Genomic DNA, 57,671 nt, shown 5'->3' with positions numbered 1-57,671 from the left:
ATGATGGGTATGCCAACTATAGCATCAGAATCATTGAATAGCAGTAAAATGGGAAAGTTAAATGCCACCCAAAGTAACAAACTCAAAATTACAAATTTTTGTAGATGCCTTTTTTTCATTGATTAATTTATGTACAAACTCTGCTCTTGAAATTCAAAAGCAGAGCATGTGATGAAACCTTTATAATATTCTAATGGTCAACCGCTTCACCGGCTCCGGATGGAATGCGGATGTTTTCCACAATTTCTTGTACATCATGCGGCGGTTCTGGTGTAAATTTGTTTACAACCAAAGCTACAATAAAATTCACGATCATGGCCACTGTTCCGAAACCTTCCGGTGAAATGCCAAACCACCAATCCGGTTTTAAAGCATCTACCATTTCTTTTCCTCCATCGAAGATACCGAATTTAAATTTCAGCATATAAAAAATCATCAATGCCATTCCAACAACCATCCCGCTGATGGCACCTTCTTTATTCATTTTTTTGTAAAAAATTCCCAAAATAATCGCCGGAAAAAAGGAGGCTGCAGCTAAACCAAATGCAAGAGCCACAACGGCTGCAACAAATCCCGGAGGATTGATTCCGAAATATCCGGCAATACAAACGGCTACAGCAGCAGAACCACGTGCCGCCCACAATTCACTTTTTTCTGAAATGTTTGGGTTAATCATTTTCTTAATCAAATCATGTGAAACAGAAGAAGAAATAACTAATAACAATCCGGCAGCTGTTGATAAGGCAGCAGCTAATGCTCCGGCTGCTACTAAGGCAATTACCCAATTAGGCAAATCAGCAATCTCAGGATTGGCCAAAACCATAATATCGTTATCAATTTTTAATTCATTCGCTTCTTTGTCGGCAACATATTGAATTTTTCCATCGGCATTTTTGTCATCGAACGTTAACAATCCGGTCTTTTCCCAATTCACAAACCATTGAGGCATAGAACTATACTCTTTATCACTAACGGTTTGAATTAAATTGGTTTTAGCAAAAACCGCCACAGCTGGTGCTGTTGTATAAAGAATCGCTATTAGTAACAAGGCCCACCCGGCTGATTTACGTGCGTCACGTACTTTTTTAACCGTGAAGAAACGAACAATAACGTGTGGCAGTCCGGCAGTTCCCACCATTAAAGCTAAGGTAATAGCAAAGACATCAATCATTGATTTCGAGCCACTGGTATATTCATCAAAACCTAATTCTGTTTGCAATCCGTTTAATTTATCTAATAGATACGCTCCTGAACCATCTGCAACGGTTCCTCCCATTCCTAATTGCGGAATTGGGTTGCCTGTCATTTGTATAGAGATAAAAATGGCCGGAACCATAAAAGCAAAAATCAAGACACAATATTGGGCCACTTGTGTATAGGTGATTCCTTTCATTCCTCCTAATACGGCATAGAACAAAACGATTACCATCCCAATAATTACCCCGGTATTGATATCCACTTCCAAAAACCTGGAGAATACTACGCCTACTCCACGCATTTGTCCGGCAACATAGGTAAACGAAACGATTAACGCACAAAACACTGCCACTGAACGAGCTGTTTTAGAGTAATAACGGTCACCAATAAAATCCGGCACAGTAAATTTACCGAATTTTCTGAGGTAAGGAGCTAATAATAACGCTAATAAAACATAACCGCCGGTCCACCCCATCAAGTAAACCGCCCCGTCATATCCGGCAAAGGAAATAATACCTGCCATTGAGATAAAAGAAGCCGCCGACATCCAATCGGCTGCTGTGGCCATACCGTTCGCCAAAGGTGAAACACCACCACCGGCAACATAAAATTCTTTTGTTGAACCGGCTCTAGACCAGATTGCAATTCCAATATAGAGAGCAAAGGTGACTCCCACTATGATATATGTCCAAATTTGTACATCCATTTTGTTTATTTTTTTAGAGTTGCTGAGTAACTAAGTAACTGAGCAGCTGAGTTATTTGAATTTATTATTTTTTGGTTGCTTTATTACTAACAACCGATAACTGATAACCGACAACAGAAGACTACTCCTCGTCGTATCCGTATTTTTTATCGAGTTTATTCATTAATCGAACGTACACAAAAATTAAAATTACAAACACGTAAATTGATCCTTGTTGTGCAAACCAAAATCCGAGAGGAAAACCTCCGATTTTAATATTGTTCAAGGCGTCTTTGAAAAGAATTCCTGCTCCATAAGAAACGAAGAACCAAATAGCCAAAAGAATGAGAAGGTAACGTAAATTCTCTTTCCAATAAGCAGTTGCATTGTTTTGATTACTCATAATTAAATTTGTTTTTAAAGGTTAGATTATAAATAAACCATGGCTTGAAGCGTAATTGTACCCGTTTTACTTTCGCCAAATTTTTCATTTTTATATTCCAAGGTAAGTTTAGAATTGTGTCCGTTTAAATATACATTAGTTCCCAATCCAAAAACATTTCGACTGTCATCTACAGCGTCATAACTATTGGATGCGAAAGATAAATAAGGTTGTATTTTCGTCAACTTTTCTGAATGAAACATATAGCCGGCATGACCATAAACAAAACTTCCTGTTCCGTAGGCATTAAACAAATAGTTTTTACCATAATTATTATTTTGATAGGTGGCATACGCAGTAATTGCCCCCTTTTTATCCCCGATTGGTGCGTCATAAAAAGCATCAACAGCAAAAATAGATACATCTTCCCCAATGTTGGAAGTACCATCATTATAAACACTTCCTTTTGGATGAAGAAAAAAACCGGCCCCTATATTAAAAACTTTTTTAGTTCCTAAATACGAACCCACTCTATATGGCAGAAAATTACTTTCAGCATCAAAAAATCCATATTCAAAATAACCGGCATAATTCATTCCTGATTCTTTTGAACCTAAAACTTTTCTTCCGGCATAAATGGTTGTGTTTACATTATCAGCAAGCACACGACTATCTAAACTATTTGTCATTGATTCGTTTATAGAAACTCGGTATTGAAATTTACCAAAACTACCTTTAACATAAACTCCTTGATGTCTGGCAAATTGATCGGATAAACCTAAAGTTGACCAAGATTGACGATTATTGTCTAACGTCATTAAATTTAATGTACCTTGACTGTTTAAACGAGAAATTCCATTCCAGTAATGCAATCCGGAACCTATGGCATGATTTTTACCTAAACTGTACTGCACCCAAAAATCATGAAAAAACAGTTGCGAACTTTCCCCCTTTCCAGTTGGAGACATGTTGTCAGCATTTAATGAATTTAATCCAAAATGTGTTAACACCAAGAATTTGGGTGTAATTTGAGCATACGTTAAAATCCGTGCTCTTCGGGTTGAAAACTCAATTGCTTTTTTATCTTCAGGTAAATTGTCGTTGTATTGACCCCACATTTGACCCCAAGCAATAACTCGCATGTATTTTGAACCTTCTTCATTAAGGTTAAATTTCATTCCTCCCCCGTAATCAGGTGAACCTTGCGAAAAAGCGTCAAAAAAACAAAAGATTGACATAATTAATAATACTACTTTTTTCATAAATAATAAATTTCTTTTTTGGTTAGAATAATTTGTTTTCGGAGTACCAAATTGAAATTTTATAAGTAAGAAAAAAATTCAGTTATATATTTTTGTAAACTACTATAGTTAATCTTTGAAACGCTCCCATTTTATTAGCATAAATTTATCACCTAATTCAGTAATAATCATCCCGGCACCTTTGAGTTGGTCTTTGTTTTTTAAGAATTCAACTAATTCTAAATGATTATAAATCTTGTAAGTGGGATGATAATCGGTATGAGCCGGTTTTTTGATTTTAAATTCTTTTACCCAATTACTCACTGTTACATGTGAAACCCCGATGATACGTTCAATTTCACGGTAACTCAATCCTTCTAAATACAACTGAAGTGCTTTTGTAACGTAATAATTATCTATCTTTTTGCCTAATTTATTGACCGTGAAATAATAATTGCATTTTTTACACAAATACCGCTGTCTATCTTTGATGATGCCGCTTTTAACGATTTGATTATTTTGACATTTCGGACACGCTAAAATCTCCATATATAAAAATTTTGCATAAATATATTAATTTAGCAACAAAATAAAAGTATATTTTGTAATTTATTTTAGAAAAAATTATGAAGTACTTAATTTTATTAGATAAAAATTACATTCTTTTTAATTTAATTAAAAATACAATAAAACAACAAATTATAGCATTTTCCATACGATTCATTAAAATGGGTTGAATTTTTAGTCCATTTTATGTTCGAATATTCATGTGATTTTCTTTAATTTGTAGAAACAACACGAAATATATGAAATTCAAAACGGATGAAACGGATCCTTCTGTTTTATACAAATTATTAACCGGAACAATCATCCCAAGACCAATTGGCTGGATTTCAACCATTGATAATAGCGGAATTAACAACCTTGCTCCTTTTTCTTATTTTAACATGGTTTCAAGTGACCCTCCTTGTGTGATGTTTTCTACCCGAAGAGATAATAATCAATACAAAGACACCTTGAATAATGTATTGCAAAATGGTCAATTTGTCGTGAATTTGGTCACCATGGATGTCGTGGAACAAATGAATGCTACTTCAGCTGCAGTTCCTTCGGAGGTAGATGAATTTGAGTTAACCAACCTCACGCCTATCGACTCTGTTTTCATTCAGCCCAAACGCGTCAAAGAAAGTCCGATTCATTTGGAGTGCGAAATGATTCATCATTATTTTATGGATAATAATGACGGTGGTGGTGCTTGTATAGTGATTGGTAAAATAAAAATAATACATATTGACGATTCCATTTTAATGGAAAACAACCGCATTAATTTGGATGTATATAAACCCGTAGCTCGTTTAGCAGGTTCGAATTATAGTACATTGGGTGAACTTTTTTCGATTAAAAGAGCTTAAAATCTTAATAACACAGATTTAAAAAAATTGGAGAAAATTCACATTTACAAATAAAATTTTCGCTTTATGGCTAGTATTTTAGGAATGAAAAAAAACATCTTATATGGTATTCTAATTGTTTTAGGAGTTTTTTTACTCATACAAATTATTCCTATTGGTGATTACTGTGGTGGTTTAATGAATTTCCTTATTTCAATTGTGATTCTTGTTCTAATAATGCTTATCGTATTAATCACATCTATTAATGAAATTTATAGATATATTAAAAATAAGACAAAATTTGACTTTATTCCAATAATTATTTCATTTTCAATATTGATTATTTTTTATTTAATAATGGAAACCGAATCTGATAAATTTTGGACATCTGAAAAACTAAATGGAATTACAATTTCTACAGCAGCAAAAAGTGGAACTTTAAAATTGTATAATAACGGTAGTTTTGCTGCAAAATATAATCAAGCAGACTTTAGTTGTACTTATCAAGGAGATTATAGAATTAGCAATGATACATTATATTTAGATAGAAATGAATTAGAATCTTTAACTGAAAATATTTTCACAACTAAATATTCAATTAATAAGAAAGATAGTTTGCTTCAACCTATAAAAAAAGGATTTGAAGTAATTAATATTTATAAATTAAACTAGTAATTAAGAATTAACGTTGCGTCTTTGCGACTTTACAAAAAATGAAAAAAATTACAGTCATTGGTGGCGGTCCGGGCGGACTCTACTTTTCCATATTAACCAAAAAAGCAATGCCGCATTGCCAAATCGATGTGTACGAACGTAACAAACCCGATGATAGTTTTGGTTTTGGTGTAGTCTTTTCTGATGAAACTTTAAGTGAATTTTTAATGCGGGATATTCAATCGTATGAGCTCATTCGCAGTGAATTTGCCTATTGGGATGATATTATCATAGCTCGTGATGGTCAAACTGTAAACATTTCCGGAAACGGTTTTTGCGGCTGTTCGCGTAAAACGTTATTGAAATTATTGCACCAACGTTGTCGCGAAGAAGGCGTTAATCTTCACTTTGAACAAAATGTGGATGATTTAAGTCAGTTTGCCGATTCAGATATTATTGTGGCTTGTGACGGAATTGGAAGTGCTATTCGAACGCAATTTACCTCTGAGTTCGGAACCAAAATTGAACTTAAAAAGAATCGTTTTGTTTGGATGGGTTCCACTAAACCGTTGGATGCTTTTACTTATTTCTTTAGAACAACTCCTTTCGGAACCATCGTGGCTCACACCTATCAATACGAACAAGGCATGAGTACTTGGATTTTTGAATGTAGCGATGAAACGTGGCGAAAATTTGGTTTCGAAGTAACCAACGAAGAAGATACCATTCAAAAAATGGCTGAAATTTTCAAAGAAGAGTTGGACGGACATCCGCTCATTTCCAATAAATCGCATTGGCGACAATTTCCGCATGTAACCAATGAAAAATGGTTTCACAACAACATCGTTATGTTAGGCGATGCGAAAGCTACTGCCCACTACTCCATTGGTTCAGGAACAAAATTGGCGATGGATTCTGCCATTGGTTTATCTGATGCTGTGATTGCGAATCCTAACGATGTTCAGACTGCTTTTACTCAGTATGATAAAACCCGCAGAAATACAGTAGAAATGATTCAATACGCCGCATTAGTTTCGTTGGATTGGTTTGAAAATATGGATCGACACATGCAACATCAATTTTATCAATTTGCGTTTGGCTGCATGACACGCTCCAAAAAAGTAACGTTTGAAAATCTTCAAATTCGAGATAAATCATTTACGGATAAGGTTTTAAAAGAGTTCAATGACAATAACAATGTCAATGACAAAAATCAATCGGCTGCATTTTCTACTTTTAAATTAAGAGATTTAGAACTTTCCAACCGAATTGTCATGGCTCCAATGGGACAATATTCCGCCGAAAACGGTTTGGTCAACGACTGGCATTTGGTACATTACGGAAGTCGAGCAACAGGCGGAGTGGGACTGGTTTTAACTGAAATGACAGCGGTTTCACCAACCGGACGCATCACTTTAGGTTGTGCTGGTATTTATAATGAAAATCAAATAGTTGAGTGGAAAAAAATAACTGATTTTATTCATCAATATACACAAACAAAAATTGGTATTCAACTCGGACATTCCGGTCGAAAAGGAGCTATCATAAAACCGTGGGAAGGACAAAATGAACCGATTGAAAAGGCTTGGGAATTACTTTCCGCCTCTCCTATTCCTTTCCATACCAACATGGCAACGCCGAAGGAAATGACGATGAATGACATGAATCAAATTACGGTTGAATTTGTTCAAGCTACTAAAAATGCTGAACAAACCGGTTTTGATTTAATTGAATTACAAGCCCATCACGGGTTTTTATTGGCTTCATTTTTATCACCGTTGACAAATACAAGAACTGATGAATTTGGCGGAAGTATTGAAAATCGAATCAAATTTCCTTTACGCGTATTTACTGAAATGCGAAAAGTATTTCCGCAACACAAACCTATGTCCGTTCGAATTTCTGCTTCTGATTGGGCTGAAAATGGTATATCTGAAAAAGATGTAATCTATATTGCACATGCTTTCAAATCCGCAGGAGCTGACATCATCAACGTTTCCACAGGAAATACGTTAGTTCCTCAACAACCACAAATGGGCAGAATGTGGCAAACACCTTTTTCGGATTTGGTTCGGAATACGGTACATATTCCAACTATTACCACCGGATATATCCAAGACATTGATCAAGTCAACACCATCATTTTAAACGGAAGAGCTGATTTAGTGGCGTTAGGCCGACCATTATTGGCGGATGCTAACTTTGTTAGAACTGCACAAGCGTATGAAAATGTGCAAACGAATGACATTCCGGTTCAATATAAAATGGGAAGTTCGCATTTGTATCCGTTGAAAGCTTCAGAACGAAAACAAATGGAAGGAATGAAGAAAGCGTTGAAACCGAAGAGTAATAAGTAAGATTAATTTAAAATCTCAGCAACTCAGTTTCTCAGCAACTTAGCAACTCACAAAAATGAAACACTACACCGACAACTTCGCCCATAATTCCCTACCAAGCATTGACTTGCAACCGAACTATTTACAAGGAAAGTATGAAACCGAAATGCTCAATTGTGTCGAACGTCTTTTAGATCAACACATTCAAAATGGACATGGTAACGCACCTTGCCTTCGAACTTTTGAAGAAACGTGGACGTATCAAGACTTATATGAAAAAGCGAATCAAATTGCACATGTTTTAATAGACGATTTAGGACTACAATCAGGAAATCGAGTTTTGTTGCGTTCGGCCAATAATCCCATGATGGTAGCTTGCTGGTTTGCAGTCTTAAAAGCAGGTGGAATTGTAGTAGCGACCATGCCCCTACTTCGCTCAAAAGAATTGACCACTATTATCGATTGTGCTGAAATTTCCATTGCCTTGTGTGATAAAGAATTAGAAGAAGAAATGCATTTGGTAAAATCATCTTTTTTGCAAAAAACGTGCTTCTACGGCAATGCTCAATTAGAGCAATTGATGGCTTCTAAACCGAAAACCTTTGACAATTTTCACTCCAAAACAGATAGTGTGGCATTAATCGGTTTTACATCAGGAACGACAGGTTTACCTAAAATGACGGCTCATTACCACAAAGATATTTTAAATATCTGCGAGGCTTTTCCGGCTTATTCGCTACAACCTACTGCAAATGATATTTTTACCGGAAGTCCGCCGATAGGCTTTACTTTTGGTTTGGGTGGATTGGTTTTGTTTCCGTTGTATTTTGGTGCATCCACCTTTTTAATTGAAAAACCAACACCGGATGTTTTATTGCAAGCCATACAAGACCATAACATCACGATTTGTTTCACCGCTCCAACGGCTTGGCGAATCATTACAACCAAAGTCAAGGATTATGATATTTCCAGCTTACGCAAATGTGTCTCTGCAGGAGAAACCTTGCCCTTAAAAATATGGGAGGATTGGTACAACGCCACCGGTTTAAAAATTATTGACGGCATTGGGGCGACTGAAATGTTACATATTTTCATTTCCTCCAATGAAAACAACATGAAACCCGGGTCCACCGGAGTAGCCATTACGGGTTATGAAGCAAAAATAATTGATAACAATGGAAATGAAGTTCCAAAAAACGAACCAGGCAGACTAGCCGTTCGTGGAATCACCGGTTGTAAATATTTGAATCGGACTGAAAAACAACAAGAATATGTTCAAAACGGTTGGAATATAACCGGAGATATTTTTAAACAAGACGAAGACGGTTATTTCTGGTTTGTGGCACGTGGCGATGATATGATTATTTCTTCCGGTTATAATATTGCAGCAATTGAAGTAGAATCCGTACTTTTAACCCACGAAGATATTTTAGAATGTGCCGTAGTGGGTTTGCCTGATTCTGAACGTGGAATGTTGGTTTGTGCTCATATTGTGTTGAAAGATTCAGCTAAAGCAACAGAGAACATGAAAAATCATATTCAACACTGGTTCAAAGAAGTAGCGGCTCCATATAAATATCCAAGAGTGATTTATTTTACAGAGGCTTTACCTAAGACGGAAACGGGGAAAATACAGCGGTTTAAGTTGAAATAGGAAGTATTGAGTATTAAGATGGAAGTATTAAGTATCAAGACATGGATTTTGTTAAAAAAGATATGTTGTTTATCAACAATTTTCTTTCTTTTTATTGTAATGAATTCTTGTAATTTTCATGGAAAAAGTGAAATTGACTTGATTTTTGAGCAAACAAAAAAGATAGAGATTTTAGCTTATTTGGATAGAAATCAATGGGAAGTTGAAGATAATCCTGATTATTTTGATTTGAAATATATTGAAAATAATAATATTAAAATTAAAGAAAAATATTTAAAAAATCGAATTATTTTAAATTCATTACAAATTGATAATTTGAAAAAAGGGTTATATGAAAATTGCAAAAGTTTTTCAATTTTTGAAATTGCTAAATGCTATAATCCAAGACATTCGATAATATTTTATAATGAAAAGAATGAGATTTTTGGCTATATTGAGATTTGCTTTGAATGTAATAGAACTAAATCATCTACAAATTTAAATTTTATTTCAGAATGTGCTTTAAGTCAAGAAGAACTTTTTAAAAAATTTGGAATAACTTATTTTAATGAATAAAAAATGAACACTAATTTCACCAAACAAGAAAAAATAAAATTCAAACACATTGACTATGCTGGAATTGTGTTTTACCCAAGATTTTTAGAAATGCTCAATGATTTAGTGGAAGATTGGTTTGAAGAAGCACTTGACCGGCCTTTTTCCAAAATGCACGAAACGAATGGTATTCCAACCGTAGATTTGAAAATACAATTCAAAAACCCGGCTCGGTTGGGAGAAGTGTTAACCAAAAAATTGTGGGTTAAAGACATTGGTTTTGCATCAGTTTTGTGCGGATTTCAATTCGTAAATGAAAAAGAAGTAACCGTTTTAGAAGGTGAAGTGACTCTTGTCAACGTAAAAATCACCGAAGACCGAGAGAAAATTAAAGCCGAAGGTTTTTCGGAGGAAATGAAGGAGAAAATTTCAAAATTCAAAATATAAAATGGGAACACAGATTTGAAAAATTAGAGAAATCAGAAAAATACAATTATTCAAATTATTAAAATTTCTTAAATCTGTGTTCAAAAAAATATTAATTATGATTCAATTCCACAAATTCAAAGCCGCCGCAGTCCAAACCTCCCCCGTTTTTTTAAACGTGGATAAGACCATTGTAAAAGCCATTTCCTTCATCAAAGAAGCAAGAGATAACGGTGCTCAATTAATTGCGTTCCCGGAAGTATTTGTGGCCGGATATCCGTATTGGAACTGGATCATGACACCTGTTCAAGGCAGCAAATGGTATGAACAATTATATAAAAATTCAGTGGCCGTTACCGATGAATCTATGAAACCCATATTCCAAGCGGCGAAAGATTTCAACATGCATATTGTTATCGGAATCAATGAACGTGGGGATAGTTATGGCGAAATTTACAACACCAATTTAATTATTGACAACACAGGTACTCTAATCGGAAAACACCGAAAGTTAGTTCCCACTTGGGCTGAAAAACTCACTTGGACAAGCGGTGATGGTTCCTCTTTAAAAGTGTATAAAACCGAAATTGGTCCTATTGGAACTTTAGCCTGTGGCGAAAACACGAATACGTTAGCTCGATTTACACTTTTATCACAAGGCGAATTGATTCATATTGCCAACTATATTTCACTTCCCGTTGCTCCTCCCGATTACAACATGGCGGAAGCGATTAAAATCCGTGCCGCTGCTCATTCATTTGAAGGGAAATTGTTTACCATTGTTTCGTGTTCTACTATTTCCAAAGAAATTATGGAGGTATTAAAACCGGATGTTCCCAATATCGAAGAATTACTAACCCGTAAAAGTTCCGCTTTCTCAGGAATTATTGAGCCAAATGGAGCGGTTGTGGGCGAACCGTTGATTGATGAGGAAGGAATTGTGTATGCCGACATCGATTTGGAAAAATGCATCCAACCGAAACAAATGCACGATATTTTGGGACATTATAACCGATTTGATATTTTCGATTTACGAGTGAACACCGCTCCTACCCGAAAAATTACTTTTATAGATAATCACGAAGATTTTAACAAAAGTTAAAAAAAAGTAGTATTTTTACATTCCTCTCTCATCTACCATTTAGAATTTTAAGATTATTATTGAAGGTTTTTCATTTATAAATTATTTTCTTAATGGAAAAAATTAAAATTCTTATTGTAGAAGACGAGATGATTATTGGAGCTAATATTGCACTTCAATTAACTAATCTTGGCTATGATGTATTGGGAGTTATTCCTCGTGCTGAAGAAGTTTTACCTAAAATTCATCAGACTTTACCGGATATTTTACTGCTCGATATTTATTTAAAAGGTGATTTAGACGGTATCGAATTGGCTCATATCATCCAAAAAGAATTCAATATCCCGATTATCTATCTCACAGCAAACGCAGACGAAGCTCATTTCAATCGAGCAAAAACAACCAATCCTTACGCTTTTATCTCTAAACCTTTTAAAAAACTAGACCTACAACACGCTATTGAATTGACAATTCTACGCATTCAAGAAGAAAAAAAATCAGAAATCAATGAACTGGAAACTTTTGTCATGAGCGATTCTATTTTTATCAGAAGTCACGATAAAATGATTAAAGTTAATATCAACGATATCCTATATATCGAAGCCGAACGCAATTATTGTAAAATCCATTGTAAAGACAAAGAACACCTAATAGTCAGCACATTAAAAGATTTGGAAGAAAAATTAAACGTCAAAAACCTCATGCGAATTCATCGCTCGTTCATCATCAACATGCATCACATTGACGAAATCGCCACCAGTCATTTGGTCATTGCCAAAAAAGCCATTCCGGTGAGTTCAGAATTAAAAAAACAATTGTTACTTCACATACAAAAGGTATAATTTTAACTGTTGACTATGAAATTAAAACTACTTATTATTCTCTTCTTTCCTCTCATAATTTATAGTCAACAAGCCACTCTAGCTGAATTGGAATTGAAACTCAATTCAGAAAAAAACCAAACCAAAAAATTAGAAATTATTTCCGAAATGGTCAATACTGTTTTTGGTAATGATATGAAACAAGCCTTGATATTAGCCAAGAAAGGAGTCCAACTCGCCGATCAACTAAACGATAAAAACTGGCAACCTCAATTTTATGAAATGGAAGGCAGAATGCACGCAAATTTATTGCAATTAGACTCTGCCAATTTGTTTTTTAATAAGGCCATGAAAGGTTACAAAGCCATTGATAATAAACGTGGGCAAGCTTCAACGGCATTCAAAATGGCTTGGGTTTTAAAAAAGTATGGTGAATATGAAAAAGCGATGCAAAAAGATATTTATGCTCTCAAACTCATGGAAAGCATTGATGACAAAGCAGGAATTTGCGATGCGTTGACGCGAATTTCAAATGATTTAACCAATCAAAACAGATTAGAGGAAGCCTTGGTGTATGCAAAGAAAGCAATTGACATGGCTGAAAAAAACAACTTAACTTCTGAGTTTTATTTTGTTTACAATAACGCCGGCGACGTTGCCATTGCTATGAATGAATATCTTTTGTCATTAGATTACTTTACTAAAGCAGCTGCTATTGCCGAAGAACAGAATTTTGGTCAGATATATATGGCAGATATAGCAAACAGTCAGGGGAACGCTCTCAAACGATTAGGTAGATACGAAGAAGCAATTAAGTATTATTCTTCTTGTTTAGCAATAGCTAAAAAAGCAAACTACCCAAATGCAATGAATACCGTAACCGCAAATTTAGGTGAGGTAAACTTGCTTTTAGGAAATTATAAAGAAGCTCTTAAATACCAATTAGAAACAATTCAATTGCAAGAGGCAAATAATGATTACAGTAATTTAATTGAGAATTATCACCATACAAGTACAATTTATTCGAAACTCAATGATTTTGAATCGGCTTTAGCCTATAAACAAAAAGCGTATGATTTGAGAGACAGTATAGGTTCCATTGAAAGCGATGCTAAAATGTCAGAATTACTGACCAAATATGAAACCGAGAAAAAAGAGGAAACCATAGCGTTTCAAGAAGCCAAAATAGACCAACAAAAGGTAGTACAATATTTGGGAATTATCGTTGTTGGATTGCTTGTAGGATTATTGATTTTTGCTTTCATCAGTTATCGAAACCGTAGCAAAAGCAACCGTTTATTAGCTCAAAAAAATGCAGAAAACGAATTGCTGATGAAAGAAATCCACCATCGAGTGAAAAATAATTTGGAAATTGTTTCCAGTTTACTTGCTTTGCAATCGGCACAAATTGATGATCCAAACACCAAAGAAGCGATGACAGAAGGACAAAATAGGGTAAATTCCATAAGCATCGTTCACCAAAAACTATATCAAGGAACAAATTTAGGTTCCATTGAAATGAAAGATTACTTTTTAAATCTTACAGAAAATATACTTGATAGTTTTGGGGCTGAAAATAAAGTGACCTTGAATTTAGCCATGGAAAAACTTGATTTAGACATTGATACAGCCGTTCCCTTAGGTTTAATTATCAATGAATTGCTGACCAACACGATTAAATATGCATTTCCGGCGGATAACAAAGGAACCATTACCATCAAATTAGAAAAGCAAAATGACCAATACCTTCATTTAGTTGTTACTGATAATGGTATTGGAAAATCCGGTATGACCCATGGTACCGGTTTCGGAACACAATTGGTTTCCCTTCTTACACAACAATTAAACGGCACGATGAAAGAAGAATCAGAAAACGGAACAACCCATATTTTTGATTTCAAACTAAGAAAAGCCGCCTAATCTTCCAATTGATTCATTGCCACAATAACCAATTGACGTATTCCGATAAACAAAACACCACCTTCGGACATTATTCTGCCCTTTTCGTCCTAAAATCATTTCATAATCAATTAATTAGAATTTACTTAGTCTTGAATTTATACTAATTTAAATCTAATTAATCATGAAAAAATTATTCTTTTTAGTTCTGCTAGTACCATTTTTAGCAGTAGCACAGGTTACAGAAAGTCAAATTTTAACAATGTCTGAATTAACGATCAAACAAGGTCATAATGAACAATTCAAGGCAGGTGTAAAAATGTATAAAGAATGTTATGAAAAAAACAATGGAACAGATTCTTGGAATCTTTGGTCAAGATTGCAAGGAGAAGGAACTGTTTATGTTTTAACAGGAATGGTTAAAAACTGGACAGAGTTTGACAAAGATGATGAAGCCGGCAAAGCGTGTAGAGACATTGTTATCAATATGATTATGCCGCACATCGAAAAAAATGTGTATCATTTGGCCTCTACTATGCCGGAAATGAGCACTAAAAAAGTAACTCCGGATCGCACTGTAGTTTGGGTAACCTACTTTAGAGTAAAAAATTCTACTCTTTTCAATGCTACCGTTAAAGATGTTCATAACACACTAAAAGCTGTAGAAGGAGATATTAGAGGTTCATGGTATTCGTTTATGGGTGGTGCCGAAGACGCACCTGATTATATGGTGTCAACTTCATATAAAAATTTAGCAGAACTGGATATTGAAAAGGAGGGTGTTTGGAAAGTGATGGAAAATAAACTTGGTGTGAAAAAAGCGGAGCAAATGCGTAATGATTTTAGAAATTCATTAGATGCTTCATGGGGTTATACTTATATACTTAACAAAGAAATGAGCAAATAACAATTTAATTTAACACGCTTCATATAAACATTGTAAACATTTTCCATTTCGAAATTGAATTGAAAACAAGTTATTGAGTGTGTAACAAAATAATTCATCTTAAAATAATATAATTATGAAAAAAATAGTATTAGTCGTTATAGGATTAGTTGTTTTGGCATCCTGTCAAGAAAAACAACGGTATACCCAACAATCACCTGAAATTGATACGTATAAAAAATCAATTGAGGTTTACAAAAATCAAGATTGGGAAAATTTTGCAGCCCCTTATGCCGATACAGCAAAAATTTGCAACAATGTAACTAAAGAAAAAGCAATAACCGTAGCACAGGCTTTAGAAAAAAATAAAGAGGATGCGGCCATGTTTTCTTATGTAGTTGAAAAAGAAGAATATGAAATGGTTGTCACTGATAAAGGAGAAACGTGGGTGAATTTTTGGGGATTATGGAAAGGAACCATAAAAACGACCAATAAAGTATATGAAATTCCTTTTCACAACACCGCACGTTTTGTGGATGGAAAAATTGTGGAAGAATATGGTTATTGGAATAATTCTGAAATTGTAACCGATATGCTTAAACAAGCAGAAAAGCCTGAACCAGAAATGGAGCAAGCAACAGAATAATTATTAATTCAGAAACCTGCAACGAACTCAAAAGCTTTGCAGGTTTTTTTAAACTATAAAAAAATGAAAAAAGTGGGCATTATCGGTGGTTCAGGTTTCATAGGTAGCTATATCACCAAACAATTTTTAGACAATGGATTTGAAGTCAAAGTTTCTACAACCGATATTTCAAAAGAAGAAAAATACCGGCATTTGATGAATTTGAATAACACCGATCATTTATACATCGAAGAACTTAATGTAGAAAACAAAGCTCAATTAAAAGAGTTTGTTAGCGAATGTGATATTGTGATACACAGTGGAACTCCCTTTCAACTGACAATTACTGATCCTGAAAAGGAACTCTTCACGCCCACTATCAAAGGGACAGAAAACTTTTTGGAAGTCATCAAACAAACCCCAAGTGTAAAAAAAGTAGTTCTAATTGCATCTGTTGCAGCTTGGAATACTAATTTTCCTTTACCGGCAGACGGAAAAAGTTTTACGGATACCTATGACGAAACTAGTCAAAAGTTTACAAGCGAATCAAGTCATCCTTATGCTCAAGCCAAGTTTATTGCTAATCAGGTAGTGGAACAATTTATAGATAACAATCCAACTCTCTCCTTCGAAATCAGTTCTGTTTCCCCTGTCATGGTGATGGGAAAATCAATGTCGGACCGATTGGATTCCACGTCAACAGGATTACAATTTCTAATTAAAAACAAAATTGCACCTGATGAATTTATCCAGACATTGTATGATCATGATGTGCCATTTTCAATTGTAGATGTAAATGATGTCGCTCAAGCTACCTTCAAACTGGCAACAACCTACCACCTGCATGGTAAAAATTATCTTTTATCGAGCGAAACCTATAAAGTTTCTGATGTTCACGAAATGTTGAACGATCGTAAACCTAAATCTTCCCCGGAAATAATTTATAAAAACGATTTAGCTTTAAAAGATTTAAATGTGTCTTTCAGACCGGTTTTGGAAACCTTAGCAAAATAAATCTAAGATTAATTGCTTCATTTGAAAACTGAATTTAAAAATAATACTTCAAACAAATAAATTGTCTATATTTATAGTAATCAATCAATTAATTTTACAAAAATGGAAATTACAAAATACCTCCTACTCTTCACTGCCGTATTACTTTTAGGCTGTAATCAAAAACAAAACTTATCAGAAGAGTCAACTTCAAAATCAAGTTATTTTGATTACTCTTCGAGTGACGATCAATTTACAGGTGGCATCAAAATGATTCCGATTTCCACTCCAAAAGGAACATTCAATGTTTGGACAAAACGTATGGGAAATAATCCAAAAATGAAAGTTTTATTACTCCATGGAGGACCGGGTGGAACACACGAATTCTTCGAATGTTTTGATGGTTTCTTCCCCAATGAAGAAATCGAATACATTTATTATGACCAATTGGATTCGTATTATAGTGACAAACCAAATGATTCAACCCTTTGGACAACCGAACATTTTGTGGAAGAAGTTGAACAAGTTAGAAAAGCATTGAATTTAAACAAAGACAATTTCTATCTACTTGGACAATCTTGGGGTGGAATGTTAGCCATGGAATATGCTTTAAAATACCAAGATAATTTAAAAGGTCTGATTATTTCAAACATGGTAGCTAGTGCACCAGAATATGAAAAATATGCCAAAGAAGTTTTAGCTCCTCAAATGAATCCTGAAGTTTTGAAAGAAATCATGGATTTAGAAGCCAAAGAAGATTTCACTAATCCTCGTTATGCAGAATTGGTCATGAACAATTATTACACCGAACATGTTTTAAGAATGCCACTAAACGAATGGCCAGAATCGATTAATCGTGCTTTCAAACATTTGAACCCAAACATTTATATCTACATGCAAGGATACAGTGAATTTGGCATGACCAAAAATGCCACTTTGAAAGATTGGGATGTTTCGCAACGCTTAAAAGAAATCAAAACGCCAACTCTGATGATAGGAGCCAAATACGATACGATGGATCCTAAATACATGGAATGGATGAGTACTGAAGTCCAAAACGGTCATTTTTTATTAACCAATGGAAGTCATTGTTCACAATATGATGATCAAAAAACATATTTCAATGGTTTAATCAAGTTTATCAAAGATGTGAACGACGGAAGTTTTAAATAAAACTAAAGTCAACTTTTGAAAATTAGCTAAACCAAATTCAACTTTTAATGATAACAACCCAACCAACTCAAAATAGTGAAAGGGAAACCTTCATGGATGCTCTTCGTGGCTTTGCCATACTTGGAATTTTTATTGCCAATTTGGCTCATCTTAGTTTTTATAATGAGAGTGCTAAAGTTATTAGCCCATGGATAATGGAAAGTTGGGATGGTACCGTTCGGTTTCTTCAGTATTTATTTATAGAAGGAAAGTTCTATTCTATTTTTAGTCTGCTTTTTGGTTGGGGAATTGCTTTTCAATTAAAAAGAGGCATTGAAAAAGGAACAGATACTATTCCTTTAATAAAAAGACGATTATTTTTCATGCTTTTGTTAGGTGGAATACATTTATTAATCTGGTCTGGTGATATCGTTTTTTTCTATGCATTGTTGGGTTTCATTATATTACCCTTATTGAAGTTTACAAATAAAACGCTTCTTATTATCGGCTCAACATTACTCCTTTCTCCTATTCTTTTGTATGCCGTAAAAATGTATTTTCCAATACTTAATTTTCCTGCCATATTTCTTTTTGATATGGGTGATCAAGTAACACACTTTTTCTTTGGAGAAATGTCCAACGAAAAATACAGAGCCCTCATGCATGAAGGTTCTTGGTTAGATCAGCTGAAGTCAAATATAGCCGGAGTTTTCTACAGATATGGCTATTTGATTTACGTGAGCCGAATCTCAAAAGTAATCGGAATGTTTCTAATTGGCTACGTAATTGGTCGTTCTGATTTTTATAAAAAGTTAAAACAGCATAGGAAAACAGTTATTACAATAATCATTCTTGGGATTCTAATTGGTATTCCATTCAATTATTTATTAGCATCTTATATGTCTTCTTCTGTAAGAGGCGAATATTACAATTTGCAACCAAGTGGTTTAAAATTAACGATTTATTATGCTTTAGGTGTAGTTCCATTGGCTTTGACTTACGTTGGTTTGCTAATGTTTGGCTTTCAAACAAAATTAGGTCACAAAATTCTTCAAATTGTTTCTCCGGTTGGTAGAATGGCATTTACTAATTATATCTCACATTCACTCATTGGTAATTTTGTTTTTCTTGGAGCTGGATTAGAAATGATGGGAAAAGTGGGACCGCTTTATTTAACACTTTTTGGAATTATGGTATTTATTATTCAGATTATTTTCAGCACAATCTGGTTGCGTTATTTTCAGTATGGTCCCGCCGAATGGGTTTGGCGTTCATTAACTTATAGAAAAATACAGCCAATGCGTTTGACTCAGATAGCATTTAAATAATACCTAACTAAAACTTATAAAATATGAATCTTAAAAAGAGTTTGCTAATCACAATCATCTTAAGTTTCTTGGCAATAGTTGCTTGGGAACTTTACTGGCGTTCTAAAGGCTATTTTCCAGATTTGGACGACGACAAATATCTTTGGGCAAAAAACCGTACAAAAGTAGAAAATGCTACTTCCAACGAAGTTGTTCTTGTGGGTTCCTCACGCGTTTTGTTTGACATTCAATTAGATCAATGGGAAAAACAAACCGGTATTAAACCAATTCAATTGGCCAATGCTGGAGCTTCACCACTACCTGTTTTTCATGACATTGTAGAAAATTCAGATTTTAACGGAACTGTTGTAGTTGGAGTTACACCCGGATTATTTTTTTCAACCACTTTTCCCGAAGCATCTCCATGGAAGAGAGCGGCATCACGATCTAAATTTTATAAAGAGCGGACTTACGCTCAACAGTTAAATTATAGTTTATCAGTTCCATTGCAAAAAACGTTTGCCTTTATTTCTAACGATGATGAGGAATGGTATGATGATATAAATTTAAAAGCGTTACTAAGAACTATTAAATTCTCTGGAAGAACAAAATACTCTGACTTCCCTCCTTTCAGACGTTTCCAAGACATCGACATCAACAGAAATGTTCGTATGAAAGATCAAATGGTGACCGATACCGCCTTTGCCAATTCAATAAAAGCCGTTTGGAAAGGTATGATGGCTGGGGATTTTCCTCCACCCGATAAAGACGGAACTATCGAATTTTTTCTAAAAGACTTAGAAAAGTTGAAATCTCGTGGTGGAAAAGTAATCTTATTACGTTTACCTTCAACAGGATTTTTTCATGATTTGGAAAGCAAAGGTTTGCCACGAAAGGATTTTTGGGATGTATTGGTCAAAAAAGCCAATGCTCCTGCTTATTACTACTCAGATTACGAAGAATTAAGCGGATTTGAACTACCAGAATGGTCTCATTTATCAGGACCTGATGCTACTATTTTCACTGAAAGATTGATTAAGATTTTATTGAATGATAAAGTAATTACTAACACTAAAACCAACTAATTATGTTATTTAATTCACTAAGTTTTATGGTTTTTTTGGTAATAGTAATAGCTATTTATTATTCCAATCTTTTAAACTGGAGTAATAGAAAAAGAATGTTGCTATTTACTAGTTATGTGTTCTATGGGTTATGGAATCCACCATTAATTATTCTTCTATGGCTTTCAACCTTAGTCGATTGGGTTGCTGCAAATAAATTATTTGTTGAAGAAAATCAACGTAAAAGAAATGGTTGGCTCTTTCTGAGTATGTTTGTAAATCTGGGTTTTTTAGGTTTCTTTAAATACGGGAACTTCTTATTGGAAAACTTTACCTTTTTAATGAATTCTATTGGAATTGAATACCAAGCTCAACCCATGGATATTATTTTACCAATGGGAATTTCATTTTATACTTTTCAAACAATGTCCTACACTTTAGATATGTATAATCGGAAAACTAAACCGGCAAAAACATTTTTAGATTTTGCGTTGTATGTTACATTCTTCCCCCAATTAGTGGCAGGACCAATCGTAAGAGCAGGTGAATTAATCGAACAATTTTACGAAGAAAAAAAAGCTACAGTCAATCAATTCATTTGGGGTTTATTTTTATTGACATTGGGACTTTTTCAAAAAGTAGTATTAGCCGACACACTTTTATCAGATGCTGCAGACACAGTTTTTGGCTCAAAAGAAGCCACCAACTTCTGGGATGCTTGGGCAGGGACTTTAGCATTTTCAGGTCAAATATTCTTTGATTTTGCAGGGTATTCCACATGTGCAATTGGCATTGCAATGATGCTCGGATTCGTGCTTCCACACAACTTTTTATATCCGTATGGTGCCATTGGTTTTACCGATTTTTGGCGTCGTTGGCACATCACTCTTTCCACTTGGCTTCGCGATTATGTATATATTCCAATGGGCGGAAATCAATTTGGAATGACGCGTATGTATGTTGCTTTAATGGTAACTATGTTAGTTGGCGGTTTGTGGCACGGAGCTGCTTGGACATTTGTAGTCTGGGGGGCTTTGCATGGTTTCTATTTAGTTATTGAAAAGCTATTCAGAAAAAAAATCAACATCAAAACAACTAAGTGGAATGGAATTTTCTTAGCATTTTTAACATTCACATTGGTCAATTTTACGTGGGTGTTTTTTAGAGCGAGAGAATTCAGCACAGCAAAATATATGATTGAATCTATGTTGTTTTTGCATCCTGAAGGCGTGATGGTTTTAGAATATTTTGATTTAGTAAAAGTATTTATTCTGGTTGGAATACTATTCTTGACTCATTTTTATATGCGAAAACATACTGTAAAAATGGTTTCTGAATCAATTCCAAATTGGCTCTTTTCAATTGTTTGGGCAGCCATGATTTTCTTGATTGTAATTGCTCAGGGAAGTGGCGAACAATTTATTTATTTTCAATTTTAAAATCAAACAATTAATTTAAGATTTTAACATCCCAAAGTATAAAACCGCCGTTGAAAAATTCAAAGAAATATTGTAAATTTACCACATTACTTTGAAATTTTATCATGAACGAAAACCATTCCGACGACCAATATGGTCGTGCCAGAGTACAAGATTCCGACGAATTAAAAGCGTACTATAAAGAATTAGAAAACTTAGGTGCCGGTGCACTATGGACAGTGGCCAACGACATTGAACCTTGGGAACCACGAGCGAATTCTGTCCCGATGCTATGGAAATATGACGATTTACGTGAATTGGTACTGAAATCTTCTGAACTCGTAACACCGGAACAAGCCGGACGCCGTGTGGTGTATTTGGTGAATGATAAAAGAAAAGACGTCGCTGCCGCAGTGGGATGGCTATATACCGGAATTCAAGTCACCCGTCCGGGTGAGTTTACCTCCGCACATCGGCATCGTGCCTCCGCTCTTCGTTTCATCATGGAAGGCGAAAAAGGATACACGGTGGTAGATGGTAATAAAATCATGTTGGAAGTGAATGATTTTGTCATTACCCCCAATTCCACTTGGCACGAACACGGTGTGGAAGAAGGTGGAAAAACCTGTATTTGGCAAGACGGACTCGATATTCCTTTGGTGAATGCCTTGGAAGCCAATGATTATGCAGTCTTAGATGGCAAACAAGATTTAGTTGCTCCTTTGAATTATTCCCCAATAACCTATGGTTGTGCAGGTTTGATACCGGCGGATAAAACTTGGGATAAACCCTATTCTCCCCTCTTTAAATATTCGTGGTCGAAAGTCTATCCGGCTTTGTTGGAAGCACAAAAAGTCAATGAATCGAATCCTTTTGATGGAATTTTCATGAAGTATTCCAATCCGTTAACCGGAGGTCATGTGATGCAAACCATGGGAGCTTCGATGCAATTGCTACCACCCGGATTCAAAGGAAAAGCCCATAAACATACCGGCTCTTTCGTCTATCAATGTGCCAAAGGAAAAGGCTATTCCATCATCAATGGCCAACGTTTTGATTGGAAGGAACGTGATATTTTTTGCATTCCCTCTTGGGCTTGGCACGAACATCACAACCTATCAGAAACAGAAGATGCCTGTTTGTTTGCTTTTAATGATTTGCCTGTGATTGAAGGATTGGGATTGTACCAAGAAAGAGAATTAATGGAAAATAATGGAAATCAATTAATAACTAAATAAAAGTTTGCGTCTTTGCAACTTTGAGTGAAAAAATATGAAACTACTCACCTACAAAACAAAAAATACCGAACCTCGCTTAGGCTTTTTGCACCACAACCTCATCATCGACATGGAAGATTTTGGAGAAATATCCAATTTTCCTCTTCCAATTGATATGTTGGATTTAATCGATTTAGGATTCGAAATCATCGAAGAAATTACCGAAATGATCAAAGAAACCCGTGAAATCGACTTTGAACAAATTGGTTATTCGTTGGACGAAGTGGAAATTTTAGCTCCTATTCAACGACCAAGAAAAAACATTATCGGGATCGGTTTAAATTATACGGAACATGTTGCCGAAAGTGCAAGAACACTTGATACAACAGGAAAACTTCCTCAAAAACCAATCATTTTTTCAAAACCGCCTACAACGGTTACCGGAACCAATACCAATATCCTTTTAAACCCAAAACTGACCCAACAATTGGATTGGGAAGTAGAATTGGCTGTCGTGATTGGTGAATATGGTAAGTATGTACCAAAAGAAAATGCCTTGGATTATGTGTTTGGTTATACCGTAATCAACGACATTTCTGCGAGAGATTGCCGTCGTGAAGGCCAATGGATCGTTTCCAAAGGACAAGACACTTTTGCCCCAATGGGACCGTATTTGGTCACGAAAGACGAAATTCCAAATCCACACAACTTGAATTTATCGTTAAAAGTAAATGGCGTGGAAAAGCAAAATTCCAATACTAAATTTATGCTTTTCAACATCAATGACTTGATTGAAGACTTGAGCACAGTATTCACCCTTGAACCCGGCGACATTATGGCTACCGGAACTCCTGCCGGTGTAGGTGCCGGTCGTAATCCGCAAGAATGGCTATGGGATGGCGATGTGGTGGAAGCGACTGTGGAGGGAATTGGAACGATAATTAATACCATCAAGGGAATATAAATTTCTGAACACAGATTTAAGAAATTTTTACAATTATTATAATTTCTCAAATCTGTGTTCCCAAAAAATTATGCTAAAATGAAATATAAAATAGGCCAAATCGTCCCCTCCTCCAACATCACCATGGAAACGGAAATTCCTGCCATTTTCAGAGCCAGGGAAACCATTTTACCGGAACGATTCACCTTTCATTCCAGCCGTATGCGAATGAAAAAAGTGACCAAAGAAGAATTGGAAGCCATGGATGCCATGAGTTTGAAATGTGCTCAAGAATTGTCGGATGCTCATGTAGATGTGATGGGCTATGCTTGTTTAGTAGCCATCATGAGTATGGGTCGCGGTTATCACTGCGTATCGGAAGTGAATTTGCATCAGGAAACCATTGCCAACGACTTCCCTACTCCTATTGTAACTTCTGCCGGAGCTTTGATTAACGGCTTGAAAGTATTAGGGGCAAAACAAATTTCAATCATTACACCTTACATGCGACCACTCACTGATAAAGTGGTGGATTATATTGAGCACCAAGGTATTAAAGTAAAAGAAAGTATTGCCTTGGAAATACCCGATAATTTAGAAGTAGCGGCTCAAAACCCGATGAATTTATTGGAAATCTATAAACAATTGGATTTAACCGATGTTGATGTATTAGTGGCATCGGCTTGTGTGCAAATGCCTTCGTTGGAAGCGATTGATTTGATTCAAGCCGAATGTGGTATACCGGTGACCTCCGCTGCGGTTTGCACAACCTATGAAATGATGAAAAAGTTAGGCATTGAAGCCAAATCAACCATTGGCGGGGAATTATTGAGTGGAAAGTATTGATTAAACACCTGAAATATAAAATTGCTTTTACATTGTTTATTCTTTTGGGAATTGCCATGGTCAAACGGTTTGGCTTGAACTTTGTGTTTTCTATTCCGCTTTTGATGATTGTATTTATCATCCTAATAAAACTGAAAAAAAGTAATTAACAAATTCTATTGCTGGTTAAATAATTTCCCCAAAAGTCAATAAATTATTATCCGGATCCAACAGTGAAAACTCGCGTTGTCCCCATGGTTTATTTTCTAAAAATCCATTGGGATGTATCCTGACTTTGTTATCCAACAAGGTTTGATAAAAGTCGTCAATGCGGTTTACTCGAATATAAACTTGACCATAATTTTCCTCGGGAACAAGTTCCGGGAAGAGAAAAAAATGAAGCTCGATGTTTTCTTTCTCTAGCATCAAATAGGCAGGATATTCTGCAGAACCTAAAACTTTAAAGCCTAGTTTATCCACGTAGTATTGATGGGTAACCAATTTGTTACGCATGGGTAATTTGGGGTGAACACTAATTAACATCCTATTTCATTAAAAATTATTTAAATCCTAAAACTTGTTCTTCTGCCGTTAAAACTTCTTCTACATATTTTTTATATTCAGGATAGTCTTTCACTACAATATCATCCCAAGGTGAGTTAACTTTTCGCGTTACTTTTAATTTTCCGGGTTCAACCAATTCAAAGCTCAATAAATAAGAATGGTTTTTGAAACTAGCTGAAAAATTCTCCGGTATATCCGTAAATTTTTTCCCATCAGCCAAGTGAAAAGTTATTGTATTCAAATAGGAAAAACTATCCTCATACGTAATGTAATGTATGTCGTAATTTCTACTCTCTGACGAAATCACATTGCGGGAATATACATTATAGATAAAAGGAATATCGATTAATTTTAGGTTACCTACATTTTTTAGTTTTTCATTCAATTGAAACTGCATGGAAAAATTAATGAATTCATCATTGGAATCATGCTTTTTTAAAGAGGAAGAATCTAGCGTAATCGTCTTTTTCATCAATGACTGAAATTGTTCTTCCAATTCTTTTTTTCTTACCTCTTCTGTTGTTGAATTGTCAAACATCTCACTGTAATACGTTTGAATTGAACCACTTATTTTAGAGTCTAAAGCATAATTGATTTTTGCATCGGTAACAAAAACATCTAAATTGGTTTCAATGTAATTTTTAATCGTGTTTTCAAAAGAAATTTGAGTAATTGTAGCCGTTTCGTTTACTGATTTATCAAACGAAACAACTAATACATTGGCTTTATACAAGGAAACCGGTAATGAATTAAAAGGCAAATATTTATTGGTCAGCTCCAAAAAATAGTCTTTGCCATCCAACGATGTTTTTACAATACAATGATTAAAGTTTTTTGAAGGAAGAGCCATTCCGCTATTGCTATTGTCATTGGTTGAAACTAAGACCAAGTTCGATTGTATTCCGGCTAATTCAGATAAGGCAACAAATAACGTTGACACATCTTTGCAATCACCTAACTGTGTTGTGATGGTTTTTGAGGGCTTCTGAGGTACATAACCACTTTGTCTAAAATCAAGCGAACTGTATTTAATATTATCACAAATGTATTGATAGATTTTGCGGGCAATTTGTTCTTGACTCATGGATTGAACGCCATTTGGAAAGAGCTTATCAAATGTAGCTCGGGTAACTTTATCGGTACGAAGTGTTTTTTTAACCAAATCAGCATACCAATTAGCAATCTCTTTCCACGATTTAATTGAGCTAACCTGAATTGTATTTGTTAAATCATTATACGGTTTCGAAAAAGATTCAAGAAGTGGAATTGCCTCCACATTTGATCTTCTCCACGTGGTGTATACTTTGTTATTTGATTTTTTTACAAGCGGTTTAATATCACCATTAAATAGTTTATATTGATACGTAACATCGGAGGGGTTAATAATTGTAAAAATTGTTTCTACAGAAGGATAGACACTCGTAAAATAACAATCAATGTTGAAATCTTTGTAAAAGCGTCCGGTTGAATTACTGTAAACCTCATAGTCTATATGAACCACATCGCCCACTTTAAGGTTTGAAAAAACCAGCACACCACTCCCTCTTTCAGCCGGAACTACAGACCCATCGGACTTTACTATTTCCGTTTTAATAAAATTCACTCCATACGTGTTGAGGCTGTATTCTTTCAGTTCATCAATCCCATTCTCCGAGGTGATTTCATAAATCAGAACTACTTTGGATTTCATGCCTCCTTCCGGAAAAATATTAACAATATATTGATCAAATAGTGTTACTACGCCATAATCACTTTTTAGTGCCGAGTTTCTTCGCTCCCGGATGAGTCCGTATTTATCTTTGACATCAATTTCTTCAATCTCATCTTTTATTTTTTTAATATCATAAAGTTGTTTTCGCAAAGTGCCATTCTCAGCATTGTGTTCCAATGACTTTCTAATGTATTTTTCTGCTTCTTTTTCGTTGTTCATATAATGATAAACAATTCCTTTTTTCTCTAATAAAAGAAAGGAATACGGATAAAGTGCCAATGCCAAATCGATTTCCTTCATGGCTTCGCTATAATTTTTTTCATCAATTAGCACATTGATATAATCCATGATAATCGAAGTAAAGTAAGGAACATTTGTTCTTCGTTCATATAAAAGTTTCTTAACATCCTCTTTTCTATTGGCTGCATAATAATAATCAACTAGTTTAGAAACAGCCATAAAGTTATCTCGCTTACTGACTAACTCTTCGAGCAAATCAATCGTTTTTTGTTTGTCATTTTCTAACGTATCATAAAAGGGAGAAAATTTTACGATATAAAATTCTCTGTAGTTAGACATGCTTAAAATGGCATCAATATTTTTTACCATTTCATCAATCTTAGAGTTCCGTGCATTAATCAAAATACTGTATAACTCATAAAAAAGGGGTGAGATTAATTTTTTCGCTTTATCTCTGTAACTTTCTAACTCTGTTATATTTACGGAAGTCAACCAATTATTATCAGCGGCTTTAACAGCAATGTTGTAATAATAATCAGCATCATTGCGTTCAATGTTTTTAATGATTTCGTTCACTTTTGCCCCTTCCTCTTTAAAACTGTAAAGCTTTACCAAACGCGTTTTGATGAGTGAACAATTGGGGTATTTTGTATCAAGATCATGAATAATGTCTTCGGCTAACTCTACCTTTTTATTGTGCATATAGGCATCAAACAGCATCAATTGATAGAATACATGGTTGGGATTTTCTTTTATTTTTTGAGCAAAATACAGTTCATAATCCGGAGTTAATTCTTCAACAGCCAAGGAGGACAGCGTCGATGTGTTATACGGTTTATACGTATTATGATATGTGATGTTTTCAATGTTTTGTTGTTGTTCGTTTGTTAACGATAAAAAGAAGTAACTTCCGGATTGGATGGACGACTTAACCAAAATACGATTCATACCTTTTGGCAAGGTTACCTTTACTTGGTATGCGTTTAAGTCTGACATTTTATTAATTGTATTCACATAAACTTCAATATCATTTATAAAAAGTTTAAGTGAACCGCTCATACCAAAATTAAATACCACCGTTTGATTTTCCGGATTGTCAGCAAACAGTTGCGAATACATAATTCCGTTGCCATATTCTTGTTCATTGGAAAAAATTTGATAGCCTTCATTGATGGGAATGGCCGGGTTATACCACCCTAATTGACCATTGCTGTTTCCGTCAAAAAGTTTGTCGTTTTTAGGATAAAATTCGGGTTCATATTCAATATCAATTCCACTGTCATTCAAATTTTCAAAAACGCCACAAAGTTGCCAATTCATTAATGAATTAAGTTTTTTAATTCCGTTCAAATAGCCATCAAAGTTCCTGCGATTACGATCAGCAACGGCTTTATAATAAATGATCATCGGATTTTTTTCATACAAAGTATTAGAGGCCAACATATCCAACTTGGCATAGGTTGTGTTATTAAACCCTACATCGAGAATATCATCAATCAAAAATGGTTTTTTAATCAAGGGGGTTAAATAATACTTACTGTCTTCATATTTTGAAAATTGAGTAACAAACTCCTCTTGAAAATCAATTTTTCCATTTTCTTCATCAATAATTTCACCCAATAAAAAAACTTCCAACGATTTTTTATCTGAATTTTTAAATGATTTGTCATAGAGCTTTCTTGCTTCAGCACGTTGATTTTGCAACAACAAATCCCAAACTTTTTCTTCATTGGATTGTGCAAAAGAATATTGCATAAAAAACAAACAAAAGAAAAGCACTAGTTTTTTACCATGTAAAACCATAAATATCAAATAATTAGTTAAAATATGTTGGGTTTAAACAAAGACAATCTTTAAAATGAATCACTTAAACTATTTTAAAAAGCTTCATTGTCTCAAATATATATAAAAAACCATTGAAAAAATTGCAACTGTAAACATTTTTAAAAACCACTTTTTTGAAGCCGAAACGAACGTTTTTAATTCTTCTTTTTTTGAACAACTTCAACTTCAATTCAAAATCAAACCCCGCTTAAAAGACCGGAAAATTCGGGAAAAACGAGGTTGTTTTTTTATTATTTTTATAAGATTATGTATTGGAGGGGTGTGGAAGGGTTATTGATGTTTTGCATAGTTTTTTAAAAGTCTTCTTTTATTTGTTCAGTAGTTATAATTTTTGATGTCAAAATATCTATTTCTTTACGGCTGAACCTAGATTTAATATTTCGCAATTCCTCCATCATAGGATGTATTTCATTTTCATTTTTTACAAAAATGTATTTTATATCACTTGGTTTAAACCCTAATCTATATTCAAATAATTTTTTGTTCTCATTTTCGAGAATTGTCGGATTTAAGAATTCTTCTTTGGTCAGATTGTTTTTTACTTCAGAGTCAAATTCGATTTTAGGAACATATCTCCATTCACGTTCATTATAAAACCTAACTTTTTTATGAGTTTTATTACCTCGTTTAAAATCTCCATCATATGGCTTGAGGAAGTTTAACAAGTTCATATATTCATCAAAAATATTCCCGGTTATTTCGCTACAATGTTTATCCAAAGCTTGATAGATATTTTCTGCCATTTGACTTACAGATTCTGAAATGTTTGAATTCGGATTAACATAAATTATTGGATTTAGTTTTTTTCTAATTCCCCATTCTTTTGTCATTCCTAATCCATAACCTCCATACATCTTGATATGATTTGCCATTTGACTCAACGATATGTCACAAAAACAGACCATTGGAATAGCAGATTCAAATCCAGGTCTTTCAAGTTCGTCACTTAACTTAATTTCCTCGAAACAATATCTAGGAACAAAAGTCTGCTGTAAAATACTTATCAAGTATTCTTTTTTCGGTGTAAAATGAAATAAACTATTTGAACTGATATTACTCATTAAAATCTGTTTTTTCTTAAATTATGCACAACGGTTTGCGTGTATGAGAAGTAGCGGATTAAAAAGTACTTCACTTTCAGTTTGGCACTGACTTTTATTAAAAGCACTGACCTTTGATTTAGCACTGAACCCGCTATTTCTTATACACGCTGTTATGCCACGTTTTTAATCTATTTTGTTAGCCGATATTACTTGACCGTTTGAGTATAATTTCATTTGTTCAACTCCATTTTCGGAAGTTTTAAATTCTATATGTTCTTCTTCTGTTTTAAGATAAAATTTGTTTTCTCCATAGGGTATAATCTCAAATTTCAAATTGGAAGGGTTTAACAAATAGAGTTTTTCTGCATTTTTTTCAATGATTAAACTAAATTCTGTACCTTCTATTTTATAGGTGCCAACAAACTTGTTTAACTCTTTTTCAGTCAATCTAATTTCTTCATATTCTTTGGTTGCAAACGAAGGAATAGATTCAACGTTTCGTTTTCCATCTAACAAATCCATTGCTAATTCAGTTAAAGCGGATAACTGTGGTTCAGCCATTGTGTTTGCCATTAAATAGACTCCACTTTTTGTGTCAATATTTAACTTGAACGATGCAGTATAGCCTTCTTGAAGTCCGCTATGAAACCAATATTTTTTATTATTTTTTGTTACGACACCAATTCCTAAACCATAATATTCGTGGCCGAAACTGGTTTCCTTTAATTTGAGAATAGAATTTGGGTCAAGTATTTTTTTCCGTTCGTAAACTCCATCATTTAAAAGAGCAATCAAAAACTTTGACATTTGGGAAGGCGATATGTAGGTTAATCCGCCAGCAGGGAAAGGTTGCGAATAGAGTTGTTCTATCGGTAATGCTTTATTATACACAAGTTTATATGGAAGAGCCATTTCTTCTACCATTTCTGCTGAAGGTCGAGTAAAGTTGATGTTAGACAAACCAAGAGGATTTAAAATATAGGTGTTTACATAATTTCCATAACTCATTCCTGTTTGTTCTTCTAAAACCAAAGCAGCAACTACGAAACCATCATTAGAGTACTCGTAAAGTTTTTCAGGTTCTCTGATAGGTTTAACGCTTGAGACTATTTCTTTTATCGTTTTCCTATGGTCATTCCCCCATAAAGGTACAAAATCAGCGGAAGCGGGAATGCCTGACTGATGTGATAATAAATGTCGAAGTGTGATTGGTTTAGAAATTTTTGAAAATGAGGGAATTGGGTCGGAAAGATAATCATTTACAGGTTTATCTAAATCTAAAATTCCTTTCTCCACAAGTTGTAAAATTGAAACTGCTAAAAATGGTTTAGCTGTTGAGCCTGTTGAATAGATTGTACAAGTTGTTGTTGGTGTTTGAAGTTTTAAGTTTGAATACCCAAACGATTTTGCCCAAGCTAAATTGCCATTTTTTATTACTGCGATTGAAATTGAAGGAATCCCTGTTTCTTCCCTCAATTTCTCTATTTCGTTTGATAAAGTTTTCTCTATAAACTTATTTGAATTCTGATTTTCTTGAGCGTTTACTTTGTTATAAACTGAGAATATTATGATTAAGAATAATATTGTTCTTTTCATTTATCTGCGTTCTGTTTTTAAATGTGGCATAACTAGTAAATATCATCAAATATATACAACTTTTTTATCGCTTTTTAATTTTTAATCAAGTTTTTTCTGATGATTTTGTTCTGTAATACAACCTTCTAAGCTCATTTGGAGGCCTTACTGAATCTTAAAACCACTTAACTTCTTAATGTTTAATAATAATATTACTACTACAAAAAAACACAAAATAAGACCCTTTTTTCGGGTTTTGTTCCACATTTGTTCGATACAGCTTCCGTATTTGTTCGGAAAACGACCCCTTTTTCCGAACACGGTTCGAACAAATCCCGAACGTGACCCGAACCAAACCCCTTTTTGTTCGAAAATTTTGAAGGAAGTAAGGTACTGAGGCACTGAGAAGCTAAGTTTTTTTCATGCTGAGAAAGAGAGCCGTATTTCTATAAGAAAAAGGATTGCTCTTTCGAATCCGTTTACATCCATTTTCGCTAAGCAAATCCATAAATTAATTTCATCCTCTCAATCCACGTTATCCGTGTTCCAATTTCAACAAGTAGGACGGTTACAACTTTTCTTTGAACGGAGAAAGCAAATCGACGAATTGCCGCATTGATGAGCTATTCCAATTGTCGACAGGACACAATAGCAGAAAAGGATTTAAAAGGAACTGAGTGGCTGAAGTACTATGATTTATTCTTGCAAGGAAGAAAGATTAAAAAAACTTGCTGCCTAACCTTATACCAAATTCATATCAACCAGGTAGTAACTCCCAACCAAAGCCATGGTTGTGGTACCCTTTCATAAAAGTTAGTCAGCAGACAACCTAAAACAATGTCAATAATTTATTCTTAGTTGATAACCCTCCAATGCTTAATAAAATGTTTTTTTATATTTGTAAAAGAGACAAGTGCAGTTAACATAAAATGATAGTACTTATTCTTTTGCAATCTTTAAGAAATGAATTCAGATTTAAAATTTTGGTATTTACAAAATCATCAATTGTTCCGAAACTTGAGTTATGCTGAGATTAATATGCTTTGCATTCTCAAGAAATTTAAAAGGTCAAAGAAAAATGAACTCATAGATTTGTCCAACAGCGATAAAGAGCGACTTTATTTTTTAAAACACGGTACAATTAAACTCATACGCATTACTCCTGATGGGGATGAACTGGTTGTGGATATTCTTCAAAAAGGGGATTTATTTGGAGATCTTAACCTAGAAAATCCGGTGGCTAATCAGGACTATTTTAAAGTGGTATCAGACGAAGCCATCATCTGTACCTTTTACCGTGAAAAATTAGAAGAGGTCATGTATAAAAAACCTGATTTTGCATTAAATTATATTAAATTCATTGGGTTTAATTTTAAAAAAATACAAAACAGTTATAAAAACATTTTGTTTCGCGATGCCAAAACCAGGTTGTTGTTGTTACTTCATACGATTATCGAAAAAGAAAATGTTGAAAGTGCTTCCTTTGTTTTACCCAATTACCTCACTCAAAAAGATATTGCCCAGTTGATTTGCACCACCCGTCAAACCATTGTTACGTTATTTAAAGAATTGGAAAACCAAGGCATTTTGAATTACACGCAAAAAGAAATTTCCATTCCGGATGTGGCTCTACTCAAAAACTTAGTGCAAAATGTAAAATAGTTGACAATTTACTTTTTTGCTTGCTCCTACCTTTGTTTCGAACAAGTAAAAAAAGTAACGATGAAACATTTGATATTTCTATTGATTTTCAGTTTTGCGACTACGGTCTTTTCTCAAACTAGTCCAGCTGAGCGAATAAAACATTTTAATCTTGACAATAAGGTAGCCATTAACGGCTATGACCCTGTAGCCTATTTTACGGTAGGAAAAGCCGTTAAGGGATCGCCTAAATTTCAGTTTCAACACCAAGGAATTACCTATTATTTCTCTTCAAAAGAAAACCAACAATTATTTGAAAAACAACCTGCTAAATATGAACCTCAATACGGAGGCTGGTGTGCTTTTGCAATGGGCGACTACGGGAAAAAAGTAGAAATCAATCCCGATACGTTTAAGGTGGTAGACGGAAAACTGTATCTGTTTTACAATGCTTATTTCAACAATACACTGAAAAGTTGGAACAAAGACGAAAAAAACTTAAAAACAAAAGCCGATAAAAATTGGTCATTATTTATTAAATAATCCATGAAAACGAAAATAGTATTCTTATTACTACTGCTTGCAGTGATTGTATTGATAACCATTTATTGGTTCATCGTGAAAGATAAAAATCTGGATGCAGCTATTTATTCCACTAACGGAATGGCTTTAAACGGCTATGATATGGTTGATTTGGTTGACCATTCTACCCTTCAAAAAGGGAATAAAGAAATTTATTATACTTATCAGGAAACGGATTGGTATTTTTCATCGCTTGAAAACAGAAATACTTTTGCGAGCAATCCTGAGCAGTATATTCCGCAATATGGAGGGTATTGTGCATATGGAATGAGCAAGGGTTACAAAGCACCGACCCAAATAGAAACTTGGTCAATCGTGGAGGGAAAACTCTATTTAAATTATAACCTAGAGGTAAAAAAAATATGGATCAACAACCAAAAAGATTTTATTCAACAGGCCGATAAAAATTGGTCAACCATTCAACTTAAAAAATAATACTAATGAAAACAAAAACAATTCTTTCGTGGTCTCTTCGATTAACCGTGTCCATTATTTTATTGCAAACCCTTTATTATAAATTTACTGCCCATCCGGATTCGGTGCATATCTTTACTGCTTTAGGAGTAGAACCTTGGGGCAGAATCGGATTGGGTGTTGTAGAATTAATCACCGCTATTTTAATTTTACTCCCCAAAACAAAAACCATAGGCATGTTGAATAGTTTGGGAATCATTTTGGGTGCCGTTTTTTCGCATTTCCTGGTGTTAGGCATCAATGTATCCAATGATGGCGGTGGATTATTTACTTTAGCCATAATTGTATTGTTAGCTTGTAGTTTATACTTATTTTTACACTTTGAAGAAGTAAAAGCAATCCTCCGAAAATTAAAACCTTAATGACACTTTCACCTTTAACATCAGAAGCAAAAGCGATATTATTAGAACTCGCAGCCAACCTTGAAGAACTTACCTTGGATGACTATACTGAACGTATTGCTCTGTTGGGAAACGCAAGTTTTGGGGAACATACTCGTCATATCATTGAACTTTTTCAACAATTGAATGAGGGATATGCAAGTGGCCATGTTGATTATGATAACCGAAAACGAGATAAACGGCTTCAGGAAAATATTGATTTTGCTTTAGAAACATTAGCTATCCTAATTTCTGATTTGTGCAAACCGGACAAAGAAATTTATCTTACCACATTGTACAATAATCAAAAAAGTCAAGTAAAAACCAATTACGGCAGAGAATTAATGTACAATATTGAACATTGTATTCACCACCAGGCCATCATGAAAATTGGTTTATTATCCATTGGAAAAAAGCCGGTAAACGATAGTTTTGGCTATGCTAAATCAACATTAGTGTATAAGCAACAATGTGCACAGTAAGTTTTTATCAAGATCACGAAAAGGTTATCATAACTTCCAACAGAGATGAAAAAATCCATCGCCCGTTGGCAGAAATGCCCCAATTTGAAAACCTTAACGGAAAAAAAATAGCCTTTCCAAAAGACCCTCAAGCCGGAGGAACTTGGTTTGCGGTAGACGAATACGGTGCGGCATTTGTATTATTAAACGGAGCTGCTACTCCGCATACGCCTTCGCCACCTTATCGCAAAAGCAGAGGACTCATTCTTTTAGACCTCGCTTCGGCAACTGATTTTGAGGAAGCTTGGTATCAAATTGACTTAAATCAAATTGAGCCATTTACCGTTATCGTATTTCAAAAAAACAAACTTCTGGAAAATCGTTGGAATGGTCGAGAAAAAACGTGTGTCAATCTCGATCCCTTTTCACCCACTATTTGGTCCTCATCCACTTTGTATGCCCCTGAAATTATTCAACAAAGGAAAGAATGGTTCCATGACTTTTTAAATCAAAACCAATATAATTTAGAAGCAAAAAAGCTTATTGATTTTCACACTACCACACAACGAAACGATACAGAAAACGGGTTAATTATTAAACGAAACAATTTGACGCAAACAAAAAATGTAACGCAATTCGTCTACCATTCAACGGAGTTTACGCTTTTACATTTGGACTTAATCAACGGTAAAAGAGAAGCATTAACTCATTCTATGCTATGAAACTTTGGTGGCATAAAGTAACACACTGGGAATATTGGTCAGTTAACCTTGTTTATTTGCCCACTTTTTTATTGTGGGTAATTTTCAGTATTCGTTTCCGATCCGTTCATTTTTACCGCTATTCCAATCCCGGTATGACGAATGGCGGATTATACGATGACAGTAAAATGGATATATACAACCGTTTACCTTCAAAACTTTACCCGAAAACCGTTTTAATTAGAAAAGAGAGAAAAGAAGACATCAATGCACTCATGACAGTCAAATCACTTTCTTTTCCATTAATTGTAAAACCGGATAAGGGTTGCCGTGGTGTCAATGTTCAAAAAGTATATAGTTATACAGATATTGAAACGTATGCCCAAAAAGTTAAGCAAGATTTTTTAGTTCAGGAAATCATTGACTATCCTCAAGAAATTGGCCTCTTTTACTATCGGATACCCTCCGAAAAGAAAGGAAGAATTTCTGGTATTACCCTCAAGCACTTTTTAACCGTTAAAGGAAATGGTACTTCAACGATAATAGAACTTTTAAAAGAAGTGCCACGATATGCCCTGCAAATAAAGAAATTACAACCTCAAATTAATCTTGAGGAAGTTTTAGCAAAAGAAGAAGAACGGTGTTTGGTTCCGTTTGGCAATCACAACCGAGGAACAACTTTTTTAGATGGCAGGTATTGGATTACAACTAAATTGGAAGACACTTTTGCAACACTTTTAGACCCCATTGAAGGATTTTATTACGGTAGATTGGATATACGATTTCGTTCATTTGAAGAATTGGAAAAAGGAGAACATTTTTCCATCATTGAGTGGAATGGTGCCAAAAGTGAACCCACCCACATATATGACCCAAAACATTCTTTTTGGTTTGGACAAAAGGAAATCTTTCGTCATCAAAAGATTATGTACAGGATAATTAAAGCCAATATTTAACTCTGATTCTTTTTATCCTTTTTGCAATAGAAAAACTTAACATTGCGAAATAAAATCAATCCGTATCTTTGTTATAGCTAACCAACTTAAGATTAACTTTAACTAAACATACGTTTTATGCAACATATTATAGATCGTTTCATCAGTTATGTCACTGTTGATACAGAATCTGATCCGAATTCTGAAACAACTCCCAGTTCTAAAAAACAATTGGTCTTAGCGAGAAACCTCGTGAAAGAACTCAAAGCCATCGGTATGGAAGACGTGACGATGGACCGAAAAGGTTACATCATGGCAACGTTACCGAGTAATGTGGAACATGAAGTGCCGGTGATTGGTTTTATTTCGCATTATGATACAACTCCTGATTTTACGGGTGCGAATGTAAAACCGCAAATCATTGAAAACTATGATGGAAAAGACATTGTATTGAATGCGGAGCAAAACATTGTGTTATCCCCTTCTTACTTTAAAGATTTGTTGCAATACAAAGGACAAACGTTGATTACCACCGACGGAACCACTCTCTTGGGAGCTGATGACAAAGCCGGAATTACCGAAATTGTTACGGCAATGGAATACCTCATTCAACATCCGGAAATTCTACACGGTAAAATTCGCGTTGGGTTTACGCCCGATGAAGAAATTGGCCGTGGTGCTCATCATTTTGATGTAGAAAAATTTGGAGCCGATTGGGCTTATACGATGGATGGCAGCCAAATTGGCGAATTGGAATATGAAAACTTTAATGCAGCGGGAGCCAAAGTAACCTTTAAAGGAAAAAGCGTTCACCCCGGCTATGCAAAAGGAAAAATGATTAATTCGATGCTGTTGGCTTCCAAATTCATTTCAAAATTACCCAAAAAAGAAGTCCCGGAAATGACCAAAGGGTATGAAGGTTTCTTTCACGTCACCGGCATCACGGGAAGCATTGAAGAAAGTACGGTTTCCTTGATTATTCGTGACCATGATAAAAAATTATTCAAAAAAAGAAAAGAGTTTTTGCATGAATTGACGGCAAAATTCAATAAAAAATTCAAGAAGCAATTTGGCGATGATATTGCCATTATCGAAATCAAAGACCAATATTATAATATGAAAGAAAAGGTAGAACCGGTGTTTCATATTGTGAAAATTGCTGAAAAAGCCATGAAGAAATTGGACATAAAACCGATTATCAAACCAATTCGTGGCGGAACAGACGGTTGTCAATTGTCGTATAAAGGTTTACCGTGTCCGAATATTTTTGCCGGTGGACATAATTTTCATGGTAAATATGAATATGTTCCGGTAGAAAGTATGCAAAAAGCAGTAGAAGTAATTGTGAAAATTGCAGAGTTAACTGCAGATAAGAAATAAGTTATTCAATTTTATTTTTTTAACCACATAGAAACATAGTTATTAAAATTGTGAAAGTCGTTTCACTCAGATATAGAAAAGCATAGCTATGTGAACCCAAAAATTGGGTTTATATCGTTCTCATTTACTATGTCTCTATGTGCTTAATTTTAATTTATTTTATATTGATTGCACGATACTCCAATTTTAGCAACGAATTTCACGAATTTAATTTTTTAAAATAGCCGCTGATTCGCTGATTTTATTTATTTTTAATCTGTGAATATCAGTGGTTTTTTTTATTTTATAAACATGGAAGAGAATAAATCTTGGACCAGAAATCAAAAATGGCTTGAAGAAATTGAACTTTTAAAATCGATTATAGTTAAAACCGATTTGGTAGAAACCACCAAATGGGGCGGAATTGTTTATACTTGGAATAACCGGAACATCATCGGAATTGGAGGATTTAAAGACTATTTCACCATTTGGTTTTTTAACGGTGTCTTTCTTCCGGATGAAAAAAATGTTTTAGTAAATGCCGGTGAAGGTGTCACGAAAGGATTACGCCAATGGCGATTTACTTCAAAAAAAGAAGTAAACGAAAAACTAGTCCTTCACTATGTGAATCAAGCCATTGAAAATGAAAAGAACGGCCTTTCCATCAAGCCGGAAAAAAAGGAAATACAACCCTCTGATTTTTTTCTATCCAAACTTCAGGAAGATAAACATTTAGAAGAAAAATTCAATACTTTTTCACCCTTTAAACAAAAAGAATTCATTGAATATATTGATACAGCCAAACAAGAAAAAACGAAACACGACCGTTTTGAAAAAATAAAACCGATGCTTTTGGCAAACATCGGTTTAAATGATAAGTATCGGAAATAATTATTTCTTTTCAACTAATTTGGCACTCAATTCCATTGAAATGGCTGAGCGTTCCATTTTGATTTTTCCGGCCATGGTTTCAACAACCACAGTTCCTTCGGACAATTCGGCTACTTTACCATGTATGCCGCTTTTGGTGATAATTCTATCACCTATTTTTAAATTGCTTTCAAATTCTTTTTCTTGTTTAGCACGTTTTTGTTGTGGTCTGATCATAAAAAAATAAATGACCACAAACATTAATAAAAACGGCAATAACGATTGAATGTTTTCCATATTATTGAGTAGTTACAGCAGATTTTTCTGCAGGTTTAGCTTTTGGTGTTACGTTGGCTTTGATGGTTAACACATCTTTTCCTGAAGCGGTGTTAGCCGTAATGTTAACCGATTTTTGTTGCATTCCGGGTTTTCCGTTACTGTCGAAAGAAACTTTCATTTTTCCGGTTTTTCCGGGTTTGATTGGTTCTTTTGGAAATTCAGGAACGGTGCAACCACATGAACCTGATGCATTGGCAATGATAAGGTCGGCTTCGCCGGTGTTGGTAAACGTAAAAGTGGTTTCCACTTTGTCTCCTTCATTGATTACGCCAAAATCGTGTTCTTTTTTGTTGAACGTCATGGCCGGATACTTTCCATCTGCCGGTGGCGGGGTAACTTGATTTGCCTCCGGATTTGTATTTTTTTTAACCGTATTTTCAGTAGGCTGTGGTTGCGGATTTCCAATGTATTCATTCAAAGGAATATCCTTACTGTTTGGGTCGATTTTCGACAGAGCATCTTCTTTTTTACAAGACATGAGTGATGCCGATACGAACAAAGCAAAAATTGATTTTCTTAACATAGTACGTTGCATTTAAGTTTTACATTAAACCTCTTCCGGTCTTTTTTAGTTTATCTGTTTTTTGAAAGTCCTTTACTAAATTGTCTAACACCCCATTGATAAATATACTGCTTTTAGGTGTGGCATATTCTTTGGCAATTTCCAAGTATTCATTGATGGTTACTTTTACGGGAATAGACGGAAAACGCAAAAATTCACAAATAGCCATTTTCAACATGATAGTGTCTACTTCCGAAATACGTTCCGGGTCCCAATTGGGAGTTCTATCAATGTATTCTTTGGCCAATTCATTCTCATTGAGCACCGTTTTACGGAACAAATCACGAGCAAAATCTTTATCTTCTGCATCTTTGTACAGTGGCAAAACAGCAAATGATTTTTCTACCCCTTCGTCCATTTGTTTTAATTGCTTTAAAATCATAGTGTTTACTAACGGAATATCGTCTATCCAAGTGAGTTTATAATCTTCCAAGTAATCATATAATTTTTCGTTTGCAGCAATCAACTCCGAAAACATATCCATGATGAACTTTTTGTCGTGTTCAAAAGAATCAGTTTTGTCTGCCAAATACGATAAATAGAGTGGACTTTTTTTAACATTTTCCAATAAAATCAGAATTAAGTCGTCGTTTTGACTCCAATTGTTGATTTTTCTTTTTTCTAAAGCAATGGAAAGTGAGTTATTCTTTTCCAACGCCAATAAAACACGATTGGAAATAAATTTTCTGTTTGGCTTTAAGTCTTTTTCGGTGGCCAAGTGTTTTTTGGAGGCTTTTTCCAAAAAATCTTCTTCCTTTTTTCTGATTTCAACTAAAGCAGAAACCACAATCAAATATAAATCCTGAATACTTTCGATGCTTGCGAATAAGAATTTTTCTTCTTTCTCCAATTGATCAGAACCGCTTTGATGCATTGCATAAATGGTTTGCAATACTTTAACCCGAATATGTCTTCTGTTTAACACGTTGTAAGAACTTTTTAAAAAATTAGTGACGCCCCGAAGGACGTCACAAAAATAGTATTATTTATCGGAAAAAATTATTTCCCACTTTCTTTTTTACGTTGATTGATTCTATTTTGAGCAATCGTTAAAGCCGCTTCATGTGTGGTAATATTATTTTTAACAGCATAATCGAAGATTTCCAACGTGGTGTTGTAAATGTTTTCGGTTCTTCGCATGGCTTCTGCTTTGTCGTAATGTTCGATTTCAGCATATACATTGATAATTCCACCGGCATTGATTAAGAAATCAGGAGCATATAAAATGCCTCTTTCCTGAAGAATTTTACCGTGTATGTTTTCATTCGCTAATTGATTGTTGGCAGCACCGGCTACAATGGCTGCATTCAATTTATAAACTGTATCATCATTGATGGTGGCACCCAACGCACAAGGAGCATAAATATCAACTTCTGCACTGTATAAATCTGTACCGGTATATACTTTAGCACCATATTGTGCCCCTACTTCGTTTAATCTATTTTCATTAATATCGGCGATGATTACAATAGCCCCTTCTTTTGTTAAATAGTCCACTAAAGTTTCACCCACATGGCCAATTCCTTGAACCAATACTTTTTTACCGGCTAATGAATCAGAGCCGTATTTGTATTTTGCGGCCGCTTTCATCCCCATGTAAACCCCAAACGCAGTAACAGGAGAAGGATTACCTGATCCACCTCTGGATTCTGAGATTCCGGTTACATAAGGTGTAACATCTCTTACCGTGTCCATGTCTTCCGTTTTCATCCCTACGTCTTCAGCTGTGATGTATTTTCCGCTTAATGAATGCACAAATTCACCAAATTTTCGCATTAACTCCGGTGTTTTTTGTGTTTTGGCATCTCCAATAATCACTGCCTTTCCACCACCTAGGTTCAATCCTGTGATAGCTGATTTAAAAGTCATTCCTCGAGATAAACGTAAAACGTCGTTCAATGCTTCCCATTCATTGGTATAGTTCCACATTCTCGTTCCACCCAATGCCGGTCCTAAAACTGTGTTATGAATACCAATTATTGCCTTTAAACCAGTATCTTTGTCATTGCAAAAAACAATTTGCTCATGATTGTCAAAGGATACTTGTCCAAAAACCGGATCCATTTTTTGAAGTTCTTTAGGAGTTGTTACTTCTGCTATCATAGTTGAATTATTAATTAAGTAAAAATTATGACTTTGTCAAAAAGACTCAACAAAAATAGAACTTAAATCAAAAGAATGCAATATAATTTGATAATTTTAGTAATCTGTTAATAGTAAACCCATTTTAGCAATTAATTTAAAAAAACATAATTCTCATTTTTTTAACATTTATTATTCCATTGCCACGTATCTCTAATCAATAACATGAAAGAACTACATTATTTAAATAAATATTTCATCAAATATAAATACCGTTTTTTGTTGGGTATTATCATAACCATTGTTGCACAAATATTCTCACTATTCATTCCGAAATTAGTAAGTAAGTCGATGAATATTATTGATGCGTACATTAAAAATCCAATAAGCGACACCAGTGTCATCAAAAAAGAATTGATTATTAGTTTAGGATTGATTATAGGAGCAACGGTTATTGCCGGTTTTTTGACATTTTTAATGCGTCAAACATTGATAGTCATGTCTCGCTATGTTGAGTTTGACTTAAAAAATGAAGTTTTTCAACAGTATGAACGTTTATCGCAAAGCTTTTACAAAAGAAACCGAACCGGAGATTTGATGAATCGAATTTCCGAAGATGTGGGAAAAGTGCGAATGTATGTTGGTCCGGCTGTGATGTATACTATCAATACGTTTATTCGTTTTGCGATTGTAATCATTTATATGTATAACGTTTCGCCGAAATTGACTTTGTATACAATTCTTCCCTTGCCGCTTCTCTCTTATTTTATATTTAAATTGAGTGTTGAAATCAATAAACGAAGTCGGATTTATCAAGAAAATTTGTCAACGCTTTCAAGTTTTTCACAAGAGATTTTCTCCGGCATTCGAGTGATTAAAGCCTATGCCTTGGAAGGGCAAAATCAAAAAGGATTCAACGGTTTGGCTCAAGAAAGTAGGGATAAAAACATGAGTTTGGCGTTTGTAAATGCCTTATTTGGTCCGTTAATGATTTTGTTAATCGGTTTGAGTAATTTGGTGGTGATTTATTTTGGTGGAATGATGTATGTAGACGGTTCCATAGAAAACATTGGAACTATAGCTGAGTTTATCCTGTATGTCAACATGCTCACTTGGCCGGTTGCTTCCATTGGGTGGGTTTCTTCCTTGGTTCAGGAAGCCGAAGCTTCTCAAAAACGCATCAATGAATTTTTGAAAATTGAACCGGAGATAAAGAATAATAATCCGAATCATGATTCAATTCAAGGCTCGATTGCCTTTAAAAATGTGAGTTTTACCTACGACGACACGAACATTCAAGCGTTAAAAAACATCTCATTTGAAGTAAAAAAAGGAGAAACTCTAGCTATTTTAGGGAAAACAGGTTCAGGAAAATCGACTATCCTTTCATTGATATGCCGATTGTATGATGTGGAAAATGGTTCCATCACCATGGATGGAAAAAAATTAGCCGATTTGAATCTGCATGATTTGCGAAACAGTATTGGTATAGTACCACAAGATGCATTTTTGTTTTCAGAAAGCATTAAAAATAATATTAAATTTGGAAAAGAAGACGCCACGGATGAAGAATTAATTGAAGCCGCCAAAAAATCGGTTGTTCATGACAACATCATTAACTTTAAAAATCAATACGATACCGTTTTGGGTGAAAGAGGAATCACTTTATCAGGCGGACAAAAACAGCGGGTTTCCATTGCAAGAGCCATCATCAAAAATCCTGAAATTTTACTTTTTGATGATTGTTTATCGGCTGTTGACACCGAAACGGAAGAACAAATATTAAATAACTTGTTCGAAATTTGTAAAAATAAAACTACACTAATTGTCAGTCATCGTGTTTCATCTGCTAAAAATGCGGACAAAATTATCATTTTAGAAGAAGGAGAAATAATTCAACAAGGTTCTCATTTTCAATTATTAAATCAAGAAGGTTACTACAAGGAATTGTATTTGAAACAACTTTCTGAAAAAGAATTGTCGTAATTTTTTGATAATTCAATTATTTTTTAGATTTTTGGTTCACTTACAACACTAAAATTGAGCGAACGATTATGAGAGAAAATGAAATGTTAGAAAAAGACGAAATTTTTTCTAAAGTTTTGAGAGCCGGAAGAAGAACTTATTTCTTCGATGTTAGAGCAACAAAGGCGGACGATTACTACATTACCATCACAGAAAGTAAAAAATTCACAGAAGAAGATGGTTCTTTTCACTTTAAGAAACACAAAATTTATTTATACAAAGAAGATTTTGTCGCTTTTAAAGAAATTTTAGAAGATATGACTTCGTATGTTTTAGACCATAAAGGCGAAGAAGTTATTTCTGAAAGACATCAAAAAGATTTTAAAAAGGAATATCCATCCGAAACAGCACAAAGCGAAGAAACGCCAAAAGCTAGCTTTACTGATATAGATTTTGATGATATTTAATCAATACTTTCTACAAAAAAACCTAAAGTAAATACTTTAGGTTTTTTTTGTTCTACTTTTATTTATTGGTTTTAATTTCAGTTGAATAATAAACTTGTAATATACAAAAAGGTATAACAAAAAACCAAAAAAGCCCGTAAAATACGGACTTTGAACTGTGACCCAGTCAGGATTCGAACCTGAGACCTACTGCTTAGAAGGCAGTTGCTCTATCCAGCTGAGCTACTGGGCCATTAGTCGGGGTGGCAGGATTCGAACCTGCGGCCTCCTGCTCCCAAAGCAGGCGCGATAACCGGGCTACGCTACACCCCGAGAAAAAAGCGGAGAGACAGGGACTCGAACCCTGGCGACAGTTACCCGTCGACAGATTAGCAATCTGCTCCGTTACCACTCCGGCACCTCTCCTATTCTGCAAAGAACTTAACTTTTTTGCGGTTGCAAATGTAGCTTTTCATTCTTTAGTTTACAACTATTTATGCTATTTTTTTGTTATTTTTTTAGGTTTTGTTTAAAATCACTTAGAAGTCAATTACATAGATTAATAATCAAAAATAAATAATTCTTAAGGTTTTGTGTATTACAAGTCCATCCTCATCAAGAATACTTGTAAACAGAATTATAAAAAATATAATTTTAGCACTTAAAATAGCTTAAAAATAGTTAATTTCGCAACACAAACAAACGCAAACTTAATTATGAATAAAAAAGTAGTCATTGTATCAGCAGTTAGAACACCTATCGGTAGTTTTATGGGAAGTTTATCTACTGTAACTGCATCTCAATTAGGAGCTATTGCTATTCAAGGGGCATTAGCTAAAATTAATTTAGATTCAAAAAATGTTGATGAAGTTTTAATGGGCAATGTTGTGCAAGCCGGAGTGGGTCAGGCTCCTGCAAGACAAGCTGCCCTTTTAGCAGGTTTACCAAATACAGTTCCTTGTACAACTGTTAATAAAGTTTGTGCCTCTGGAATGAAAGCTGTTATGCAAGGAGCTCAAGCCATTCAATCCGGAGATGCAGAAGTTGTAGTTGCCGGTGGAATGGAAAACATGAGTTTGATTCCGCATTATGTGCATTTGAGAAATGGTTATAAATTTGGACCAACAACAATGATTGATGGGATGCAGAAAGATGGTTTGACCGATGCCTACGATAATAATGCTATGGGAGTAAGTGCTGATTTGTGTGCCTCAGAATATAAAATTTCAAGAGAAGAACAAGATGCCTTTGCTATTCAATCTTATGAACGTTCTGCAAAAGCATGGTCTGATGGAAAATTTGATTCTGAAATTGTTCCTGTTTCCGTTCCACAGCGAAGAGGTGAACCAATCATCGTATCAAAAGATGAAGAATATACAAATGTAAAACTAGATAAAATTCCGGGACTAAATCCTGCTTTCACAAAAGAAGGAACAGTTACGGCGGCTAATGCTTCTACCATAAACGACGGTGCGGCGGCTTTAGTTTTAATGAGTGAAGAAAAAGCACTTTCATTAGGATTAAAACCATTGGCCTATATTAAAAGCTATGCTGATGCCGCTCACGAACCAAAATGGTTTACAACAGCTCCAGCAAAAGCATTGCCAAAAGCATTAGACAAAGCCGGTATTTCCTTAAGTGATGTTGATTATTTTGAATTTAATGAAGCGTTTTCTGTTGTAGGTTTAGCCAATGCAAAAATATTAGGACTTGATAGTTCAAAAATTAATGTAAACGGAGGAGCTGTTTCATTAGGACACCCACTGGGTTGCTCGGGTGCAAGAATTATTGTTACTTTGCTAAATGTATTACAACAAAACAATGCAAAACTTGGAGCTGCTGCTATTTGCAATGGTGGCGGGGGTGCATCGGCAATTGTAATCGAAAGAGCCTAATTAAGAAACATTAATTTTCATGCACGGAATCTGCAATTTAGCCATCATTCCACTCCGAATTGAACCTAATGACCGAAGCGAACAAGTTTCGCAAGTCTTATTTGGTGAACATTTTGAAATACTCGAACAACTTAAGCAATGGTTTAAAATTCGTTTGCAGTATGATAATTATGAAGGTTGGATAGACTCTAAACAATGCCAGATTATTTCAGACAGTGATTTTAATGAAATTTCAAATAGTGCTCAAATTCTAAATCATGATTTAGTAGAATACGTAACAACTAAGGATAATTCACTTATTCCAATTCCAATTGGTGCTTCTTTAACCTTTTTAAATTTCGATGCAATAAATATAAATAACTTCGAGTTCGAAGGATTAAAAGTTACCGGAACAAAGCCTAAAAGTGAATTGATTAAAACTGCTTACCTGTATTTGAATGCTCCCTATCTTTGGGGAGGAAAAACACCTTTTGGTATTGATTGTTCTGGTTTTACTCAAATGGTTTATAAACTTAACGGATACAAATTGCTACGCGATGCCTCTCAACAATCTACTCAAGGAGAAGCATTGAGTTTTATTGAAGAAAGTGAGCCGGGTGATTTAGCTTTTTTTGATAATGAAGAAGGTAAAATTATTCATGTGGGAATCATTATGAATGACAATTATATTATTCACGCCAGTGGTAAAGTCAGAATTGATCGTTTGGATCATTTGGGAATTTACAATGCTGAAACGAATAGGCATACCCATAAACTTAGAGTTATTAAAAAGATTATATAAAAAATCCCGATAAAATCGGGATTTTTTTACTCAATAGAATATTATATTTTAATTCATAGTTGCTTTTAGAGCTTTATATTTTTCTGTCATATCTAACGAAGTATAAACATTTAGTAGTGTTTGTTTTGCCTCTAGATTATTTGGGGAGAGTTCAACAACTTTTTCTAAATAAGGCAGAGCTTCTTTAAAGACATTTTCTCTTTGTACTTTTAATTCATCATACCGCTTATTGTCTTTTGCAGAATTTCCTAGTTTGTTCATTTCCTCCACTAATTTACCATCAGAATCTAACTTTAAAATCGCTAAATTTAAGTAAGCATTAGAATAGTTTGGATTAATTTCTATTGCTTTTTTATAATATTTTTCTGCATCAGTTTGGTTTTGAGAAGTTCCGGAAATCACACCCAAATTATAATATAAATCCGCATCATTAGGTGATTTTTGTAAAACCTCTTCAATTACTCTCTTATAAGAAGTATAATCTTTGGCATCTAAATATAAATTTGCTTCAGTTAGAGCAAGGGAAGTATCATCTGGATTACTCTTTTTTGCCTCTTGTATAGCTTGCATCGCTTTATCTTTCTCACCTTTTTCCACCAAAATTAATGCATAGTTTCTGTAAATTTCTCCTCTTTTTGAAGGAATTTTTTCATCTCTAGGATTTGTATGAACTTTTAGCTTAACAGATTTATCCCTGTCTTCTTTAGAATTAAACATTTCCTCTTCATCATTTAAAGCACTTTTTGCATAATAAGCAGTGCCTTGACCAGAGTAATTTAATTCTTTCAGTTTTTCATAATGCTTCAATGCAAGATCATAATCTTTAGCATTAACTGCACTTCCTGCAGCATAATAAAGATAGATAGTATCTTTTGGATTTAAATTATAAGCATCATATAATTTTTCTGCACTCTCCTTAAATCTTTTCTCATCACTATCTTTTATTGCAGAATTTATTAATTTATTTTTAACATCAGTTAAAGAATTTTCTGCTTGTACTGAATATTTATTCTTACCAAGTTTCTTTTCAGTTGCTAATAATTCTTGATAGGATTTGGCTGCCTCTTTTAAATTCTTGCCCGTTTCCATGTTTCTGTTAGCCAATTCTAGTAAAGCATTTCCTTTTAAGAAATAAAACTGAGCTTTTTCTTGATCAGTTGCACTTCCAATTACACTTTCTGCTGCTGATAATGCATTTTTAACAGCACTTGGTTCAAAATTTTTAATGGCCTTTTCCAATGCTTTTAATTGATCTTTTTGAGCAAAACTACCCAAACTCAACATCAAAGCTAATGCGGAAATGATGTATCTACTTTTCATTTTAAATCAAATTTTAATTATTATTTATTTATTCTTGGCTTTCTTCGTTTTCTTCGTCTGTATCTGCATTATCATCAAAATCAGTTGCCTCAATTGATGAAATTTCTTTTGAAACAGTGGCAGAAACATCTTCAAATTCAACTTCTTCCGCTGCTTCTTCTTTCATCACTTTCGTTACAGCGGCAATTGAATCGTTTCCTTTAATATTAATTAATCGAACCCCTTGTGTGGCTCTACCCATAACTCTTAAATCGGAAACTTCCATTCTGATGGTTAATCCAGACTTGTTGATTATCATCAAATCATCTGCATCGGTTACATTGTTTATCGATACTAAACGACCGGTTTTCTCAGTAATATTAAGCGTTTTAACCCCTTTTCCTCCACGATTAGTGATACGGTAATCTTCTAAAGATGAACGCTTTCCGTAACCATTTTCAGAGACTACCAATATTTCACTGTTCATATCATTGACAGAAACCATGCCAATTACTTCATCTTGCTCATCTGCCAAAGTAATTCCACGAACGCCCGAAGCTCCTCTTCCCATTGGACGCGTTTTACTTTCCTCAAAGCGAACCAATTTTCCAGATTTTACAGCCACTAATATTTGACTTTTTCCGTTGGTTAATTTTGCTTCTAACAATTCGTCATCTTCCTTGATAGTAATAGCCGCAATTCCATTCACTCTCGGACGAGAATATTGCTCTAACAAAGTCTTTTTAACCTGACCTTGTTTAGTAGCCATAATCACATAGTGACTATTAATATACTCTTCATTTTTTAAATCCTGTGTACAAATAAAGGCCTTTACTTTATCATCATTTTCGATGTTGATTAAGTTCTGAATCGCTCTTCCTTTGGATGTTTTGCTTCCTTCAGGAATTTCATAAACCCTCATCCAGTAACATTTTCCTTTTTGAGTAAAGAACAGCATGTATTGGTGATTAGTAGCCACAAACAAATGCTCTAAGAAATCTTGATCTCTTGTTCCTGCACTTTTTTGTCCTACTCCTCCTCTATTTTGAGTTTTGTATTCCGATAAGTTTGTACGCTTAATATACCCTGCATGTGAAATAGTAATTACAACATTTTCATCGGCAATTAAATCTTCAATACTTACATCACCGCCTGAATATTCAATAACAGAACGTCTTTCATCACCATATTTATCACGAATTTCAACTAATTCATCTTTAATCACTTGCATCCTTAAATCTTTGTTAGCTAATAATTCTCTCAAATGAGCAATCAATTTCATGATATCCTCGTACTCCGCACGCAATTTGTCTTGTTCAAGACCGGTCAATTGACGCAAACGCATCTCAACAATAGCACGGGCTTGAATTTCTGTCAGTGAGAATCGCTCAATTAATTTTGTTCGGGCTTCATCACCATCTTTCGAACCTCTAATCAAGGCAATCACTTCGTCAATATTATCCGAAGCAATGATTAAACCTTCTAAAATGTGGGCTCTTTCTTCTGCTTTACGTAAATCGAATTTTGCTCTTCGTACCACTACATCGTGGCGGTGTTCTACAAAATAATGAATCAATTCTTTTAAATTCAACATTTGCGGACGACCATTCACCAAGGCAATGTTGTTTACACTAAATGAAGATTGTAATTGAGTATACTTATATAAGGTGTTCAAAACCACATTCGGAACTGCATCACGTTTTAATTCATATACAATTCGCATTCCGTTTCTATCTGATTCATCGCGAATATTCGAAATACCTTCAATTTTTTTCTCATTGACCAAATCAGCGGTTTTTTTTATCATATCCGCTTTGTTTACTTGGTATGGGATTTCGGTTACGATAATCGCTTCTTTTCCGTTGCTTTCTTCAAAAGCTGTTTTCGCACGCATGACAATACGACCACGACCGGTTTTGAATGCTTCTCGAACGCCTTCATAACCATAGATTATTCCTCCGGTTGGAAAATCAGGAGCTTTAATATGCTCCATCAATTCATCTACCTCAATTTCGTTGTTGTCAATATAAGCCAAAGTTCCATTGACAACCTCGGTTAAATTGTGTGGTGGCATATTGGTAGCCATACCCACTGCAATACCGGAAGCTCCATTAATCAAAAGATTAGGAACTTTAGTAGGCATTACTTTTGGTTCATATAAAGTATCATCAAAATTCAATTGAAAATCAACGGTTTCTTTTTCGATATCTGCCATAATTTCTTCCGAAATCTTTTGCATTCTGGCTTCGGTATAACGCATCGCTGCCGGACTATCACCATCGACAGATCCAAAGTTACCTTGTCCATCAACTAAAAGGTAACGCAAACTCCATTCTTGTGCCATACGAACCATTGCATCGTAAACAGATGTATCGCCGTGTGGGTGATATTTACCTAAAACTTCTCCGACAATTCTAGCGGATTTCTTGTGAGCTCTATTCGAAAAAACGCCTAAATCATACATTCCGTACAATACTCTACGGTGTACAGGCTTTAAACCATCCCTAACATCAGGTAATGCACGTGACACAATTACAGACATCGAATAATCGATGTAGGCTGATTTCATTTCGTCCTCGATGTTAATAGGAATCAACTTTTCTCCTTCAGACATATGTATTTATTAGTTAAAAATTATAATTATTTCAAAACGTGCTAATATAGGGATTTTTGAGCTTTTTGAAAGCTTTTTGCTAAACTAATTTCAAAGATTTATTAACAAAAACAAGGTCTTTTTTGGTTAATAATTATACATAACTTTAACTTTCATAATTCAAATATTTTTTGTCAATTAGCTGACAGTAGATAGGAATGGGAATAGTTTTTGCATTTCACAACCATATTTAGTAAATTTACCTTAAAAAAGAAGTGCTATGGATGACAATTTTTCTCCAAGAGTCAAGGATGTAATCACGTACAGTAAAGAAGAAGCCTTACGTTTAGGCCATGACTTTATCGGTACAGAGCATTTGATGCTTGGAATTTTAAGAGACGGAAATGGTAAAGCAATCACTATTTTAAGCAATTTGGATATTGATTTAGATTATTTACGAAAAAAAGTAGAAATTCTGAGTCCGCCCAATCCAAATGCGGAAATGGGTAACGAAAAAAAGAATCTTCACTTGACAAGACAAGCTGAACGTGCCTTAAAAACAACTTTTTTAGAAGCCAAAGTTTTTCAGAGTTCTTCCATTAGTACGGCACATCTTTTGCTCTGTATTTTAAGGAATGAAAACGATCCTACAACAAAATTACTTAACAAGCTAAAAATCGACTACGATATAGCGAAAGAACAATATTTGAATATGATACCGAATAACAACGAAGACGAATATACTGACAGCTTTCCAAAAAATGAATCATTTAATGAAGATTCAGGACAAGATGACAGTTTGAAAGAAGGCAACTTTAATAATCCCGGAAATAAAACCAATAAAAAGTCAAAAACACCTGTTTTAGATAATTTTGGACGTGATTTAACCGAGTTAGCCGAAGAAGGAAAACTTGACCCAGTGGTAGGTCGTGAAAAAGAAATTGAACGTGTTTCACAAATTTTAAGCCGAAGAAAGAAAAATAATCCGCTTTTAATTGGAGAGCCCGGAGTAGGAAAATCTGCTATTGCCGAAGGTTTAGCGTTGCGAATCATCCAAAAGAAAGTTTCCCGAATTTTATTCAACAAACGTGTTGTTACACTTGATTTGGCGAGTTTAGTAGCCGGTACAAAATATCGCGGACAATTTGAAGAACGCATGAAAGCAGTGATGAATGAATTGGAAAAGAATGACGACATCATTTTGTTTATCGATGAAATTCATACCATTGTAGGTGCCGGTGGAGCAACCGGTTCTCTTGATGCTTCCAATATGTTTAAACCCGCTTTAGCCAGAGGTGAGATTCAATGTATTGGTGCCACTACACTCGATGAATACCGTCAATATATTGAAAAAGACGGTGCTTTAGAAAGACGTTTTCAAAAAGTAATTGTAGAACCTACAACCATTGAAGAAACCATTGAAATCTTAAATAATATTAAAGGTAAGTACGAAGATCATCATAGTGTGACGTATACTACTGAAGCAATTGATGCTTGTGTGAAACTAACCAGTCGTTATATGTCTGATCGATTTTTACCTGACAAAGCGATTGATGCGTTAGATGAAGCCGGTTCGCGTGTACACATCACCAACATCGAAGTACCGAAACAAATTTTGGAACTGGAAAAACAATTGGAAGATGTTCGCGAATTGAAAAATACCGTTGTAAAAAAACAAAAATACGAAGAAGCTGCTAAGTTAAGAGATGATGAAAAACGCATTGAAAAAGACTTAGCAATTGCTCAAGAACAATGGGAAATTGATTCTAAAAACAATCGAATTACGGTTACTGAAGATAATGTTGCCGATGTGGTTTCAATGATGACCGGAATTCCGGTTAACCGAATTGCTCAAACGGAAAGCAATAAATTAGCTCATCTTCAGGATTTAATCAAAGGAAAAGTAATTGGACAAGATGAAGCCGTTGTGAAAATTGCCCGTTCAATCCAACGTAATCGTGCCGGATTGAAAGATCCGAATCGTCCGATTGGTTCATTTATTTTCTTAGGTCAAACCGGTGTTGGAAAAACACAATTAGCCAAAGTTCTGGCAAAAGAACTATTCGATTCAGAAGATGCTTTGGTTCGTATCGACATGAGCGAATACATGGAAAAATTTGCAATTTCCAGATTAATTGGTGCACCTCCCGGTTATGTGGGTTATGAAGAAGGTGGACAATTAACTGAAAAAGTACGCCGCAAACCCTATTGTGTTGTTCTTTTAGATGAAATCGAAAAAGCTCATCCTGATGTCTTCAATATGATGTTACAAGTGTTAGATGATGGCTATTTAACCGATAGTTTAGGTAGAAAAATTGATTTTAGAAATACCATTATCATTATGACTTCTAATGTGGGAGCCCGTCAATTAAAAGATTTTGGGCAAGGTGTTGGTTTTGGTACAGCGGCAAAAGTTTCTCAAGCCGATGAACATTCTAAAAGCGTGGTAGAAAATGCCTTGAAAAAAACCTTTGCTCCTGAATTTTTAAATCGAATTGATGATGTAATTGTATTCAATCCTTTAGAAAAAGAGCACATCGATTTAATCATCGAAATCGAATTGAAAAAATTATATGCTCGAATTAAAGATTTAGGATATTCGTTGAAATTGTCTGATAAAGCTAAAGCATTTATTGCAGAAAAAGGTTTTGATAAGCAATTTGGAGCTCGACCTCTAAAAAGAGCCATTCAAAAATATGTTGAAGATTCGTTAGCCGAAGAAATAATCACTTCTAAAATCGGTGAAGGAGACGAAATTTTTATGGATATAGAAGACGATGCTCAAGAATTAAGCGTCAAAATTCAAAAAGCAGAAAAACCAACGAGTTAAATAAAACTAAATTGTAAGCCACGAATTCACGAATTAAAGTAAAAACTATTTGTGAATTCGTGGCTTTTTTTATACCATCAATCAAAAGAAATGTTAGACAACAAATTAATTTTAGGTAGTGAAGAATGGTGTTCTTTTCCGGAACTTGGTATTCCTACTATCAAAGCTCGGGTAGATTCCGGTGCCAAAACCTCTGCTCTCCACGCCATCAACATCAGTCCGTTTATCAAAGAAGGTGAACATTGGGTAAAGTTTGATATTAATCCGATTCAGAATAATGTCAAAACCATTATTCATTGCCAAGCCCCATTGATTGATAAGCGAATCGTAAAAAGTTCCAGTGGATTTCGTGAACAACGTTTTGTGATTCAAACCCAATTGCAATTAGGTGATTCGAATTGGATGATTGAAATGACGTTAACGAACCGTGATTCAATGGGTTTTCGAATGTTATTAGGACGCGAAGCAATGAGTGGAAGAGCGATGGTAGACCCGGAAAGAAAATATTTATTGGGAGACAATTCAACCGATAAACTAAAAGATTTATATCCGGATGTTTTAAAAGAACGTTCGGGTTTAAAAATCGGACTTTTAGCCAGTAATCCTGAACTGTACAGCAATAAACGAATTATGGAAGCCGGTGAACGCCGTGGGCACGAAATGCAATTTCTAAACATCAAAGAATGTTATATGAAATTGGATGCCGACACACCTGAAATTCATTACCGAGGTGGAAAAATTCTAAATGATTTGGATGCGGTTATTCCACGAATCCGACCCAATATTACCTTTTATGGTTGTGCCTTAACCCGTCAATTTGAAGCGTTAAAGATATTTTGTTTGAATTCTTCTTCCGCCATTACGCAATCGCGTGATAAATTGTATTCCCTACAATTGTTGTTGAATAACGGAATCGACATTCCAACCACCGGTTTCGCCAATTCACCCTTAGACACCGATGATTTGATTAAAATGGTGGGTGGAACTCCTTTAATAGTAAAACTATTAGAAGGAACCCAAGGAAAAGGAGTTGTTTTGGCCGAAACCAAAAAAGCAGCAGAAAGTGTGATTAATGCTTTTAAAAGTTTGAATGCTAATATTTTAGTACAAGAGTTCATCAAAGAAGCCAACGGTAAAGATTTGCGATTGTTTGTGATAGACGGAAAAGTTGTCGCCACGATCCAACGAGAAGCTTTGGCAGGAGAATTTAGAGCCAATATTCACTTGGGCGGAACCGCATCTGTCATTAAACCCACCAAAGAAGAAAAAATCATTGCTGTGAAAGCCGCTAAAGCAATGGGATTGAAAGTAGCCGGAGTAGATATTATTCGTTCCAGTAAAGGTCCGCTTTTATTGGAAGTCAATTCCTCTCCCGGTTTAGAAGGAATTGAAGGTGCAACTAATAAAGATATTGCAGGGGAAATGATTAAGGCGATTGAGAAGAATTTTAAACTAAATAAAATATAGCTTCTCATACCTTTTTTGGGAAAAGTTTATTATTAATTTTCAATTAGAAATCTTACTAATGAAACTCCCCAAACACCTTGGTCGCTTCATTATACGCACTTTCAAAACTCATTGGGTTGGTTTTTAACTGAATATATTTTCCGTAAAGTTTAGAGACGTTTACTACGTTTGCTCATTTCGCTAGGTTTACGGGGCTTTTCATAGGGTATTTATATTAACACTTTACGTAGCGAGTTCGATTGGGCTTCCATTTTATTACTTACTTTACTTTATTCACTTTTTATTGTTTATAATCTTTCTTTTATCAAGCTTTACCTAAGCTTTGGTTATCTATATTTGTATTGTTTTTGTAGTAAATCAGTACTATATCTGTATTGTATTTACCTACTTGACTAATTGGATTATTATGGGAAAATTAAAGGGAATTATTCAGTTTACGGGTTCGTTTGACGGATTGTCGTTTTACGAAAGCGGTGGTAAAATCATTGTTCGAAAAACGGGTGGTTTTGATGGCAAGAAAATCAAAACGCAACCGGAATATGCGAGGGTTCGGGAGAACGGTGCTGAGTTTGGCCATGTGGCAAAGGTTTGTAAAAATTTCCGTCAAGGTTTAAAAGCGGATTTGAGTGCGATGGGCATTGAGAAAGTACACAACCGATTGGTTTCTTTGTTTCACGATATTATGCAATTGGATATGGTATCGAAGCGGGGGAAAAGAACAGTGGCCAACGGATTACAATCACCTACAGCCATTGCACTTCTTGAAGCTTTTGAATTGCATCCTACGGAAGCTTTTTCGCGTCATTTTCCTTATTCTATTTCTGTTGATTTAACTGAGGGTATTCTTACTGTTCCTCATTTTGCTCCCAATTTATTGAGTGTACCGGTGGGTACAACGCATTTGTTTTTGCAGTTTTGGATAGCCGGAATGGATAGTGAGCTGAAAGAATTTTCAAAAGTTCAGTATAGTGAAGCGTTATCTATTTTATTGACTCCGAGTGGCACCAGTATTCCTTTGACGTTATCGTGTGCGGTACCTGAGGCTCCTCTCCTATTTTATGGCTTGAAGCTCAATTATGTTCAGGAAACAAATGGGACTTTTCATCCTTTGTTTGGGACTAAGATGAAGATTTTGGGGTTTAGGTTGTAGGTTGTCGGTTGTCGGTTGGCTGTTGTCGGTTATCGGTTGGCGGTTATCGGTTGTCGGTTGGCGGTTGGCGGTTGATGGTTGATGGTTGTCTGTTAAAAAGGGAGTATTTATTTAGAAGTATTTTTGAATAATTTTTTAACCACATAGAAACATAGTTTTTTTTCGATTAAAAAGGTGTTTCACTTTGTTATAGAAAAGCATAGCGAGTGGCGGTTGTAGGTTGTAGGTTGGCTGTTGGCTGTTAAAAAGGGAGTATTTATTTAGAAGTATTTTTGAATGATTTTTTAACCACATAGAAACATAGGTTTTTTTTTGATTAAAAAGGCGTTTCACTTTGTATGAGAGAAACATAGTGTTGTAATATTCAAGATTCGGGTAATTGTAAACCCGTTAATTCATTTCGTTTTCTACCATTTCTTTTTTAGCTATTCAGTTGCTGTTTTATTTATTTTATTTTTCATTTATTGTTTGATGTCGACGTGTTTTACAACAAAAAACTTTCTATTTCTTAATTTTTGATTGGTTTTGACGGGTTTTGAGGTAATAAGCGACCGCAAACTAGTTCAAAGCAATGTAGAAGTAATCCATACTAATTTCTTTGATGAGGAGCGATGGGATAATTTTTTAAGTTCAAAAATAGGGATTACGGATGATAGGAGGTTAACTGTAATACCACTAGAAAATGGAGCCGGGGCTTCTATGAAAATAGGTTTAAATCAAGGAACACAATATGTATTTAGTTTAGACTTAGATAGAAGTGAAATACCTTCTACTCAGCCCTTATTATTAGCGATACGGGATGGCAATATGAATATTTTGGTTAGTCAGGAAATAAATGCAAGTGGATTGATTTATCAGCAGTATGCGGCAGTACAAACCGGCATACATTTTGTTACGATAACGCAACCAACGGTTGACACAATAGGCCCGGCTTTTTATTTGGATAATTATTATGTCTATGCTATGCCAACCTCCGGACAGGATTTTGTATCTTTGTATTTACCGGACGTTCTTGCTTATAATGATTACTATCCTTTTGGCATGCTAATCCCAAACCGGTTTGAAAGCATAGATGATTACCGCTACGGCTTCCAAGGGCAAGAGAAAGATGATGAGTTAAAAGGAGAAGGGAACAGCTTAAACTATAAAT

General features: G+C 34.7%; 50 protein-coding genes and 3 tRNA genes. 36 read left to right on the top strand and 17 right to left on the bottom strand.

Features of this window, described 5'->3' with window-relative positions; genetic code table 11:
- Positions 1-190 precede the first annotated feature (190 nt).
- The 4 genes from EQG68_RS13810 to EQG68_RS13795 form a co-directional block, all read right to left on the bottom strand.
- The gene (locus tag EQG68_RS13810; RefSeq protein ID WP_129465472.1) at positions 191-1,903 is read right to left on the bottom strand and encodes a sodium:solute symporter family protein; all 1,713 of its coding nucleotides are present in this window, start codon (positions 1,901-1,903) and stop codon (positions 191-193) included.
- Between the two features lie 121 nt (positions 1,904-2,024).
- Positions 2,025-2,285, bottom strand: a complete 261-nt coding sequence (locus EQG68_RS13805) for a DUF4212 domain-containing protein (RefSeq protein WP_187347468.1) — start codon at positions 2,283-2,285, stop codon at positions 2,025-2,027.
- Positions 2,286-2,311: 26 nt separating this feature from the next.
- Positions 2,312-3,526 (bottom strand): hypothetical protein, encoded by a 1,215-nt coding sequence (locus EQG68_RS13800; RefSeq protein WP_129465470.1) that lies wholly within the window; start codon positions 3,524-3,526, stop codon positions 2,312-2,314.
- Positions 3,527-3,634: 108 nt separating this feature from the next.
- The gene (locus EQG68_RS13795; RefSeq protein WP_129465469.1) at positions 3,635-4,054 is read right to left on the bottom strand and encodes an IS1/IS1595 family N-terminal zinc-binding domain-containing protein; all 420 of its coding nucleotides are present in this window, start codon (positions 4,052-4,054) and stop codon (positions 3,635-3,637) included.
- A 257-nt stretch (positions 4,055-4,311) separates the two neighbouring features.
- Between EQG68_RS13795 and EQG68_RS13790 the strand changes: the two genes are divergently transcribed.
- The 19 genes from EQG68_RS13790 (at position 4,312) to EQG68_RS13700 (ending at position 24,752) form a co-directional block, all read left to right on the top strand.
- Positions 4,312-4,917: a flavin reductase family protein gene (locus EQG68_RS13790; protein ID WP_129465468.1), complete on the top strand. Its 606-nt coding sequence runs from the start codon at positions 4,312-4,314 to the stop codon at positions 4,915-4,917.
- A gap of 66 nt (positions 4,918-4,983) precedes the next feature.
- Positions 4,984-5,568, top strand: a complete 585-nt coding sequence (locus tag EQG68_RS13785) for a hypothetical protein (RefSeq protein ID WP_129465467.1) — start codon at positions 4,984-4,986, stop codon at positions 5,566-5,568.
- A 41-nt stretch (positions 5,569-5,609) separates the two neighbouring features.
- Positions 5,610-7,907: an oxidoreductase gene (locus EQG68_RS13780; protein ID WP_129465466.1), complete on the top strand. Its 2,298-nt coding sequence runs from the start codon at positions 5,610-5,612 to the stop codon at positions 7,905-7,907.
- Between the two features lie 55 nt (positions 7,908-7,962).
- Positions 7,963-9,540 (top strand): AMP-binding protein, encoded by a 1,578-nt coding sequence (locus EQG68_RS13775; protein WP_129465465.1) that lies wholly within the window; start codon positions 7,963-7,965, stop codon positions 9,538-9,540.
- Between the two features lie 18 nt (positions 9,541-9,558).
- Positions 9,559-10,095 carry a hypothetical protein gene (locus tag EQG68_RS13770; protein ID WP_129465464.1) on the top strand — a complete coding sequence of 179 codons (537 nt, stop codon included), beginning with the start codon at positions 9,559-9,561 and terminating at the stop codon, positions 10,093-10,095.
- A gap of 3 nt (positions 10,096-10,098) precedes the next feature.
- Entirely contained in the window at positions 10,099-10,521 is a 423-nt protein-coding gene (locus EQG68_RS13765) for an acyl-CoA thioesterase (protein ID WP_129465463.1), read from the top strand.
- 97 nt (positions 10,522-10,618) lie between these two features.
- A complete protein-coding gene (locus tag EQG68_RS13760) occupies positions 10,619-11,602 on the top strand; it encodes a carbon-nitrogen hydrolase family protein (RefSeq protein WP_129465462.1) in 984 nt (327 codons plus the stop codon).
- 92 nt (positions 11,603-11,694) lie between these two features.
- Positions 11,695-12,423, top strand: a complete 729-nt coding sequence (locus EQG68_RS13755; RefSeq protein ID WP_129465461.1) for a LytR/AlgR family response regulator transcription factor — start codon at positions 11,695-11,697, stop codon at positions 12,421-12,423.
- Between the two features lie 15 nt (positions 12,424-12,438).
- Complete coding sequence (locus tag EQG68_RS13750) at positions 12,439-14,322, top strand: tetratricopeptide repeat-containing sensor histidine kinase (RefSeq protein ID WP_129465460.1); 1,884 nt, start codon at positions 12,439-12,441, stop codon at positions 14,320-14,322.
- 163 nt (positions 14,323-14,485) lie between these two features.
- The gene (locus EQG68_RS13745) at positions 14,486-15,208 is read left to right on the top strand and encodes a hypothetical protein (protein WP_129465459.1); all 723 of its coding nucleotides are present in this window, start codon (positions 14,486-14,488) and stop codon (positions 15,206-15,208) included.
- Positions 15,209-15,323: 115 nt separating this feature from the next.
- Positions 15,324-15,833, top strand: a complete 510-nt coding sequence (locus tag EQG68_RS13740) for a nuclear transport factor 2 family protein (RefSeq protein WP_129465458.1) — start codon at positions 15,324-15,326, stop codon at positions 15,831-15,833.
- A gap of 63 nt (positions 15,834-15,896) precedes the next feature.
- Positions 15,897-16,826, top strand: a complete 930-nt coding sequence (locus EQG68_RS13735; protein WP_129465457.1) for an NAD-dependent epimerase/dehydratase family protein — start codon at positions 15,897-15,899, stop codon at positions 16,824-16,826.
- 102 nt (positions 16,827-16,928) lie between these two features.
- Positions 16,929-17,978, top strand: coding sequence for a proline iminopeptidase-family hydrolase (locus tag EQG68_RS13730; protein WP_129465456.1), 1,050 nt, complete (start codon positions 16,929-16,931; stop codon positions 17,976-17,978).
- Positions 17,979-18,025: 47 nt separating this feature from the next.
- Positions 18,026-19,285 (top strand): DUF418 domain-containing protein, encoded by a 1,260-nt coding sequence (locus EQG68_RS13725; protein WP_129465455.1) that lies wholly within the window; start codon positions 18,026-18,028, stop codon positions 19,283-19,285.
- Positions 19,286-19,308: 23 nt separating this feature from the next.
- Entirely contained in the window at positions 19,309-20,349 is a 1,041-nt protein-coding gene (locus EQG68_RS13720) for a hypothetical protein (protein WP_129465454.1), read from the top strand.
- A gap of 2 nt (positions 20,350-20,351) precedes the next feature.
- Positions 20,352-21,767 (top strand): MBOAT family O-acyltransferase, encoded by a 1,416-nt coding sequence (locus EQG68_RS13715; RefSeq protein WP_129465453.1) that lies wholly within the window; start codon positions 20,352-20,354, stop codon positions 21,765-21,767.
- A gap of 104 nt (positions 21,768-21,871) precedes the next feature.
- Complete coding sequence (locus EQG68_RS13710; protein WP_187347467.1) at positions 21,872-22,984, top strand: cupin domain-containing protein; 1,113 nt, start codon at positions 21,872-21,874, stop codon at positions 22,982-22,984.
- Positions 22,985-23,018: 34 nt separating this feature from the next.
- Positions 23,019-23,927 carry a fumarylacetoacetate hydrolase family protein gene (locus EQG68_RS13705; RefSeq protein WP_129465451.1) on the top strand — a complete coding sequence of 303 codons (909 nt, stop codon included), beginning with the start codon at positions 23,019-23,021 and terminating at the stop codon, positions 23,925-23,927.
- A 78-nt stretch (positions 23,928-24,005) separates the two neighbouring features.
- A complete protein-coding gene (locus tag EQG68_RS13700; RefSeq protein WP_317125527.1) occupies positions 24,006-24,752 on the top strand; it encodes a maleate cis-trans isomerase family protein in 747 nt (248 codons plus the stop codon).
- 165 nt (positions 24,753-24,917) lie between these two features.
- Here the strand turns inward: EQG68_RS13700 and EQG68_RS13695 are convergent, their stop codons facing one another.
- The 4 genes from EQG68_RS13695 to EQG68_RS13680 form a co-directional block, all read right to left on the bottom strand.
- On the bottom strand, positions 24,918-25,274 hold the full coding sequence (locus tag EQG68_RS13695) for a bleomycin resistance protein (protein ID WP_129465450.1): 357 nt from the start codon (positions 25,272-25,274) through the stop codon (positions 24,918-24,920).
- A 16-nt stretch (positions 25,275-25,290) separates the two neighbouring features.
- A complete protein-coding gene (locus tag EQG68_RS13690; RefSeq protein ID WP_164975465.1) occupies positions 25,291-29,001 on the bottom strand; it encodes a transglutaminase-like domain-containing protein in 3,711 nt (1,236 codons plus the stop codon).
- A 383-nt stretch (positions 29,002-29,384) separates the two neighbouring features.
- Positions 29,385-30,152 carry an abortive infection system antitoxin AbiGi family protein gene (locus tag EQG68_RS13685; RefSeq protein WP_129465448.1) on the bottom strand — a complete coding sequence of 256 codons (768 nt, stop codon included), beginning with the start codon at positions 30,150-30,152 and terminating at the stop codon, positions 29,385-29,387.
- 165 nt (positions 30,153-30,317) lie between these two features.
- Positions 30,318-31,730 carry a serine hydrolase domain-containing protein gene (locus tag EQG68_RS13680; protein ID WP_129465447.1) on the bottom strand — a complete coding sequence of 471 codons (1,413 nt, stop codon included), beginning with the start codon at positions 31,728-31,730 and terminating at the stop codon, positions 30,318-30,320.
- A gap of 942 nt (positions 31,731-32,672) precedes the next feature.
- On the opposite strand from EQG68_RS13680, the gene EQG68_RS13675 reads away from it, so the two are divergent.
- From EQG68_RS13675 to EQG68_RS13635, 9 genes are all read left to right on the top strand, one after another.
- A complete protein-coding gene (locus tag EQG68_RS13675) occupies positions 32,673-33,371 on the top strand; it encodes a Crp/Fnr family transcriptional regulator (RefSeq protein ID WP_129465446.1) in 699 nt (232 codons plus the stop codon).
- A gap of 60 nt (positions 33,372-33,431) precedes the next feature.
- Positions 33,432-33,893 carry a YHS domain-containing (seleno)protein gene (locus EQG68_RS13670; protein ID WP_129465445.1) on the top strand — a complete coding sequence of 154 codons (462 nt, stop codon included), beginning with the start codon at positions 33,432-33,434 and terminating at the stop codon, positions 33,891-33,893.
- A gap of 3 nt (positions 33,894-33,896) precedes the next feature.
- Positions 33,897-34,367: a YHS domain-containing (seleno)protein gene (locus EQG68_RS13665; RefSeq protein ID WP_129465444.1), complete on the top strand. Its 471-nt coding sequence runs from the start codon at positions 33,897-33,899 to the stop codon at positions 34,365-34,367.
- A gap of 5 nt (positions 34,368-34,372) precedes the next feature.
- Positions 34,373-34,768 (top strand): DoxX family protein, encoded by a 396-nt coding sequence (locus EQG68_RS13660; protein WP_129465443.1) that lies wholly within the window; start codon positions 34,373-34,375, stop codon positions 34,766-34,768.
- Positions 34,768-35,268, top strand: coding sequence for a DinB family protein (locus tag EQG68_RS13655; RefSeq protein WP_129465442.1), 501 nt, complete (start codon positions 34,768-34,770; stop codon positions 35,266-35,268). Before EQG68_RS13660 ends, EQG68_RS13655 begins: the two co-directional genes overlap by 1 nt.
- On the top strand, positions 35,256-35,969 hold the full coding sequence (locus tag EQG68_RS13650; protein ID WP_129465441.1) for an NRDE family protein: 714 nt from the start codon (positions 35,256-35,258) through the stop codon (positions 35,967-35,969). Before EQG68_RS13655 ends, EQG68_RS13650 begins: the two co-directional genes overlap by 13 nt.
- Positions 35,966-36,904 (top strand): ATP-grasp domain-containing protein, encoded by a 939-nt coding sequence (locus EQG68_RS13645; RefSeq protein ID WP_129465440.1) that lies wholly within the window; start codon positions 35,966-35,968, stop codon positions 36,902-36,904. Before EQG68_RS13650 ends, EQG68_RS13645 begins: the two co-directional genes overlap by 4 nt.
- Positions 36,905-37,021: 117 nt before the next feature.
- The gene (pepT, locus tag EQG68_RS13640) at positions 37,022-38,263 is read left to right on the top strand and encodes a peptidase T (RefSeq protein WP_129465439.1); all 1,242 of its coding nucleotides are present in this window, start codon (positions 37,022-37,024) and stop codon (positions 38,261-38,263) included.
- A 291-nt stretch (positions 38,264-38,554) separates the two neighbouring features.
- The gene (locus EQG68_RS13635) at positions 38,555-39,133 is read left to right on the top strand and encodes a YdeI/OmpD-associated family protein (RefSeq protein WP_129465438.1); all 579 of its coding nucleotides are present in this window, start codon (positions 38,555-38,557) and stop codon (positions 39,131-39,133) included.
- Here EQG68_RS13635 and yajC read toward each other — a convergent pair whose 3' ends face one another.
- The 4 genes from yajC to EQG68_RS13615 all read right to left on the bottom strand — a co-directional run bounded on the left by yajC (position 39,134) and on the right by EQG68_RS13615 (position 42,116).
- Complete coding sequence (gene yajC, locus EQG68_RS13630) at positions 39,134-39,409, bottom strand: preprotein translocase subunit YajC (protein WP_129465437.1); 276 nt, start codon at positions 39,407-39,409, stop codon at positions 39,134-39,136.
- Between the two features lies 1 nt (position 39,410).
- Positions 39,411-39,974: a DUF1573 domain-containing protein gene (locus EQG68_RS13625; RefSeq protein ID WP_246011761.1), complete on the bottom strand. Its 564-nt coding sequence runs from the start codon at positions 39,972-39,974 to the stop codon at positions 39,411-39,413.
- Between the two features lie 19 nt (positions 39,975-39,993).
- Positions 39,994-40,905, bottom strand: a complete 912-nt coding sequence (nusB, locus tag EQG68_RS13620) for a transcription antitermination factor NusB (protein ID WP_129465481.1) — start codon at positions 40,903-40,905, stop codon at positions 39,994-39,996.
- A gap of 107 nt (positions 40,906-41,012) precedes the next feature.
- Positions 41,013-42,116, bottom strand: a complete 1,104-nt coding sequence (locus EQG68_RS13615; protein ID WP_129465436.1) for a Glu/Leu/Phe/Val family dehydrogenase — start codon at positions 42,114-42,116, stop codon at positions 41,013-41,015.
- A gap of 204 nt (positions 42,117-42,320) precedes the next feature.
- On the opposite strand from EQG68_RS13615, the gene EQG68_RS13610 reads away from it, so the two are divergent.
- Both EQG68_RS13610 and EQG68_RS13605 read left to right on the top strand, forming a co-directional pair.
- Positions 42,321-44,081, top strand: a complete 1,761-nt coding sequence (locus tag EQG68_RS13610; protein WP_129465435.1) for an ABC transporter ATP-binding protein — start codon at positions 42,321-42,323, stop codon at positions 44,079-44,081.
- A 68-nt stretch (positions 44,082-44,149) separates the two neighbouring features.
- Entirely contained in the window at positions 44,150-44,527 is a 378-nt protein-coding gene (locus tag EQG68_RS13605; RefSeq protein ID WP_129465434.1) for a PUR family DNA/RNA-binding protein, read from the top strand.
- A gap of 158 nt (positions 44,528-44,685) precedes the next feature.
- On the opposite strand, the gene EQG68_RS13600 is transcribed toward EQG68_RS13605, so the two are convergent.
- The 3 genes from EQG68_RS13600 to EQG68_RS13590 form a co-directional block, all read right to left on the bottom strand.
- A tRNA-Arg gene (locus EQG68_RS13600) sits at positions 44,686-44,759 on the bottom strand.
- Between the two features lie 5 nt (positions 44,760-44,764).
- Positions 44,765-44,839, bottom strand: a tRNA-Pro gene (locus EQG68_RS13595).
- Between the two features lie 9 nt (positions 44,840-44,848).
- Positions 44,849-44,932 (bottom strand) — tRNA-Ser (locus tag EQG68_RS13590).
- 290 nt (positions 44,933-45,222) lie between these two features.
- On the opposite strand from EQG68_RS13590, the gene EQG68_RS13585 reads away from it, so the two are divergent.
- Both EQG68_RS13585 and EQG68_RS13580 read left to right on the top strand, forming a co-directional pair.
- Complete coding sequence (locus EQG68_RS13585) at positions 45,223-46,401, top strand: acetyl-CoA C-acyltransferase (protein ID WP_129465433.1); 1,179 nt, start codon at positions 45,223-45,225, stop codon at positions 46,399-46,401.
- Between the two features lie 19 nt (positions 46,402-46,420).
- Positions 46,421-47,182 carry a C40 family peptidase gene (locus EQG68_RS13580; protein ID WP_129465432.1) on the top strand — a complete coding sequence of 254 codons (762 nt, stop codon included), beginning with the start codon at positions 46,421-46,423 and terminating at the stop codon, positions 47,180-47,182.
- A 48-nt stretch (positions 47,183-47,230) separates the two neighbouring features.
- On the opposite strand, the gene EQG68_RS13575 is transcribed toward EQG68_RS13580, so the two are convergent.
- Both EQG68_RS13575 and gyrA read right to left on the bottom strand, forming a co-directional pair.
- The gene (locus tag EQG68_RS13575; protein WP_129465431.1) at positions 47,231-48,502 is read right to left on the bottom strand and encodes a tetratricopeptide repeat protein; all 1,272 of its coding nucleotides are present in this window, start codon (positions 48,500-48,502) and stop codon (positions 47,231-47,233) included.
- 28 nt (positions 48,503-48,530) lie between these two features.
- Positions 48,531-51,095 (bottom strand): DNA gyrase subunit A, encoded by a 2,565-nt coding sequence (gene gyrA / locus EQG68_RS13570; RefSeq protein WP_129465430.1) that lies wholly within the window; start codon positions 51,093-51,095, stop codon positions 48,531-48,533.
- Between the two features lie 259 nt (positions 51,096-51,354).
- Between gyrA and EQG68_RS13565 the strand changes: the two genes are divergently transcribed.
- The 4 genes from EQG68_RS13565 to EQG68_RS13550 form a co-directional block, all read left to right on the top strand.
- Positions 51,355-53,904 (top strand): ATP-dependent Clp protease ATP-binding subunit, encoded by a 2,550-nt coding sequence (locus EQG68_RS13565; protein ID WP_129465429.1) that lies wholly within the window; start codon positions 51,355-51,357, stop codon positions 53,902-53,904.
- A gap of 90 nt (positions 53,905-53,994) precedes the next feature.
- Positions 53,995-55,371: a 30S ribosomal protein S6--L-glutamate ligase gene (gene rimK / locus EQG68_RS13560; RefSeq protein ID WP_129465480.1), complete on the top strand. Its 1,377-nt coding sequence runs from the start codon at positions 53,995-53,997 to the stop codon at positions 55,369-55,371.
- Positions 55,372-55,777: 406 nt separating this feature from the next.
- Positions 55,778-56,521, top strand: a complete 744-nt coding sequence (locus EQG68_RS13555; protein WP_129465428.1) for a hypothetical protein — start codon at positions 55,778-55,780, stop codon at positions 56,519-56,521.
- Positions 56,522-57,046: 525 nt separating this feature from the next.
- On the top strand, positions 57,047-57,671 hold a 625-nt coding region (locus tag EQG68_RS13550; protein WP_164975464.1), incomplete at its 3' end, for a hypothetical protein.

The sequence above is a fragment of the Flavobacterium piscinae genome, assembly GCF_004122145.1.
GTDB lineage: Bacteria > Bacteroidota > Bacteroidia > Flavobacteriales > Flavobacteriaceae > Flavobacterium > Flavobacterium piscinae.
The sequence above is the reverse complement of the archived record's forward strand: the minus strand, read 5'-3'. Positions and strand labels throughout refer to the sequence as shown.

Bases quoted from the DNA above. Each gene is read 5' to 3' on its own strand.
- EQG68_RS13565 (WP_129465429.1), top strand. From the start codon at position 51,355: ATGGATGACAATTTTTCTCCAAGAGTCAAGGATGTAATCACGTACAGT.
- EQG68_RS13580 (WP_129465432.1), top strand. From the start codon at position 46,421: ATGCACGGAATCTGCAATTTAGCCATCATTCCACTCCGAATTGAACCT.
- EQG68_RS13690 (WP_164975465.1), bottom strand. From the start codon at position 29,001: ATGCAATATTCTTTTGCACAATCCAATGAAGAAAAAGTTTGGGATTTG.
- EQG68_RS13720 (WP_129465454.1), top strand. From the start codon at position 19,309: ATGAATCTTAAAAAGAGTTTGCTAATCACAATCATCTTAAGTTTCTTG.
- EQG68_RS13650 (WP_129465441.1), top strand. From the start codon at position 35,256: ATGTGCACAGTAAGTTTTTATCAAGATCACGAAAAGGTTATCATAACT.
- EQG68_RS13710 (WP_187347467.1), top strand. From the start codon at position 21,872: ATGAACGAAAACCATTCCGACGACCAATATGGTCGTGCCAGAGTACAA.
- EQG68_RS13725 (WP_129465455.1), top strand. From the start codon at position 18,026: ATGATAACAACCCAACCAACTCAAAATAGTGAAAGGGAAACCTTCATG.
- EQG68_RS13665 (WP_129465444.1), top strand. From the start codon at position 33,897: ATGAAAACGAAAATAGTATTCTTATTACTACTGCTTGCAGTGATTGTA.
- EQG68_RS13685 (WP_129465448.1), bottom strand. From the start codon at position 30,152: ATGAGTAATATCAGTTCAAATAGTTTATTTCATTTTACACCGAAAAAA.
- EQG68_RS13755 (WP_129465461.1), top strand. From the start codon at position 11,695: ATGGAAAAAATTAAAATTCTTATTGTAGAAGACGAGATGATTATTGGA.
- EQG68_RS13790 (WP_129465468.1), top strand. From the start codon at position 4,312: ATGAAATTCAAAACGGATGAAACGGATCCTTCTGTTTTATACAAATTA.
- EQG68_RS13795 (WP_129465469.1), bottom strand. From the start codon at position 4,054: ATGGAGATTTTAGCGTGTCCGAAATGTCAAAATAATCAAATCGTTAAA.
- EQG68_RS13575 (WP_129465431.1), bottom strand. From the start codon at position 48,502: ATGAAAAGTAGATACATCATTTCCGCATTAGCTTTGATGTTGAGTTTG.
- EQG68_RS13635 (WP_129465438.1), top strand. From the start codon at position 38,555: ATGGAAGAGAATAAATCTTGGACCAGAAATCAAAAATGGCTTGAAGAA.
- EQG68_RS13715 (WP_129465453.1), top strand. From the start codon at position 20,352: ATGTTATTTAATTCACTAAGTTTTATGGTTTTTTTGGTAATAGTAATA.
- EQG68_RS13750 (WP_129465460.1), top strand. From the start codon at position 12,439: ATGAAATTAAAACTACTTATTATTCTCTTCTTTCCTCTCATAATTTAT.
- EQG68_RS13780 (WP_129465466.1), top strand. From the start codon at position 5,610: ATGAAAAAAATTACAGTCATTGGTGGCGGTCCGGGCGGACTCTACTTT.
- EQG68_RS13655 (WP_129465442.1), top strand. From the start codon at position 34,768: ATGACACTTTCACCTTTAACATCAGAAGCAAAAGCGATATTATTAGAA.
- rimK (WP_129465480.1), top strand. From the start codon at position 53,995: ATGTTAGACAACAAATTAATTTTAGGTAGTGAAGAATGGTGTTCTTTT.
- EQG68_RS13810 (WP_129465472.1), bottom strand. From the start codon at position 1,903: ATGGATGTACAAATTTGGACATATATCATAGTGGGAGTCACCTTTGCT.
- EQG68_RS13760 (WP_129465462.1), top strand. From the start codon at position 10,619: ATGATTCAATTCCACAAATTCAAAGCCGCCGCAGTCCAAACCTCCCCC.
- yajC (WP_129465437.1), bottom strand. From the start codon at position 39,409: ATGGAAAACATTCAATCGTTATTGCCGTTTTTATTAATGTTTGTGGTC.
- EQG68_RS13675 (WP_129465446.1), top strand. From the start codon at position 32,673: ATGAATTCAGATTTAAAATTTTGGTATTTACAAAATCATCAATTGTTC.
- EQG68_RS13625 (WP_246011761.1), bottom strand. From the start codon at position 39,974: ATGTTAAGAAAATCAATTTTTGCTTTGTTCGTATCGGCATCACTCATG.
- EQG68_RS13735 (WP_129465457.1), top strand. From the start codon at position 15,897: ATGAAAAAAGTGGGCATTATCGGTGGTTCAGGTTTCATAGGTAGCTAT.
- EQG68_RS13730 (WP_129465456.1), top strand. From the start codon at position 16,929: ATGGAAATTACAAAATACCTCCTACTCTTCACTGCCGTATTACTTTTA.
- EQG68_RS13670 (WP_129465445.1), top strand. From the start codon at position 33,432: ATGAAACATTTGATATTTCTATTGATTTTCAGTTTTGCGACTACGGTC.
- EQG68_RS13700 (WP_317125527.1), top strand. From the start codon at position 24,006: ATGAAATATAAAATAGGCCAAATCGTCCCCTCCTCCAACATCACCATG.
- EQG68_RS13695 (WP_129465450.1), bottom strand. From the start codon at position 25,274: ATGTTAATTAGTGTTCACCCCAAATTACCCATGCGTAACAAATTGGTT.
- EQG68_RS13645 (WP_129465440.1), top strand. From the start codon at position 35,966: ATGAAACTTTGGTGGCATAAAGTAACACACTGGGAATATTGGTCAGTT.
- EQG68_RS13615 (WP_129465436.1), bottom strand. From the start codon at position 42,116: ATGATAGCAGAAGTAACAACTCCTAAAGAACTTCAAAAAATGGATCCG.
- EQG68_RS13765 (WP_129465463.1), top strand. From the start codon at position 10,099: ATGAACACTAATTTCACCAAACAAGAAAAAATAAAATTCAAACACATT.
- EQG68_RS13740 (WP_129465458.1), top strand. From the start codon at position 15,324: ATGAAAAAAATAGTATTAGTCGTTATAGGATTAGTTGTTTTGGCATCC.
- EQG68_RS13680 (WP_129465447.1), bottom strand. From the start codon at position 31,730: ATGAAAAGAACAATATTATTCTTAATCATAATATTCTCAGTTTATAAC.
- EQG68_RS13705 (WP_129465451.1), top strand. From the start codon at position 23,019: ATGAAACTACTCACCTACAAAACAAAAAATACCGAACCTCGCTTAGGC.
- pepT (WP_129465439.1), top strand. From the start codon at position 37,022: ATGCAACATATTATAGATCGTTTCATCAGTTATGTCACTGTTGATACA.
- EQG68_RS13605 (WP_129465434.1), top strand. From the start codon at position 44,150: ATGAGAGAAAATGAAATGTTAGAAAAAGACGAAATTTTTTCTAAAGTT.
- EQG68_RS13660 (WP_129465443.1), top strand. From the start codon at position 34,373: ATGAAAACAAAAACAATTCTTTCGTGGTCTCTTCGATTAACCGTGTCC.
- EQG68_RS13785 (WP_129465467.1), top strand. From the start codon at position 4,984: ATGGCTAGTATTTTAGGAATGAAAAAAAACATCTTATATGGTATTCTA.
- gyrA (WP_129465430.1), bottom strand. From the start codon at position 51,095: ATGTCTGAAGGAGAAAAGTTGATTCCTATTAACATCGAGGACGAAATG.
- EQG68_RS13805 (WP_187347468.1), bottom strand. From the start codon at position 2,285: ATGAGTAATCAAAACAATGCAACTGCTTATTGGAAAGAGAATTTACGT.
- EQG68_RS13555 (WP_129465428.1), top strand. From the start codon at position 55,778: ATGGGAAAATTAAAGGGAATTATTCAGTTTACGGGTTCGTTTGACGGA.
- EQG68_RS13745 (WP_129465459.1), top strand. From the start codon at position 14,486: ATGAAAAAATTATTCTTTTTAGTTCTGCTAGTACCATTTTTAGCAGTA.
- EQG68_RS13800 (WP_129465470.1), bottom strand. From the start codon at position 3,526: ATGAAAAAAGTAGTATTATTAATTATGTCAATCTTTTGTTTTTTTGAC.
- EQG68_RS13585 (WP_129465433.1), top strand. From the start codon at position 45,223: ATGAATAAAAAAGTAGTCATTGTATCAGCAGTTAGAACACCTATCGGT.
- EQG68_RS13770 (WP_129465464.1), top strand. From the start codon at position 9,559: ATGGAAGTATTAAGTATCAAGACATGGATTTTGTTAAAAAAGATATGT.
- EQG68_RS13610 (WP_129465435.1), top strand. From the start codon at position 42,321: ATGAAAGAACTACATTATTTAAATAAATATTTCATCAAATATAAATAC.
- EQG68_RS13775 (WP_129465465.1), top strand. From the start codon at position 7,963: ATGAAACACTACACCGACAACTTCGCCCATAATTCCCTACCAAGCATT.